Genomic DNA, 42,607 nt, shown 5'->3' with positions numbered 1-42,607 from the left:
GGGCGACAGCGACGGCGTGGCGGAACTTGTAATTTTGAATACATGCAACCGCGTCGAATTTTACGGCGTGGCCGGTTCGCCTGCGGCGCTCGAAAACCTGGAGGAGACGTTTTGCCGCTTGCGGGGATTGGCGCGCACCGGCTTTGCGGCGATCCGCCAGCTTAACCACGGGGCGGATGCGATTCGTCACCTCATTGCGGTCGCCAGCGGGCTGGAGTCGCAGATGCTCGGAGAGAACGAGATTTTCGGACAGGTGAAATCCGCCTACGCCACCGCCCAGTCCGCCGGCGCGACGGGCCCCGTGCTCAACCGTGTATTCCAAAAAGCATTTCAAGCCGCCAAGCACATCCGCTCCACCACTGCGATCACCGAAGGGCAGGTGAGCATTGCCAACGTCTCGGTTGACCTCGCGCAAAAAATCTATGGCGACCTCTCCGCCACGCGCGTGCTGTTGCTCGGAGCCGGGGAGATCGGAGAAAAAACCGCGCGTGCCTTCCAGAGTCGCGGCGCCGCCTCGCTCACCGTGAGCAGCCGCACGCTCGGGCACGCAATGGAGCTCGCCACGGCGCTCGACGCGACAGCGATGCCCTTCGAGCACTTCACGCATCACCTGGAGCGTTTCGACATCGTAGTCTGCGCGACTTCCGCGCCCGATGCCGTGGTGACCGCCCCGTCCGTATCTGCGGCGATGCGCGCGCGACCGGCGCAACCTCTCTTTTTTATCGATTTGGCCATGCCGCGCGACGTCGAGGCTGCGGTGGCACGGCAGGAAAACGTCTTCGTTTACAACCTCGACGATCTTGCCCGCATCGCCGAGGCCAACCGCGCCGCCCGCGAAGCCGAGGTGACCCGCGCCCACGCCCTCGCCACCGAACGCGCCGCCGCCCTCTGGCGGCAGGTCGGACCACTGCTACGAAAGTAACAGCCTCCCCCCCCCTGTTTCACCCGTGGCGCGGGCGTCCCGCCCGCAACGTGCATCCCGTAGCGCAGGCGTCTCGCCTGCAATCCATAGGTTGCGCGAAGCGCGGTGCTCTCTTCTGCTTTTTGCTGATTCTGTTATTTGGGAAGGCGGCGCTTCGCGCAATAGACTGACTTGCAGGCAGGATGCCTGCGCTACGCTATGGCGCGGGCTTTTTCTGCCAAACGCCCGCGCACGCCTATTCGATGCCACGTCCTGCATACGCGGGCTTCGCAAGCGAAGCCCCTACCATGATGCGGGCGGGACGCCCGCGCCACGGATGATCCTCTGCGCAAGAATCACTCGCTAACGAAATTCGTTCCACTCGGGCGATGCGTATTGCTCGGCGAGCGCGTCCAGTTCGCCCTCCGCAAAGTCGGGCCAAGGTATTTCCTGCGCTTCGGCTCCGAGAGCCGCAGTCAGTCCGTCAATGAAGGTTTCGTAAAAGACATCCCAGTCCAGCCCCCCCCCCCCCCCTGCCCTCTCGGCGGCGGGACGCGAAATTGTGCCCTGAAACAACAAGCCGTGTTTGGTTCGTTTCTGCGCGGCAGTGGCGATTTTTTGGCCGGTGCGGGCGTCAATCACATCGAAGGGCGCGGGGGGGGGGACACACTGCTCGTTTTTTTGCGGCGAGTCGTGCAGGCGCACATTGGCTCCTTGCGCGGCGAGTGCGTCGGCCAGGGCGCGGTGCAGGATGCGGTAGCTTTCGAGAGCGCCGACAGCTTCAAGGTCGTGACCTCGCGGAATAACGAGCGCATAGGCCCAGTCGTCGCGGTGGTCAAAAATGCCGCCGGACGAGGGACGCCGGATCACTTCGCAAGGGGCAAAATCGTCGCCGGCCTCCGCCGGAAGTTGGGTGCGGACGTCGGCGATTTTCTGTCCATAGCCAAAGGTAAACGCCGGGCGATGCCAGCCATAGTGTCGAAAGCGGAGGGGGGGGGGAGGGGGACTGTCACCATCATTTGGATACCGTTTCAACAGGAGAAAGTCCGCCGCCATGTTTTCGGCGGCGTTGGCGGAACGGATGGGAAGCAGGTGGAATTGCATGGTGATGGCGGTTGGATGGGCGCGGGTTCGGGATTTACACGTCGTGGCGGTGGTTGCCAAGGGGTTTGACTCAAAGTGTGTCCGCCTGCGATGGAGCGAAGTTTTTCGCTCCCAACAGAACCGGCAATGATGATAGGGACAGAATCCATGAAACCTCCCTGCCCTGCTTTCAGGCAAATCGTCGCCGCCTTGTTATTCGTATGCTCCTGCGCCGTGAGCGTCGGGACAAGCTCCCTCTCCCCGGACGCGCCGGGTCGGGATGTGGTGGAGGCGTTCGCCCAGGCGGCGCGCGGGGAGCCGTTGCGCTATGTCGCCATCGGCGGGTCAATCACGCAGGCCAGCGGACCGGGCTGGGTGGGCGGCTGGTTGCGCGGGCAATTCCCGCAAAGCAACGTGACCGTGGTCAACTCGGGCATGAGCGCCACGGGCAGCGCGCTCGGTATTTTCCGGGCGGAGCGCGACATCATCGCCCACCAGCCGGATCTGGTGACGATCGAGTATTGCGTGAACGACGGCAGCCTCACCGACGAACAGTGTATCCGATACATGGAGACGCTGGTCGTGCGCCTGAAGTCGCTGCCGCAACCGCCCGCCATCGTCATCCTGGAGGCGGCGGCCAAAAACGGGGTCAATCTCGCCCGGCATCGCAAGGTGGCCCGGCACTACGGGTTGCTGGAGGTCGATTTCCAGGCCGCCGTGGACGCACATCTGCGCGCAGCCGGGACCGGCTGGGAAACGTTGTTCAGCGACAGCGTGCATCCGAACAAGGAGGGGCACGCGTTTTATGCCGGCGTCATGGCCAAGGCACTGCAACCGTTGATCGAGGAGGCGCGCAACAAGCCGGGCCTTGCCGCCGTCGTAAAACTTCCCGCTCAGCTGAGCGCAAAACCGCTGTTGCTCGATGCGCGAATGGTGCCGCTCCAAGGGTGGAACGAGGCGTCGGGCGCATGGCGGAGCGAGAATGCGCCGAACTCGTGGTACGGACGTTTTTTCCAAGGCGTGTTGAGCGCCGACAAGCCGGGCGCGGTGTTGCAAATACCGTTTCGCGGCACGGCGGTCGGGCTGTTTTACGCGCTGCACAAGGACTTTGGTTCTTTTTACGCAAGTGTGGATGGCGGAATGCCCGCGCATGTATTCACAAACAACCGACACGGTTACACGCTTCACGTCGCGGCGGACGATCTGCCGGCACGCGAACATGTGCTGACGGTGGTGCTGCCATCCGAAGCGGCCATCGCGGGCACGCCGGCAGGCGCGGACGATCTCAAGGTCGGTGATGCGGTGAAGCTGGGGTATTTGCTCGTCGCCGGTGAATCGAAAGCGACACGCGAACGCAGCCCCGCCGGGGCGTTTGACGCGGGGCGGTTGCAAACCTTGCGCTTCGAGACAATCCCCGCCGCACGCTGGTCGTGGACGGGACCGTTTCCCGTGCAGCCGGGTGCCGATGGAAAGACACCAGTCGATGCGTCGCGGGCAATCGGTCAGAAATTTCTGTCTGAGTCAGACGAAGGCGCGCCAACCTCCGCTGACTGGCGGACGATTGACGCGGAAGGCAGCCGGGTGGATTTTCGTGCGCTAACGGGCTCGGACGAGCCGGGTGTGGCCTATGCGGCGACGCAGTTTGAGAGCGCGCAGGGAGGGGCGGCGATCCTGTCGGTGGAGGTCGATTACTTCGCGCATCTGTGGCTCAACGGCCAGCGTGTGCTCACGCTGGAGGGACCGCATCGCGTGCCGATTTTCCTGCCTGTGACGTTGCGACCCGGAAGCAACGAACTGGTCATCAAAGTCGGGGCCGGCAGCGCGGGGTTCAACCATCGCGTGCGGGTTGCACAGTGACGGGACGGCCTTGCCGCCGGGACGAGGGGTTGGTCCGTTCAGCGATCGGCAACGGAACCGCCAGCAGACAAGGAGGCGACGATGTCCATGAGGCGGCGTCCGTATTCGATGTAGAGGAGCCGCCTTTTTTCCTCGGGCGTGTCGCCTTGGAAATCAGATCCGTCGGGTGACATGTGCGGCTCAATGGAAAGTCCGCCTCTGTAACCCGAGGCGAACAGATCGGCCACGATGCGCCGCACGTCGCCCTCCCCTTCGCCGGGGAAACACCAGCGCGCACGACCTGTTGCCTGATCGAAAACGCCATCCTTTATGTGCACATAAACGACGTGCGCCTTCACGTTCTGGAAAAACTCCCAGGCCGATTGTCTGGGATGCGGGGCAGGGCGGATGTAGTCGGCGTCCTTCACGCAATTTCCTGTGTCGAACACCAGTTTCAATCCGGGCACTGCGTCGAGCATCCGCAGTGTGTAGGTCCAGCCCATCCCGCCGTAGTTGCCGCAATTTTCGTGAATCACGGTCACGCCTGTATCCGAAAAAACACGCACCAGTTCCCGCAGGCGGCGAAAGCGTTCGTCTTCCAGCAAGTCGTTGGGATCGCCGACCGGGTAACTCATTACGCGGACAAACGGAGCGCCCAGTCTTTGCGCGCGGGTGGCCGCGCGCCGGGCCGTGGCGAGGTCGTCGTCAAAGGGGAGGCGAATGTCCCGGGCTCCATTGGCCAGCGCGGAGCCGAGGGAGCTGACCCGGATGCCGGCTTCGTCGAGTCGCTCCACCACGCGGGCGAAGGCGGCGTCGGGGATGTCGTGGAGGTTGCCGACGGGATATCCGGGCACCTCCACTTTGCGCAATTCGATGGCGCGCCAGCCGAGTTCGCGAGTCACGCGCATTTGTTCGTCGAGCAATGGCGATGCTTCGTCGGCGAAGCCCGTGAAATAAAATGGCACGGGTGTTTTGTTCATCGTCATGGCGTGCGGCTGCGTCACCGTTGTCATCGTTCGCTCACGTTCAGCACTTCACCGGCTTGCCGGTCCGGGCGCTGGCGTAGATCGCGTCGATGATGCGCATGAGCGACACGGCTTGGTCCGGCGTGTTGAGCGGAGCGGCGCGACCGGTGATGGTTTCCACGAAATTCGCGGCGCTGCGTTCGCGTCCCATCGTCGGATCGGGTGACACGATGATGTTGCGGTTGACCGAACGGCCATGCTCCTGCGCATAGAGTTCGCAGGTGTCGATGGCGGTGTCGTCCATGCCATCGATGCCGAAAAGCCGGCGCACGAGTCCGCCCGCCTTGGCGCCCTGAAAGGTCACGGAGACTTCTTCGCGCGCGACGAGTTCGGCCCACGAGATTTGCAACGAGATGACCTGGCCGGTCTTGAATTTCACAAAACCGTGGCAGGCGTTTTCCACGTCGGTCACGCCCTTGGCCACGTCGGGGATGCCCCACGGTCCTTTAAACCCTTTGTCCGTGATGAAGTCGGAGAAGGTCTGCGCAAGCGCCCACTCGGGCTCGGGGTAGCCCATGAAGTAGAGCGAGAGGTCGAGCATGTGGAGCAGGTCGATGAGCGGTCCGCCTCCGGAGAGTGCCTTGTTGGTGAACCAGCCACCGAAGCCGGGAATGCCGGTGCGGCGAATCCATTTGGCCTGCGCGGAGTTGATGCGTCCGACTTGGCCGGCGTTGACGTAGTCCATGATGGCGGCGGACTCGGGACGCGCGCGGTTGTTGAAATTGAACATCAGCGTGCGTTTCGCCTTCGCAGCGGCGGCGGCCATGGCGCGGGCTTCGCGGGCGTTCATCGCGGGCGGTTTTTCGCAGAACACGTGCTTGCCGGCCTTGAGGGACTGGAGGGCGAGCGGAGCGTGGAATTTGTTGGGCACGATGACCGACACGGCGTCGATCTCAGAAGCTTTGAACATCGCGGCAACGTCGCCGTATGCCTTGGCAATGCCCTCGCGGGCGGCGGTGCGCTCGGCGGCGGCTTGGTTGACGTCGGCGATGGCAACAATCTCGGCTCCGGCGGCGCGGAATCCGGCGGCGTGATAGCGGACCATGCCGCCCGCGCCGATGATGGCGATTTTGGTGGTTTTGCTCATTGGTATTGAGAGGTCGGTGGTGTGTGTGGGGGGGGGGGGGAGAGGGAGTGATTTACTGGTTCTTTTTGTCGAAGGCGGCGTCGAAGGCCACATTGCTGGGCGGGAAGTCGAGTTGGCGCACGAAGGCAGCCGCCTCGGTGCCGCCGTGGACGCGGTCCATGCGGATGTCCTCCCATTCGACGGAGAGCGGTCCCGTGTAACGGATGTCGTTGAGGGCGACGATCACCTCCTCGAAATTGATGTCGCCGCGGCCCGGCGAACGGAAGTCCCAGTAACGGCGCGCGTCACCGAAATCCGTGTGCCCGCCGAACACGCCGACGTCGCCATTGCCGTGCCCCCACCAGACGTCCTTGATGTGCGCGTGGTAGATGCGGTCGGCGAATTCGCGGATGAATTTCACGTAGTCAACACCCTGATACCCGAGGTGCGAGGGGTCGTAGTTGAAGCCGAAACGCTTGTGGTTTTTCACCGCGTCGAGCGCGCGGCGGGCGCTGGCAATGTCGAACGCGATTTCGGTCGGGTGGACTTCGAGGGCGAAGTTGACGTTGACCTTGTCGAACGCGTCCAGAATCGGCAGCCAGCGGCGGGCGAAGTCGTCGAATCCGCGTTGCCAGAACGCCTGGTTGGTCGGCGGGAAGGCGTAGATCGCGTGCCACACCGACGAGCCGGTGAAGCCGTTGACGACAGCAGGGAATGTGTCGCGCGATTTGAGACCGGGCTTGGCATCAAAAAAGGTCCGGGCGGCCTTGGCCGTGGTGATCATCTTGCGCGCCGCGCGCTTGCGCACGCCCTCGGGATCGCCGTCGCCCCACACATCGGGAGGCAGGATGGACTGGTGGCGCTCGTCAATGAGGTCGCACACCGCTTGTCCCACGAGGTGATTGGAAATCGCGTGGCAGGTGAGTCCGTGGTCCTTGAGAAGCTCCCATTTCTGGTGGGCGTATTTTTTGCTGGTCGTGGCGGCATCGACATCGAAGTGATCGCCCCAACAAGCGAGTTCGAGGCCGTCGTAGCCCATCTGCTTGGCCAGAGGAGCGAGTTTTTCGAGGGGAAGGTCGGCCCACTGGCCGGTGAACAACGTGACTGGTCTAGGCATTGTCTTGGAACGGGGGTTGGTGGGTTGAGTAATGAGACAGAAGCAGGCAAACTCCTCGGAAAAGCGCCGGAGGGGCAAGCCGCTTTTCTCCATTTCGCATCCATTTCGTTTCCCATTTCGGTCGTCACGCAGCCCATCATGCTGCCTGCCGCGCTGCCGCCCTGTTGTCTGCCCTGTTGTCTGGCATGTCGCGCATCGCTGCCTGCCAGTGAGATTTTTATGAAGATTTATTTCGCTCTTGATCTGAGACTGAGTCTTGTTTTCACACGTAATCCATGCTCGCTCGCATTTCGACAACCTGGCGCCGTTCGCTCCAACCGATCTCCCTGTCGGTCCAAGTTGCGCCAAACGCGAGCGGGAAACGCATCCCACTCATTCCCAACTGGAAAGCCCTGATCGACACCATTCGGACCACCGGGGAAGTCGTGATCCAAACCCGGCACCGTCACGCACGCTTTATCTCCCGCAGCACGCTGCCCGACTTTATTTGGGATGCCCCATGTCTCAATGCCAGCGCCGACAACAACCGGCTACATCTGCACACCGCCCACTGGACCCGCGTTTTCGGCCGGGCTCGCAACTGCCCCTGCTGTGGCTCGCCGGGAGGAGTGTCGATCCACGACCAGTCTGGAACGGAATTTTTGCAAATCTGCGCCCCTGCCGGAGCCTCCGCCACACGCTGGATGCATCTGCTGGAAGAGTGGCGCGCGGATAAAGTGCCCCTCCCCCCCCCCCCTGCCCCTGACCCCCTGCGCTGCCTTGCGCAACCTGCAACAGATTTCCCCGCCCCGCACGGCCCGCCCCATCGACGGCGACATCGACACACTCGCCACGATGCTCCGCTCGATCATCGACCAGGGGCTCCGTCTCAACTGCGCGCTCGACACTCCCGGAGCGCGTCAATGCTGCGAATTTAGTCCGCGCAAACTTGATCTCGACAACCGTCTGCTCGTCCTCTCCGGCGAAGGCGCGGTCATCCAGGTGATCCTTCCCGTCATTGCCGGACTCGCGGCCGACTTCTCCGTATCCGAAGGCGAACTACATTTGATCGGTGTTGATGGCGGCTCGCTCCTTTCCATCGGCCCCGCATCCGCCGCCCTCGATGCCGGCGGCTGGCGCAATCTCCTCCAAGCCGCCTTCAAATCCTCATGCTGACCGTTCCCTTCTCTCCACAACACCACAACCCGCCACGAGCGCCGCACCGTCACCAGCCGGCACGACGTATCCAATTTCCCACCACAAACGATACATCAAAAAACATATGAGTAACAACCTTACCATCTATTACGCGACCATGACCGGCAACGCCGAGATGCTGGCCCGCCGCGCCCAGGACAAGGCCATTGCGGATGGCTGGACCGTCAACCTGGTCAACCTTGCCGACGCCAAGCCTGACGATCTCGCCGCCAATGCCCCGTTTGCCATCTTCGTTGTCAGCACCTGGGGCGATGGCGAACCGCCCTCCGACGCCGAAAGTTTTTATGGTGACCTCACCTCCGCCACGGTCGATCTCTCGGCCCTGCGCCATGCCGTTTTTGGCCTCGGCGATCGCGATTACCAATACTTCAACGCCTTTGCCCGCAATCTGGACGAACGTCTCGTCGCGCTCGGTTCCCGCCCATTCTTGGAGCGCGCCGAAGCAGACCTCGATTTCGAGGAAGCCTACACCGAATGGGAGTCGCGCGTCTTTGCCGCCCTCGTGGAAGCCCGTCAGGCAACCGCTTCGGCCTGACCGCCCACCGCTGCACTCATCGGGTTTAAACCGTGCGCGCGAACGCTGATTCCACCGATCCGTCACGCACCACGTCACGGCCTTAATCTCAATCACGGTCTCCATTTCATCATGTGGACAACAGGCGACACCTTCCGCTTCGTCTTCGGGCTTACCCTCGCCCTTGGTTGGGGTATCCTGTTTGTCCTCATCGTTCATCAAGTATTTTGATGACTTCGAACCGGTTCCATCCGGTCCTCCTCAACCCGGAGCATTCTGTGCCGATCACGGACTCCGCCCCACCCCGTCTGCGATCGGCGTGCATCTCTTTGTCACCGATCTAGTGCCTGCCTCCGAAAATCAACGCCACATTCTCGCTCGCGCCGGTGACGGCGCCCACCAACTGGAGGAATGTCGTCTCAGCAACGATGCCTCCATGCCCGCCACACTCGCCATGCATAACGTGGAGACTGCGGCGCCCGTGGGGGGCGATACGATCACGCCAGCAGTTCCCACCTATCTCATCGCCATCCAGATCGAGGGTGCCAGTCGATGGAGCCGCGCGCGCGCGTCCCAAGTCCTCCCTCAATCGCAACCCATTCTGTCCGCGTCGCGTGGTCTCACTGCTGACTCGGACGTCACTGCCACCATCGACGCTGGCGCTGACGAATGCGTGCTCTCACGTCATCAGTTTGTTGCCTTCGTGGCCGAACCCGACCTGCAGATAACCCGGACCGGTTCGCAACCCGCGCATTTTTTCCTTTGGCGTTTCCGCATGGATGCGATGCACACCATCCGAACGCTCCTTGGCCACACCACGCCATCTCCCGCATCCCCGCCCGCCGGCACACCCCATTCTACTTCCGACAACTGGCCCACGTCGGGCCCCCTCCCCCTCACATCCGATCAGCAATCATTGATACTCTCGCTTCGCACCGCACCCAAAGGGCCGATGCAAACGCTTTGGTATGGAGCCAAGCTGCTGGAGTTCCTCGTGCTCATCCACCACCCCGGAACATCCTCCACTGCACCCGCTAAAGACCCGGCAGCCCCGGCCCCTCTTCGACTGCATCCCGCAGTGGAACGCGCCATGGCGTTCATACAAAACTCCTTTGCCCAGCCCCTGACCCTGACAGGTATTGCGCGTCTTGTTGGAATAAGCCCCACACATCTCAGTCATCTTTTCACGACTCAGTTGGGCGAACCTCTCACCAGCTATCTGCGTCGCATCCGCATTGAACATGCCGCACGACTTCTGGAGGCCGGTGATTGTAATGTTACGGAAGCGGCGATGGCGGTGGGCTATTCCAGCCTGGGTCAATTCAGCCACACCTTCCGCGCCCGATTTGGACATCCGCCCGGCAAACACCGTCGCCGTTGATGCGTTTTGCGGACGTTCTCCGAGGAACGGAAGGAAAGTGAAAAAAAACGCAAAAGTGTCTTTACAGTCGGAAGTGGAATCCTCTTATTCCGCGTTCCTCTTTAACAAATTTTGCTCAGGTGGTGGAATTGGTAGACACACACGTTTGAGGGGCGTGTGCCGAAAGGCGTAAGGGTTCGAGTCCCTTCCTGAGCACCATTTCAGAGATAGCTGCTTAGCAGTTAATTGTGACAATTCCCCCTGAATATCAGGGCCTTGTAAAAGAGTTATCAACTCAAAGAGCACGTCAGAGACTGCCCTGTTTGTGTGGGCTTGTGTGACTACTCCGCTTGGCTGTGTTTTTTCGTTTTCCCCCGGCCAAGGCAGCTTTGCCACTTCGCCATGCAATTCGAGGGCGGCAACGTCGGTATAAACACCAGCCGTCAAACGGGGATCGGTATGGCCTAGCAATTCCTGTGCGGCTCGCTGGTTGACGCCCGCCTTCACGCCTAGCGTCTGAAACGTCTTGCGCAAGGCGTGCAAGTGCAGGGTGCGCCCTAGATCGTCGGTCTTTTTGATTCCAGCGGCCTTGAACGCTGCAACGGAATCCTCCCATTTGGGAAAATTCTCGTCTGCCGGGAAAACGCGTTGATCGGGCCGGGCGTCGGCAGGCCGGAATGCTTCGATTTCGGCGACTAGGCGCGGATGCAACGGGATCGGACGTTTTTTGCGGTCCTTGGTGGAGGTCTCGCGTATCAGGACAAACGGTTTTGCTCCAAACGTGAAGTCACCCCATACCAGCAAGCGAATCTCCTTCACCCGCTGGCCTGTGTAAGCCAACAGCATGAACGCAATGCGGTGTGAAGTCGATTTGGCGGCGGCAAAAAGTGCCGCAAGTTCGTCCAAAGTAAACGAACGCGATGGACGAACGGCTTTGCCGCGTGTGTCAGGACGACGAACCTTGGCGAGCGGGTTGCGCTCGATACGGTCGGACCTTACAAGCCAATTCAAAAACGCGTTCACGGCGGCCTGATACTCTTTCAGCGTTTTCGCCGCCATGTCCGTCTGCGCACGCCACGCCATGAAGCTCTCCGGTGTGATGTCGGACAAATGACACCACTTGGTGACAGTGACAATCTCGCGTATCCTATAACACACTACACGGGCATAAGGGACCGTGCGTTTTTGCCCCAGCAAATCGGCATGAAATTCGCCCAGCAACTTGCCGAGAGGGGCGGCGGCGGCATCGCGCAAGCGACGCGGGGGAAGCAACCCCACCGCCTCGCGTTGCGCCTCAATCACAATCTGCTGGAGTTTGGCGCGGGCGGCGGCCTTGTCCGTCAAACCAAGGGCAACCTCTTTGTAAGGTTGCCCCTTTTCGATGCGATAACGCCCCGACCACAACACGGATTTTTTCCCCTTTTGGACGCGTTGAAAAACGTAGCTTAGCATGTCAGCTGATCCGGGTGAATTTGCCGTCACTCTTTTTGATCCAGAATATCAAATCTTCCGCCCGATATTGGTTGGAATTTCCGTGAAAACGGTAATCCCCAAAATCGTCGATCTGGCGGATTTTAAAGGCATAGGGTTTGTTGTCATCGCCCAAGCCTTGGCGGTAGTATTTGGACGATTTCTTGATCGTCGCAAACAGAGTGAAGGGACCACTGGTAAAGCCGACCGGCTTAAGGTTGGCGGTTTCATCAACGGGGGGGAGTTCGGTTTGTGTGCTCATGATCTTGGTTGGTTGATCTTGGTTTTTGTTGATCCGCCTCCGTCCGCGCTCGTTCCAACCAAGGAGCGAGACAGCGGACGGGGCGGGAAAATCAGGCCCCGGTGGCTGGTTGGGCCGTTTTCCCGTCGCTTGGCGACGGGGCCACCGAGGAAAGTTGGGTTGGGGTTGAGGTCTTAATTAGCGCGGGAAGCATGGTTTGTAATGTAAAATCAAATACGTCAGTGCGATAAAACGAGCGCCCATAGACACGTCAGCGGGACCGCCAATATGAGTACCACCATAAATACCGCTACTCCGGCGCTCAGGATTATGGCAGTTCCTATGTAGTTATTTTCCATTATGTTAGGCCATCTTTCAAAAACCTTGTCCCGCAATTTTTTCCCACACCAGAACAGTGGTGCTAACACGATGATCATTAGCAGTGACGTAATCCCCACCAGTGTGATGGGAATCATGCTGTGGAGAACTTCTTCGATTATTTGGCCCATGTTCATTGTAGTGGAAAATTGGTTACAGATGAAAAAATCAGGCCCCGGTGGCTGGTTGGGCCGTTTGCCCGTCGCTTGGCGACGGGGCCACCGGGGAAAATTGGATGTCGATATGGCCGATACCTCTGAACAAATCATGCAGCCGTTTAATTATCGATTGATATGCCTTGAAGCTAGGCACCCTCGTCTGTGCCACGGTGATTGTCCAAAATCGATGGGGGGCAGGGGCTAATTGTGCGGCAATCCGCTCTGCCTCAGATCGGAGGAACCGGCGGCGGGCTTTGGCCCATTGTGCCTCCGTCAGCTTAGGAGTTTTTCCGATTACCACGCACACGATTCGCTCTGTGATGCGCCGGGAGGTGGTCGGACGCGCTTTGGCGCGTGTTCCTGTGCGGGGGGATGATTTGATTTTTTGGCCCATAAAAAACGTGTTTTTTTCCTCTGAAACACACGGCGTGAGACTCGAACTCCGTTCTTCTCCCCTCCGTCGAGGGGGCTGCTTCACCTGTTCAAAGCTTCCGTGCTGTTTCCAAGGAACTGAGGCATGGAGTCTATAATCTTTATGCCGTGCAAGCCATTTCTGCCGATTCTGCCATATGATTGATTATTTTGGTGGGGTTATGGGCAAATCCTCACACTCCGATGTCTTAAGCGTCCAATGCCGCAAGGTGTTGATCGCCAAAATCTCCGCACGCGCCAGCGCGCTGAACATGAGCAAGAGCAAATTCGCCGCGCTCATCCTCGAAAAATGGGATGCAGAGGGGGCGAAACCTATCTCGCCTGCTGATTCCGCGATGGTCGCCATCGGGGGTTTTTATCCAGCGAACAAGAAAACCAAACCCACCGACAAAACTGACTCCGACGAAAAAACGCCATGAGCAACCCTAACAGGCTCCCCGAAGCAAAGAACCTTTTGACACAAGAATACCAAGCCATCGCCCAGCGCATAAAAGACGAGGGGATAACCATGGCTGAATTCCGTAGGCTCACTGAAAACCGTCCGATCTCCTATTTCGATGACGTAATCATTGTTACGCGGACCCGCGATTTTGCAGCCCCCTCACTATCTCCAGCACAGAAAAAAAAGCTGATATCATGGTGTGAAAAAACACGTAAAGAGCTTCTGAATCAAATAAAGTTATCCGGTCTAAACGACAGGGGTACAGCGCTGGAAAAGCGTGTGACCGCCTTCGAAAAAAGTAATCGGAGGACCAACGGATGACAAAACCATCAATCCAACCAGAGCCACCGAACCACGCGGACAAAAGCAGTGCCATAAATACCAATGCCCAAGATATAGACGGACGCCGTGATAAAACAGCCGGACAGGGTCAGGCCTGAATGGCACTTAGTTAAGGGCGTTCCCCGTTGTTTTGAGAGGCAATTTCCAATGCATGAATCGATCTTAATGTCGGCATGGCTTCCAGTGGAATTTTCCCTCTCAAAAGGTTGGATGGTTTTCACGGTTTTCATGCGTTGGGGAAGTCACTGGTTTTCAACGAGGAGGTGGCTTAACTAAGCGCCATTCGGGTCAGGCCTTGCCTTTTGACATTCCGTCCCCCTTGTCGAAACTCAACCAAACCAACAGTAAGATCACCAATCCAAGAAATAACCAGAGAACCCATCAAATGAGTAAGAAAAAAGAAAGTCCTCTTATCGTTTTCGACGGCACGCCATTAAGCCTTGATGACATTGCATTATCGATTGTCGGCAATGCCATTTCCGTTTCCTCCCAAAACCGAGAGATAACGGGGTCCCTTTACTTCAAGGGGGAGGCGGAAGCGGCAACTGCCCTTGATGAAATCCGCGCTGGCCGGGTCTCGTTAATCGCCAGCAAGGATTACATTGATCGTGAGCCTTATCCTCCCGATGAACGCGCCGCCATCTGGAAGCGAATAGACGCAATGGGGTTTATCGGCATTGATTGGAATTTCTATGGGCACAACCGGTCATGGGGAAGCAAAACCGCCCAACCGTGACTTCGCCGGCGTGACGGGGCCTAGCCTTGTCACGCCCTGGTCAGTCACACCCGCCGGCCTGTGACTCGCCGGCATTCCACTGTGATCGAGCAGTCACACAAAAAAGCCCGCCATGTCAGGCGGGCCGGGATACAGGGCGGAAAACGCCTTAGTAAAAATCGCCTTTCGGGGATGCGAAGGGAACTCGATAGGCGGAAAAATCGTCGTGATCGGTAGTCAGGACATGGGCGTTTGCGTAGCGGTTTACGAGCATCACTGCGCACGCATCGGCAAAATCCATACGCGGAGCCCATTTTTCCATCAGCGCAAACACGTGATCGGGTTCGGGGGGGATAACCTCCATGCGGGATGTGAACCGGCGCAACTTTGCCAGTGCAGGCGGATGATTGTCGATCAGATGGCAGGCTTCGACAATCGCGGGATAAGCGATATAAAAATGCGCATTGACACCAAACAGGGCTTGGGTTGCCCAAGCATTGGCTTCCTCGCTGGCATCGAGCATCGCTACTAGCGGCCCGGCATCAACGATGATGTTTGGCTTTGAGACGATTACGGATTTTCTCACGTGAGGTGCCGGGTGTGGGGAGAGAAACGCTGCCTGCCAGATGCTCCAGACCGGCAAAAGGATTGCCGGGGACTGCTTTGATTCGCCGCTTGGCTGGTTTTGGTATGGTTGCAGTGCTCATATTCGCAGACTGTGAGAGGTTTCGCCGTGCTGTCCAGCCTGCGACTGCGACGACGGCGAATCCGGCGAGGACGGCGAATAGGTGAGCAGGCTTCATTTTTTGCGTCTGGACCATGCCCAGAGCGCACCGATGGCAAACAGCGTGCCGCCTATGATACCATAGGCTTTTTTCCAATTTCCGAACAGCCTGTTCAGCGTCGGATTCACTGGCTGGCCGAGCCCGTCGTATTTAATCGCCTGCCCGCGCAACACAGTCGGCACGCCAACCACAGCGATTGCGGCGATAATTGCAGCCAGCCATGACATTGCGCCGCCGCTGATTTTCCGCATGACGATGGCAGGGAGGGCGATTGCCGCGAGAAATGCCCCAGCCCAAGCGGCAACATAGGAGTTAAGGTAACGCATGTTACTTCCCTCTTTTGTGGCGGGAGACTTTGCGGCCTGCGAGGGTGTAAACGTTGCCGCGCTTGCGACGGGCGCGTTTCTTCGCGGTGGCGTAGCCGCCCGCGCGTCCAACAATGGCGGCGGCGCGTTTGCGCGTGGCCGGTTTAGCGAGGGGGATGCGGCGTTTCGTTCCCTTGGCTTTGGTGCGTTTTTTCATGGCGAGAAATTGGGAGAGGGGGGGAGGGGGGGGGCATGGCCTCGCGTCTCCATTTCCACAGGAGATAGGCGATGCCTAGCAGCCCACCGATGGCGGCAATGACGCCGTTGAGGTGGTCGAGCGTGATGCTTGCCAGCACGGGCACGGCAGCGGCGATGTAGTCGGCAAGTTTGATGCGGAGGAGCGCGAGCATGGTTACTTGGCTTTCTTTTTCGGTGTTGGTGCCGGTGTCGGGAGGTAAGGGCGAATCAGCACGAACACGTAAGCGACGATGGCTCCGCCGATCACCCAGCGAAGCCAGACGGGGATGCTGCCGAGAATGCCCTTCCCAAGGGTGTCGATTGCGGTGTTGATGCGGACGGGGAGTTCCTCAACGGACTCAGCAATTGCGGAGGGGACGCGTTCCGCCATCGTGGACGTCAGCTTGGTTCCAGTCACAACGTTGCCGAAAATGGCATCTATGTTGGCGGCGGCCTCTGTCTCGGTGATCAGGCCGTCCTCTTGTTGCCGCTCCACGATTCCCGCCATTCGCGCTGCGTTATTTTCCTGCGCTTGGAGCGCGTCTGTGGTCCCTGTGGCCCAGCCGACTATCTTTGTCCACAATGTCATCGTTTTGGTCTCCTTTATTCGTAGTTAATTAATCAATACGCGTCCCCAAGAAATTTCAAAGTCGAGTGTCAGCGTGTGGTCACTGTCCTTGGTTTGGGGCTGGTCAAAGATGATACGGAAAATGGGGTAAAAGGTCTGGTAATCCCACCAGCCAAACCCAAAGCAGCGGACGGCGGGCAGGTTGCCGTCATTGAGTTGGAAACTTGCGCGGTAAGTGTATTGGAAACTCCCCGACACGTAGGCGGCGCGGACGGGCTCAACGGTTTTGGTCGTGCCGGTCAGAGCCCCGGCCTGCGCTTCAAGACCGGGCTGTTTGAAGGCGTCCAGAGAATCGCTCAAAAACACCGGAATGTAATAATTGTATGTGCCGCTTGGGTGGAAGCGATGGCCCCAGTTGAGGTTTTCAAACTGCGCCTGTCCGCTGATTCCCGCCTGCCAGAACGGCCCGGCAGGCTCGGGGGCGAGCGGTGAAACGGCGATGTCGAGTTCCAGCACAACCTTGAGTTGCTGGCCGGTTACGAGCGTGACCCCGGCCCCGGCAAGAACATCGCGGCCAAACAGGGCGGAATCAGAGTACAAGGCCCAGCCGATTTCCCGGATGGTGCGTTGCTGGGTGACGGGGGCAAAGATGTAGGTGCGTTTCATGACGACGCTGCCGTTGATGAGGACCACGGTGTTGTCGTCAGCGGCATTCCCATAGGTGTCCGTGCGCATGACTTCGGTTTCATGGCCGGTTTGGTTGACATACCAGATGGTGCCGGGAGTCGGCTCGGCGGATTCGCGGGAGGTTTTGACGGTGGCAGTAACGGCATCGGGGACGGCTTCGATGCGCAGTTCCTCCCCTGTATTTAATTTCAGGAGACGCCCGGCGTCCTCAGCTTCGAAAAAGCCAGCGGAGGCGGTAACTGTCTTAGCCGTTTGGGTGAAGGTGACAGCGGCGCTGTCGCGTCGGGTGGGTTTCGCACCGGTTCCGGCAACGGCATAGCGTGTGACTTCGTTCCATCGGTAATTAGCGATGGCATTTAGTCCCCAGTCCAGAATGAGGTTTTTTTTCCACGGGCGGGAGTCGGCAAGCATGCCGTCCGGGTTGATTACTTCGATCCGATAGCGGATGGAGGCTCCGAGTTTTGTTTCAATTGTTTTCATCGGGTGAGGGGACGGCTTGGGCTTGGGTTTCGGTTTGGTAGAAAAATGCGGTGAAGGCGGCGCGTTGTTGTAGCGTGTGACTGGATACATAATGCCCGGCTGGCTGGCTTGTCGCGCCCGTGAATGAGGCGCGTTGCGCGGCGGATTCGATGGCGGCGGTTTCGGTTCCCCCCTCGTAAACAAATGCGGTGAAGGCTACGCGTTGCGTGGCGTTCTCGTGCGCGGCGATGGAGGGGGAGGGCTGGTAAGAACCGTAATGCGTCGCGCGGATGCGTCCGGTCTGCGTGATGCGAATGCGGCCCGCTTGTGTGGCGCGAACCACGGGCAACAGGCCCGCGTGTTGCGTGGCAGTCTCGGCAGCGGCAAGGGAGGGAGGGCGGAGGTAAGCGCCGTAATGCGTGGCACGGATGCGTCCGGCCTGTGTGATGCGGATGCGGCCCGCTTGCGTGGCACGAACCACAGGCAACAGGCCCGCGTGTTGCGTGGCAGCCTCGGCGGCGTCAATCCGCGTGACGGGGACGTACAGCACGCCAGTGAGCCCGGCGCGTTGCGTGGCGAGGGGGCGCAGATACGGCGTGTAACGTTTGCCCCCCACCCATAGGAGGGGAGTCGGGATGCGCTGAATCTGTGTCTGCGAAAAGACCATGCGGTTACGGCATCGAAATGGCGCTTTCGGCAGCGGCTTTGACGGCGAGGGGAACAAGACCACCGACAACTTTCGTCATCTCAGCGAGGGACTGCGCTTGCGCGGCATTTGCGGCCCCTGCGCTGTCCATCACGGTTGATGCGTCGGTTTTGAGGGAGTCGGCGCGCAAAATGTAATCTCCAGCGACAAGTTCCAGCTTTTCAGCAGCCATGTTTTTCGGAAGGACAAGCTCAACGTGTCGCCCGTCAGCCGTGGAAAACTGGAGGCGCGTTGCGGCGTCCCCGGCGTTGGTTTTTTGAAAGGCCGCGCAGCCGGAAAGGACGGCGAGCGCGGCGAGTAGTGCGATGGTGAATACTGTTTTCATTTTGGTTATCGTTTAACGTGACGTTGACGGTAAAAATCGGGGAGACGGGCGGAGGGTTTTGATGGATAGGGCAGTCCGGTGCGTTTGCTGTAATTGTCGCGCCATGCCCCCCCCCCTCCCATGCGCACTGCGCGGTAAATGGTGCTCCGGGTCAGCCAGTTCACTCCGAGGGCTTCCATCGCTTCGAGGAAGATGGCGTCAGCTTCCGCACGCGTGAGGAGGATGTTGTCGGATTTGTTCTCTTCCGTTGATTGGTTGGCGTAGAGAAAATCATGGATGATTGCGGCGGCGGTGTATTTACCAGCGGGCGGAAACACGCGCCAAAAGAGGCGCGGGATGCTGGCAAGGTCGGTGAAAAATCCGGTGGGCAGGTCAATGCGCCCGTGCGTGTCCGAGATGAACGCAAAGGGCGCGGCGAGTAGCAGCGCACGGTCTTGACCGAGGATGGTCTTGGTCTTGAGGGATCGTGGAAATTTGACGAGTGCGGCAGTCATTTTTGTTCGGCGGCGAGGGCGCGAAAATAATTGAGGCGGTCGAGGGCGGCGCGGTCGGGACCGCGACGGCGCTCAAACGAGTCGATCTGGCGGGCCATGATGCCAAGCGGCGTGCCGTGGGGGGGCGTGATGGCGGGGCGGGCAAGCCCGGCCTTCGCCATGAGGTCGGAGATTCGGTCACTGCGCCGGAAAAGCGGGTTGACCGGCGCTTCTGGCAACACGGGCGGAACCACGGCAGGGGGGGGAGGGGCGGCATCGACAAGGGCGGGGGCCGTCTCCACGGCGGGCGGGGGCGCTTCCGCCTGTGTGCAGGCGGGGCGGGCGTCCACGGCGGGTTGCGCAGCCGGGGGCGTGCGCAGCCGCTCAACGCGGGCGAGGCGCTCCAACATCGTCGGTTGCGGCGGCAGATCGGCCAGCGCAAGCAGGCCGGGGAGCATGAGCAAGGATGCAATGAGGAGCGTTCGCATGGCGTGTGTTTCGTGTGTAGTTGGTTTCTTACTACGATTTTTATTTCACCCGTTCCGAGACGGACAGGATCGTCATCAGTTCCTCAAGCCATGCGTCACGAGCGGCGGTCTTGGGCAGGGAGTTGGCGGCGCGGGATTCGGCTTTCACAAGCGCGATGGCGCGGTCAACGGGGAGGCTCGCGACGTAGTTGGAAAACCATCGTTGATATCCGCGTTCCATCACGCCTTTTCCGAGGACGGCTTTGCGGGCGTTGGTGGCGATTTCCGGCGCGCCAAGTCGTTTGGCGGCGACGGCAAAATGCGACTGGTTATTCGGCGTCACAGGGATTGCGGCGAGTTCGTCCGCCGTCGCAAACGACCTGATGAATGTCGTGGGCGAATACTCGCGGGCGAGTTCCTTCACGTCCGGCACGCCGGGGAGCGGCGTGATGGGATGCTTTGAATTCGGCGCAAGCCTGCCAGCGTAGTTGCGCACGATAATCGACGCAACGCCCGGAGCGGCTTCCGCAACCTCGGCGATGTTGGGCAGGGCGAGGGCAAAGACAGCGGCATCGTTGGTGAGTCGCCATTCGCCATAGCCTTTGCCTTGCGTCGCCTTGTAGATGGCTTCGCCCTGCTTTTGCAGTTCGATGGCCTGTTGCGCAGGCGTGAGAGCGGGGGCCGGGGCCGCCGCGAATGCGAGGCTCGCGCCAAGGGCGAGAGCCGGGATGATGTGGAGCATGATCTTTTTCATGATGTGTAGTGGTGGTTAGGATACCGGCCTGATTCTGGCCGGAAATTGTCAGGGGGTGGGTTTCACGAGTGACCAAGTCGGCACGATTGGTGTCCAAATGTTTTCGTAGGAACCGCCGCTGATCCTCTGATAACTCCAAACGAGGTTCGGGTTGTCTGGCCGGATCGTTACATCAACGGGGACAACCACGATGGCAGCGGCAATGGTCGCGCCGGTAGAACTGCGCATCGCGTAGATGCTTTCAGTGGTGGACTGTCTGCGCCAGCGGCGGCGGTCGGTCCAGCCCGAATCCGTGAAAAACACGGTGGGTTTCGGCCCGGTCTGGCCTGACACTGCCACGCGCGCGGGGTCTGGCGAATGATAATACAGATACAAATCCGTAAACGGCGAGTGCCCGCCGAAATTCGAAACCGTGGCCTTGAGTTCGAAATCGGTAAAATTGGCTCCGAGCGGAAGAGTGAAAATGGCGAACTTGGGCGCACGCGCCAAGCCGTTGACCGTTGTTCCCTCTGGCACGGTCAGCGTGCCAGAGATTTCAGTCTGCCCGGTCAGTTTCGCGTCTTTGATCGGTGTGGCGGCATACGCCGCGCCTGCCACAAAAAGGAAAATGAAGAGAATGCGTGTCATGGCAAAATGAGGCAAACGAGGATGTGCCCGGAGATGGATGGCGGGCCGGAGAGTTCGACGGTGAAGCCGTACATCGTGATCGACTCGGCAACTGGGTTTGCCCAAAGGTTATCGCCGTTTTCGGGCTTGGTAATGGAACAAAAGATACGCGATGGAGGCGCGGCAAAAGGGGAGGGGAATTCGACAATCACGGCGGATGCACCAGCGGAAATGGGTGTGGATACCAGCACAGGGGCGAATCCGCCGCCGAGGGCTTGCGCAGCGATGCGACACGGGCCATCCGGTCCGTTCATTTCGACGTAGTCGCCGGGTGCGGCAGCTTCTTTTTCCGGGAGGTCGAGAATGGTTTCGTAAATAAGATCGGGCATGGCGACGAGGGCGGTTAGAGCAGATACCAGAATTCAGCGATGCGCACTTGAACGGCGGCGGTAGCGGGATTCTTGATACGAATAAATTCGCTGGTGACATGGCTGATTGTCTCGCCTGCACGCACGATGCCCCATGACACGCCGTCCGCGTCTTGGAGTTCCAAGGCAATGGCGGGGTCCATGTTGGAAATAATGATGCTTTTGCGTTGATCCCGGTTGCCCGTGGCCTCGCCGGTCAGGTCGATTTTTCCATCAGGTGGAATGTTCCCTGCCGGGCAGACGTTCACCGGCACACTTCGCGCTTCTTTCTGGTCAACGCGGCGGTCAATAAATTCATCGTCCCCGACCCAAACGCGAATCTGCGCGGCATGTCCGTCCGGTGTGCGGAATGTCGCCCGATCAAATCCGTCCGGGAAGTGTATCCCCTGTTTCGACAGAAGTTCTTTTTCATCGGTAGAATCAATTTTGACTAGGATCGGTCCTACCGCCTTGACGATTTGCAGATACCGCCCGCCCCGGTTGAGAAAACCAAGGTTATTTTGGGGGATGTTTACTGTGACGATAGTGCTGGCACTCGTATTCATTTTTTGGATTTCTTACGCCTGACAGTAGGTGCTGGACGATGTTCGGGGGGAGTAACGTTGCGCGGTTCGGGTCTTGAGGAGGCCGCCGCCGCCCGGCGCGTTGCCATCGCAACGCTCGCCAGACTTCCCAAAATAACGGCTCCCAACAGCGCGATTCCACCGATCAACAGTGTCTTGTTTTCGGCGAGGGCGGGGGTCTGGTTTTGCGCAAACTTGCCAAGCGTGCTATCGATCAGGGCATTCGCATTCTCAGACTGCTGTCTCGCGTTGTTCATGCTTTGCAGCGTGGCAACGTGGTAATTGTCGAGCGCGTCTGACATGTAGCTTTGCGCGGACTGGGTGGCGTTTTCCACCTTGTCCATCGCGTCGTATGCGATGCCACCGGCAAATTGGAAGGCGCGCGCGTTGGCGGTGTCGTTTGCGTCAAGAACTGCGTCCAGCGCATCCGAGCCAAACGCCAATGCCGATTGGCTGGCGAGTCTGTTGTTGAGTAGGGCGGCATTTCCAAAATCAAAGGCATCCGAGGCCATGTCTTTCATGCCGGAAATCGCGTCACTGGATACGCTCTCATTCGCGGCGATGGCTTGCCTCGTGGTCAATGTGGCGGCTTCGTCCGAGGCTTTTTGTTGAGCAAGTGCGGTCTGTGCCACTCGATCCGCCAATTGCAACGATGTCCCCGCAATAATCGTATTCGACTCCAATGCGTTGTTGCCGAAATCGAATGCAGCCCCCACCGCGCCGTGATCGGTTGATGTAGTGGTTATTGCAATACTGTTATTGTTGCCCTTGAACGCCCCGACGCTCCCGGTGTTGTCAGCCAGACTAACCGACTGATCCACGGTATTATGATGTCCCCCTGCCTGTGATACGGCGTCATCCTGCGCAGTCGCCCCTTGACCGCCTTTGACAGAGGTGCCGATTGAGTCGGTTGCCTGCGTAAGGCTATGATCGTTCGCGTTAGTCGAGTTGTCGGCTTTGTTGCTTCCGAATAGTGCCATTATTTGCGCCCTCTCCGTTTTCCGCCGCCGTTGCTCACGATGGCGAAGATTAGAATAAACATGGAAATAATCGCCATGCCTCCAACTGCCACCCAAGGCATCCAGCTAGGGAGCGATGCCGTCTGTGATGGACCTGAAAACAGGCCCGCAAAGGCGTTTTCGCTGCTTGTGACCGCTTGCGCAGAGCCTTGTTTTGAGGTGGCAGAAGTAGCAGTGGCATCCACCCCCATGCGGCCATCCGTCGAAACGTTGGGAGTGGCAGTAATGGCTCCCGATTGGGAACCGCTCCCGGTGTTTTTGTTGCCGAAAATAATCGTTCCGGCCCCAACCGATGCTCCCATCGTGTTGGGACTGGATAACGAATTACTACCGGCGATGTCGAACATGCTCATGTGGTGGTTCCCTTACTTGTGCGTGTTCGCCGCGTGTTATTTGCGACGGGCAATCAAGACTGCTCCGAGGCCGAGCATCACGAATGTGACAAGACCTCCGACAACCAACAGAACCTTGTTCATGTCCAAGGCAGTCGAGGTCTGGCGTTGTTGCGCGGTCTGTTGTTGGGTGGCGGCCTGTTGCTGTTGGGTGGCTTTCGCTGCGTCTTTGGCTGCGTCGGTTTGCAAGTAGGTTTGCGCCAGCGGTGTCACCGCCGTGGCCACTTCTTTAATGCCGCTGAATACGTCTTTGAAAAAATCTCCCATGACGGGTTCTCCTAGTTGTGCAGTTTCCCGCCCGCGTCATGGGCTACGACGCGGGCGGGGGGTCACTGCGGGTTATGCCTCTGGGCAAATGGGGCCGGTTAGTTCCAAGAGAAGTGAAGCGTCTCGTTGAGCAGATCGATGGTCTGCGCAACAGGGCTGTGAATTTCCATTGTCATGGATTTCCCAGCGTAGAGGCATTCCGTCCGTCCGTTCAGGTCGTAGGGAATGACGAAGGGGATGTCGTCGAGCAAATTCATGCCATAGTCTGCCATGATGTCCTTCGTCTCTTGGCGATTGGCGCTGAACTTGAGGTTGTCGTCTGCGCGGACGATCACCTTTTTCAGATGTTCGCCGTCGTCGTTGAGCGCGAAGAAAAATTGGCGACAAATGTTCTGTCGAACGGTCTTGTCCGAAATCGTGAACTCACCGTCAACCAACGCGTGGGATTGCGTGGCATGGCGAATGTTGAAAAACACGGGAGTGCCAGCGGTGCCAGTGATCTTACCATCTGTATCGAACAGATGAATACCCATGTCATAGACCATGAGTGCTTCGATGGCGACGACAGCCCCGGCGGCCTGTCCTTTGAGATCAAGCGTCACCTCCGCAGATTGTGCTCCGGCGAGATCCCATGCCGTGCGGGTGGCCGCTTCATAGCCTTCCTGCCAAGGCTCGGCAAAGTGCATGGTCACAGTGTCGATGGGGTCAGAAAATAAGTTGACCGCGTTGATCATTCGGATGCGCGGCACAGAAAGGTTGCGACGCTCTTGGCGGTTTACGGTGACGATGATCTTGTTGATCACGTTTTCGACGGGCGTGGCGACACCGTTCACAAACGTGCGATAACGCATTTGGTGATAACGGCGGTCACAACGCAGACTGTGCGTGGCGTTGCCGCCGGGCGAAACGCTCTCGACGGAGATGGGTTCAATGGTGAGTGGCATGATGACTTGTAACGGGTTTATTGATACAGTTGCGGTTGTGCCGGGCCGTTAGGCTTACTTGGCGAATTTGGTCAGGAGTTTGGTTCCTTTGACTGTGCGGGCCGCGAAAAAGAGCGCCCCGATGCCTCCGGCGATGACAGAGACAGTGATGATGATAATGTTTTTGATCATGTTCGTTTGGTGTTGTTACACGGGTTCGTGTTAAAACCCTTGTATCCGCCCCCCCCCTCCCCCGTTGCGAACCGGCAAAAAGAAACAAACGTCGCTAAACGTCGGAAAACGCACGAAAGCGTCGCTAAACGTCGGGAATCGCACGAACAAACGCATTCCCCCCCTCCCCTCCCCCCTTCCCCCCTCGCCAGCGAGGGGGAACCACCCACCACAAACGCCGAGTCGAGCAGAGCTCCCCACATCACACGCCGCGCCGCGCCCGTTCCAGTCGTTTGCGACACGCAGGCGTGGCGCTGGTTTGCCGCGTAGAGATCGGGCGGCCGCATCCGCACGCACACAGGCGAATGGACTGTGACGCGATGCGGTTCCGCACAGCCTGGCCGATCACACGAGCCATCGGTACCGGTACGCCGTTGCCCACCGCACGATATTTCGCGGCGAGGGACAGGCCGGGCAGGTCAAAATCGCGGGGGAGTCCCTGCAACTCGCAAAAGTCAGGGAATCTGCGTCGATCCGGGCGAGCGGCTTCTGTCGCCATGCACGTCGGTTCCAATGTCGGGAAAGTTGTGACCGCTCGATCGCAAACAAGCGACGTCGAGTCACACGAACCAAAATGGAATGTGCGCAGCCGGTTCTGGCGGCATCCGCATTCGGCAGCGTTAAGGTTGAATCTCTGGACGGTGTAGCCGGAAACATCGAACGGCGGGACGCCGGGGACGTTTTCCATCAAAAACCAATCGGGCCGCGCCTCGCCAACGATACGGGCGAACTCCGCCAGCATCGCCAGTCCGTTGCCCGTTGGCGCTGTTCGGCGCGCGCGGGAAAAATCCTGACACGGCGGCCCGCCGATGATGCCGCCAAACGCACCGGACGGCGCGTGGAACGTGCGCACGTCTCCTCCCCACACGAGGTCCGGCCCGCGAACCACGCAAAAACCCTCCGCCTCAAATCCGCGTCCAAGCAAATCCGCTCCGGGAAAAAGGGAAAGAACTAGGTCCGGGTGTGACATGGCGCCGTTACGGTTTCACCGGCGTGACTCGCCGGCTGTGACGCTCTCCAGCTCAGTCACACTCCGGATTGTAACGGCATCCGTGACTGACCAGACTGTGACAAACCCAGGGCCCGTCACGCCGGCAATGTCACACAAAATCTCAGCGGATTGCATAATCAGCGGGGAAGGCTGGCCAATTCCGCCCGTGTGAGGGAGCGGCGCACAATCGGCTCGAACGCCACCTTATGGATAAATTCGCGTTTTTGGAGCGTGGCCGTTTCCGCCATTTCTTCGTCCGCAAAAAGGTCAACCCAATCCAGTGCGCGTTTGCCCGATTGCCGGAAAACATACGCTTCAGAAAGGTTGCCGCGCATCGTTGGAGAGATGCAGGTGAAATCGTGCCCAATGGTAAAACACGCTTTGTGGAGGTGGCGGATTTGCGTGAAAAACGCCACGTCATCCATTGCCGTTTTTCGCAACGTGGTAGTCGATTCATCCCAGAAAACGGCGCAATTTCGTGTCCCTGTGACCGCCGCTTTAAAACGCGCCAGATCGCCCGTTACCCATGCAGTCCGCCCCCAATTGTGTTTAAAATAAAAGGGGTCAAAAACGATGGAACGAAGCCCGTAACGCAGCCACATCATCACGACAAGCACGCGAGCGAGCGTCGTTTTCCCGCACTTGGAACCGCCAACGATTACGCCCAGCGGTTCCTCTCCCTCTTCGATTTTTTCGATCACGACCCGGCATCCTCCGGTTTGGCCTTTTCGCGCATTTCGCGGATTTTGGCGCAAACGTAGTCCCATGACCACGGCAGGCCGAAACAGGCGCGGGAAAGCCAGATAATGGGCCATGCGAGCATCAGAATCACGACGGACGGCAACAGGATGCCGAGGGCGGCAATGATGGCGCAGAGCGCGGGTATCAGGGCGGCAACTACGCACGCGGCGGCGATGATACCGACAAAAACGCCGGTGAGTTTGAGCATGGGTTGTGACATGGGGGGAATCATAGGTTCTGGATCGTTTTACAGATGGCCTCCAAGCGGATCGAATGGCGGCGAATCAAAGGCGCTTCCGCCTGTTGGCTGTGTGGGTTGATTCGCCACGGGGCGCGTGACGGGGGCGGCGATGGGTGTCACCGGGCGCGGTTCGGGTTTGCCTTTCCGCATCGCGTTTATCGCGTCAAAAATTTCGTCGCGCAGGAAATAGGAGATCAGACCAACCCCAAGAGCCAGCCATCCCACCACCTGTATGCTACGCCAGCGGAGAAACGCGCTCAGCATATCGTGTAACGCCTTGTCTTGGTCAGCAGGAGGAACTGCGGCCTTCATGTTTCCCAGTGCCTTTCCCGTTGCCAAATAAAGGCCCTTTTGGACAACGCGGGCCAAATCATCCGGCGAGCTTTTGGCGTCCCCCGCTCCTTTGTTCGGTGGTGCGTCGTTGCCAGCATCCGCGCCCGGTTCGGGATCGGGCGTTGGCGCGCGGTCGGCAGCTGCTTCGATGTCGTCAAACGACGGCGGAGGGGGGGGCGGGGGAGTGACATCCGGTGTCACGGTCTCGACGGATGCCGAGGGCGGCGGCGAGGGCGGCGCGTCCGTAATCGGCGCAGAGGAGGGCGGCGGTGTCGGGATGGAGGCGGGGGACACGACAGCGTCCGGTTTCCGGCCTCGGCCCGGACTCTTGGGCATCCAGCAGCCCGTTTTTGAGTTGGGGCGCGGCAGATGCCGCGCCGAATCGAAAGGGACGCCTTTTGCGTCCTTTGTTTCTCCAGCTATAGGTTCGTTTTCTGTGCTCATGGTGAAAAGGCAAAAAGGGGGGAAACGGTTAAGGCAGCGTTTCAAAATGGGGATGCGCGGCGGAATAAACGCGGATGGGTTCGAGAGACAGTTTCCACGCCAGCTTCGCGGGAAATCCTCTGCGCCGATACGACAGCCAACGGCCAACGCGACGGCGGAATTGATGCTCTGTGCGGGTTTTCCCTTTCATGATGATATACGAACTTCCGTTGTCAGAATCAGGTGTTACGCAAAACCGTGATGCCGATAACGGCGGCGGTGCGGTGTGTGTCGCCATAACAGGCGTTCCATCCGGGCAGCAGTTGCGGGGTTGCCGAGGTCGAAAAATGCACGATTTCACCGCACAATCTGCGGTGTGTGTATCCAAATGAAAGGACAACGGCACGCCCGACGCGGCATGTCCGCTCATTCCAACGCGGTCCATACAGCCGGTATTCCGCCGTTTTTTTTCCACGTTCAAACGCCTCAAAAAATTCGCGTTTTAATGGAATAAAAAGGGGAGACATATTTTCCGCTATCCGCCTGTTTGCCCATTTCTGAAACGCTTCGACGGTGTCCGCGATGTGCCAGGTCCGGCTTGCCTTTCCGAAAATCTGACGACGGTAACGATGGGCGATTTCGTGCACGATGGCCTTGCCTTTTGTCGTCAGCGTTTCCCGATCCGTGCGCAGAAAACGGGCGTCAAAGGACATCATGCGTGGGGTGACGTTTTGTAGTTTCGGCCAAATTACATCCAATTCGGCGTCCGAAAAAACGCACGGCAAAGGCTCTGACGTGCCCGGCACAGTCGGGACTCGCGGCGGACGCGGCGGCGGCATCAACGCGGCCATCCTCGCCATTTGCCGTGTTTTCCACGCGTCCATTTCGTCGCTCATGGTGGGGGTGTCTTTCATGTCAGTTGCCGCAAAGGCCCTCGCATTCGTTTCCGAACAAATCGCCCTGCCCCTGATCCAGATCAGTGCGCAGGTCCACTTCCGCCAGCGGGAGCAACTGGCGGTGGACGAACAGCGGATCACGCACACCGCGCACGCCAGTGCGTATCAATGCATCGATCCTGCACGCTTCCGCCCAGCCAGCCGGGTCTGTTTTGCGCAGCAATCGCCATTCGTGATTTGATTTGTACGGGCAATAAACACACGCAGAGCGCGGCGGTTGTGGATAGCCATTTTGTTCCATCCAGCGCAGGCAATCATGCCGGGACATGCGTTGATCGACCAACGGCCAGCGATGCTCAATCCACGGCGTCCGGCTCGGCTTCATCCGATAGATTTCATCAACGGAAATCCCGATATATTGCACCGCCCGGATTGTTTTCCCTCCCCGCTGGCCTTTCGTTAAACCGACCAGTTCGCGGACCTTCGCCACAATCGGCTCAATCTTAAATTCCTTCGTGCATTGCCGCCGCATCGGACCGATGCCTGTTGCCGTTTTAGCAAAAAACGGAGCGCCAGCAAAACGCCCGCCGTTGATGCTGCGTTCGAGGTTTCGGGTAAGGCCATCGGCCTTTTGCACGCGGTAAACGGGAAACGGCAACTGCGTTTCCAACCACGCCAGCCATTCGTAAATCGCACTCGGCTCTGCGCAGGTATCGGAAAAAATCGCTGCCGTTGGCATCGGGCCGATTTCCCCACGGGCGAACATTAACGCGGCGGTTGAGGATTGGACTCCGGCCCCAAGGCTCAACACGTGGATTGGTTCAATGGGGGACTTCATGCGGTTGCCTCCAATGCGCCGGACAGCTCAGCGATTTCGCGGGAGAGCGTTTGCGCTTCCTGCGTGAGGCGCAAAAGGCGGTCAGCATCGCGTTCACGCGTGAGGTAGATTTTGGCTACCAAACCGGCCCGACGTTTGCGCAATTCCCACAGCCGCAAACCGCGTTGCGTTTCCGCACTGTTTTTTCGCGTCGATTTCATCGCTAGTATTTTTTCAACTCCTCTGTTTGCAGGTGAGGGAATACCCGTTTCAAAAGGCTCAGTTTTGCCCCTTCTCTAAAACGGTCTGGCACGTCTTTATCTGCGTCGATAAAACCGAGTTCTGCGCAGCGTTGTAGCACGCAATGGGGCACGTCGTTTAACAGCGTCTTGGCTCTCGCGAGCTGGAACAAATTGCAGAGATCACCAACCGGCAGTTTTTCCAACTCATCCAAAAGCTGGTCCTCTGTATAAGCGGGACGCGTATTGTTTTTTTCGCTACTCATGCCAATACCTCCGCGTTGACGTGTTCGCCTCCGCTGATGGACGGCGTGAGAAAAGAGGGTGTTTCCGCCTGACTCACCGTCGTCCCTAGCACTGCGGTTAGCGCTGGTCGGGCGAGCATGGCGGAAATTCTGTGTTTAATTCGTGGATACGCCTTGCCCATCGAACTCGCCAGTTCGTCAACGGGCACGGTGTGTGCGGAGATTTGCCCGTGTTCGATCACGTAGATGCGGGCCATGCCGTTTTCTACCGCAACCACGTCCACGGGCAGAATGGTCAACCTCGCCACGGGGGGCGGTGTCGGGAGGTTCCAGTTGTGCGAAAAAGCCGGGCGTATCCAAATTGCAGGACGGGGGAAAGGTACGACAGGCTTTGCAGCGGTGACAGGGGGGATCGTTTCGGCGTTTTTGGCGGCGTTTTTCATAGGTTTTCTGCGATGACGGTTTCCCATTCGGGTTCGTTTGGGGGTGGGGTTGGCTTACCTCGCTCCCAAAAATCCCGTTTTTTCCGGTCTCCCCCCCCCCCTCCCTTTTCGCCGGGACAGTAAATGTGACCGTGTGGACCCTGATTAAGGCACCTGCTTGCGAACGCGTCTTCCATGTCGGCAAGCCGCTTGCCTGCCAGCCATGCCTCGCGCGTCCGCTTATACGTCCGCATAACTAGCGGATGTTCAAATACTTTCGCCAAATCAGGCTTCGCCATGTTCCCCATTACCAATACCGTGGGTTCTTTCACCCGAGAGGCTCGCGCAGTCGGCATGCAGAGCTTCACCACTTCTTGCACTGCTTCGCCCGCCGCGCCTGCCAGCCTGTCGATAAACCGAAACGCTCCGACATCCTTCCGATACTGGTCAAACGCTGTATCCGTTTCATCAATACGGCGGCGCGTCATCGGAGAGCGGTTGGTGTCCAGCACGTTCAACCAGATGCTGCCATCGTCCGTTGTGCGGCGAGCCAAGGTCAGCCCGGCCTTTTTGCGGGCGCAAATCTGACGGCGTAACTCGCCTAGCGGTTCCAACAGCCGCATCCCCTCCAGCGCGTGATACAGTGCCCCTAATTCGTTCGGGCGGTGTTCTGCCAGCCAACACATGTCCCCCGGCTTGCTCACGTATTTGACGAGTTCGCGGGCGCTCCCAATCAATTTGCCCGCGTCCCAATGGATGCGCTCACCATTCCGTTTCCAAAAGGAATGGATATAGTCAATGAGCAGGCCCCAAACCCCTTCCGACATGAAGGGCCGCGAAACGTAAACGATACAGTGGCAGTGCGGGTGGTAGAAAATGTGTCGTCCGCGCCGTTGGATGTCTCCGCCTGATCCTCTTTTCCCTTCCGTTTCCAGCGTTCCAAATTCCGTTGCGCGAAACACGATTTCAACGCCCGGAAAACGCTTCTTTAGCTTGGCGTTGAGTTTGGAAATGCGGCGAAACATCCATCGGCAACGCTCCTTCAGTTGATCTACTTTGCATCGGTCCCCACTCGTGAAGGTCCACATGCGATACCTCCACGGTTCGTGAAACGCCAAAAAGTATTCCACCGCCGCCAGCTTGCTCGCCCGGGCCATCGCCGCCATGTAGGGGTTCAGCATGATACGGCGAAACGAGGGTAATTCCTCCCATTCCCGCGAATGGATGCCCACCCGCCACATCTTCCATGCGTCATCCCGCATTCCTTCGATCCCGGCGCGGCGAAGCCCGTTGATGATGATGCACGCCTGATTGAGCAGCTTTTCCCTCTCCATCGTGCGCTTGGCGTAAACTTCGGGCGAAATCAGAACGCCCGTTTCGCCTTCCAATAGATCATCCAAGCGGAGTTGCGCTTGCTTGACCAATTCGTGACTGCGCAACTCTTCCACCGTCGCATATTCCGTTTCGTCCGCATCAGACACTCGATAGAGTGCGCCAGTGTCAGATATGGACGCAGGCGTTTCCCCGGCAGGGATCGTCGCTCGTTTGCAGCGACTTGACGCAATAAAACGCAGTTTACGTTCCCGCTCAATCGCACGGCGGACGTTCTCAACTATATCAAAGCCTTCGATTTCATTATGTCGTATCCAGTTGTCGCGGGATGCCTGTTCACGCCGTTCGACTTCTTCGATATTGGCGCAAATCAACTTGCGGCTCAGCACCACCTGCGCAGGGACGCTCGCATCCGTCATGACGCCTCCTCCGCAAAACCCATCAGGCGCAACAGCTCAGACTCGGGGATGATATGACGGCCCGGATAGAAAGGGAGGGTTGCTATACGTCCCTCTGCGCATTCACGCGAAATCCAGCGTTCTGAGCGGTGTATATTCGCCTCTGCGAGTGCCGCCGATGCCTCTTTCGGCGTGTAGTTACGCGGGCGGGGAGACGGGCTAACTGCCTTGCCTCCTTGTATCTGTGCAGGATTAAGGGTTGGCATAGCAGTCGCATGTGTGACTGCTTAGCTTGGCTATCTTTTGTAGGATTTTTATTAATTCCTCACCTGCTTCGATGATAGGAAGGGGCGAACAATCGTTCGAGTCCCTTCCTGAGCACCATTTCAAAGATAGCTGCTTAGCAGTTAATTGTGATAATTCACCCTGAAAATCAGGGCCTTGCAAAAGTTCGACCAGTTCGATCAGCACGTCAGAGACCGCCCGGTTTGTGTAAGATGCGTGACCTGCTCACCAGCCTGCAAGGACAGAACGGGCGGACAGGGGCAGACCTTGCCTTTTAGCATTCCGTCCCCCCTCTCCCCCCCCTGTCGAAACTCAGCCAAACCAACAGTAAGATCACCAATCCAAGAAATAACCGGAGAACCGATCAAATGAGTAAGAAAAAACGCAAAAAAAACGAATGGCGGCGGCGCGTTTGGGAAAACCCGCTCAAAGCCTCCACCAATTTCCATGATGGGGTTTGATTCGCCGCCGCGTGATGCCGATTGGAGTGAAATCACGTCTGAAAAACCCGGATCGCCTTGAACAATATGCAAACAGAGTTTCCTAACGGGAAACTGGTTAAACTCGGCAATGAATTCGCATGGGAGTTCGAAGAAAACGGCACGCGCAATTTTGCATCTGCAAACGACGAGGGGAAAATTGCTCCGCACATTGCAGCCTTCTGGTGAAAATTCCGGCACTGTGACATCGTCGGCGTGACTCGCCGGCACCCGGTCACGATTGAGCGGCGGATCGACACAAAAAAGCCCGCCGTTGCAGGCGGGCCGGGAGAGGGCATCAGTTGATCGACAGACCGACCGCGCGTGCCAGAGCGTGCTGGCGATTATCGAATGTGCGAAAGCGGGTTGCTTTGAGCACACATGCGGCAGCAACGTGCAATAGACCCAATGTACGAACCCCAATCGTGGAGGAGTAGGCACGAGAAAGCCTGTCAGCTTCCTGCCAAAGTGCATAGGCAGGCAGAGGGCGGGTGATCATGTCTCCGCCCGTGATCGACGCCCGTATACTTTTCTCAATGTTTTTCACATCCGCATCGGTGAGTTTGCCCCGCGCAATCAGCGCACGAACGGCATTCCCAAATTCGACCTTCTGCCAAGGCGTCCAGAGGACTTTCCCGCGCAGGGACTGCATGATGGCGAGCGCGGGGGCGTAATTCACATCACGCAGATGCAGCGAGAGCATCACGGAAGTGTCGAGGTAAACACTCATTCGCGGCCGGGAACCAAGCGCCATGTTTCCTCACCCTCGAACCGGCCTGCAATGTGGGCGGTGATCTTATCGTAATCGACCTTGCCCTGGTGACTGATATCGGCCCCGGCAACCTTGCCGAGCACATAAGCGTTGAGGCTCTTCTTGACGCGGCGGGCGTATGCCTGCATGCGCCGTTTTTCCGCAAGGGAGACTTTCAGTGTGATTGTGGCAGTTGGCATGGTGTTACTAGTAGTAACGTATCCGTTTAGCGTGGAAGAGGAGGAGGTGAGAAATCTTCGAGGTTTTTTCGCAAAAGGCTTGTACTTTTGCTGGGGATTGTTTGGCGAGCGTGTTGCAGGGCTATCAGGGGCTTGATCAGTATATCGAGGAAATCATTCCGGCCAGAAAGCACGTGACGCATTTGAAGACCTATCAAGGTTAAAACACAGGTGGCTAATTATAAATAAATTGCAAACATTGTATTTTCCCGACTCTGCGTTCTCCGTTGCTCTGCGTGAGACAAAATAAACCGATTATGCCGCGCACAATGTTGATCCCTGGCGTCTGGCACGAGGGGAATACCATGTGAAACAAAATGGACAGAGCCCCCCCCCCCCGGTCACGACGAGCCGCGAATGACCAATTCTGGACGCAACATTAAGCTGACCGGAGCGCGGCCTGGCGTTTGTATCCGCTGCAAAAGCAACTCCGCGGCTGCGCTGCCCACTTCGTAGGCGGGCTGGCGAACGACCGTCAGCGGCGGATTGAAAACAGATGCGAGCGGCAGGTCGTCAAAGTTAACCACGGCAATCTGCTTTGGAATACGCAGGCCGCGTGCGTGGATTGCCTCCAGCATGCCGATTGCCATCAATCCGTTCGCGGCGAATAATGCCGTCGGAGGCTCGGCGAGTGAAAGCAGAATCTCGGCGTGGACACGACCGCTTTCCGGTTTGTAGTCACCATGCCGCACCCACTCCGCCTCATACGGCAGACCGGCCTGCCTGAGCGCGTCACGATAACCCGCAAGCCTCGCCCTTCCCGTCGAAGAGCCGGCCGGCCCCGCAATCATACCGATGCGGACATGCCCGCGTGCGACGAGATGCGCCACGGCCTCGCATGCACCGGCGCGGTTGTCCACCTCCACCTTGTCGAGCGTGGCATTGTTGATTGCGCGATCCACACAGACAACCGGCACCCCTTCGCTGGCGAATTTCAACACCGCCGGGTCCGTGCTGCTCAACGGCGGGATGATGATACCGTCCACCGACTCGGCCCGCATCACGTCCAAATAAAACTGCTCCTTGGCCCGGTCCTCGTCGTAGTTACAAAGCAACACGGCAAAATTTCCCTGCCTCGCCCTGTCCTCGACGCCACGCGCCAAGTCGGCAAAAAACGGATTCTGGATATTCGGAATTATCAACCCGATCAGATGACAACTCCCCCCGCTGCGCAACCGGCGCGCCACACGATTGGGCCGGTAGCCCATCTTGCGCATGACATCGCGGATACGCACACGCGTCTCCTCGCTGATCCGCCCCGTGTCGTTGAGCGTCCGCGAAACGGTCGAAATCGAAACCCCCGCCCTCCGGGCCACCTCTGTCAGATTAACGTTTGGCTGCATTTCAACGAGCAAGTTAGGACAAACGTTTTCCGTCCGACGAGATTTTTGGACTTAAAAATGCGCCAGTATCTCGTCCCGACTTGGGATCGCCGCCTGCGCCCCCGCACGCGTGCAAGCGAGCGAACCGGCGATGCCGGCAAAGCGGACCGCATCCGTCAAAGCCCGTCCTTCCGCCAGAGCAGTGGCCAGCGCACCCGTAAACGAATCCCCGGCCGCCGTCGTATCCACAACCACCGGGATGCTCATGGCCGGCACATGCACGAACCGCACCCCACGCGCAGCCCCCCTCCCCCCCCCCTGCCCTGTCGCCGCTTCGCGCGAGACAATCGCCGCGCCGAGCGCCCCCAGTTTTAGCACGATGATCTTTGGCCCCAATGCGAGCAAACGTTCGCCCGCAACACGCGCAGCATCGAACGACTCCGGCTCAATTCCCGTCAACAACCGCGCCTCCGTCTGGTTAGGCGAAAAAATGTCCACCTGCCAAAGCGCCTCCGGCAACGTCGCCACCAACGCCGGAGACAGCGGTTGCGGTGCCGGAGCCGGGTCAAGGATCGTTACGACCCCCGCCTCCCGGGCAACGGCAAGCGCAGCCGCCACGGTCTCCACCGGCACCTCCAATTGCACGGCCAGCACGGCGGCGGAGGCGATCACGGGACGCGCCCGGACAACATCATCCGGGGAAAGCCGCGCATTGGCTCCGGGAGACACAACGATGGCATTGTCACCTGCGGGGTTGACCATGATTGCCGCCGTGCCGCTCGCGACTCCGGGCGTGACGAACAACGCGTCCGTCCCCACTCCGTGCGATTCCAAGGACTCGCGTAGTTTTTCACCGAATACATCATCCCCCACGCGCCCGACGAACTTGCAAAATCCTGCGCGTCTCCCCTCCCCCCCCTCCCCCCCCCTCGGCATGCCCGCCGCACGTTGCGCGGCCACCGCCTGGTTGGCCCCCTTGCCTCCGGGATTGGTCATCATGTCTCCGCCAAGAATGGTCTCGCCCGTGCGCGGCAAAGAAGGGACCGGGATGACGAGATCCATGTTGGCGGAGCCGACAACGACCACGCCCTGTCGTGAGGTTTTGGTGGAATGAATGAGAGAAGCCATGAGAGAAAAATCGCTGCGAATTTCCTGACCGCAAAGTTTGCTGACCGCGCACCTTGAAGGAAACTCAGGCAAAATCGAGAAAACGTTTGCTCAACCATGCAGATTCCGTCTCTCCTGCCACCCTTCACCACCAACTCCATTCGCCTGCATTCCACCTCCGCATCACCGGTCATGAAAACAAAACTCATCCTCGACACCGACATCGGCTCCGACATCGACGACGCGGTCTGTCTTGCCTGGCTGCTCCGCGAACCCGCCTGCGAACTGCTCGGCATCACCACCGTCAGCGGTGACGTGGCCACCCGTGCCTCGCTGGCCAGCAGCATCTGCCACCGCCTCGGACGCCCCGACATGCCCATCCATCCCGGCCTCGCCAAACCCATTTACATTCCCGAAAGCCGGCAGCCCAACGTCCCCCAGGCGAGCATCTTCGCCGCCTCGGATAAAAAATGGCCGCACACCCCTGTATCCGCTTTCTCACGACACGAGGCCATTCACTTTCTTCAGCGCACCATCCGCCAGAATCCCGGAGAGGTGACGCTGCTCGCCATCGGTCCGCTGACCAACATCGCCGCCCTCTTCACCATCGACCCGGAGATCCCCTCACTCCTCAAGGCGCTCGTAATCATGGGCGGTAATTTCTCCCCCGTGCGCTGGCACGGCAGCATCGCAGCCGGACGCGGCGAATGGAATATCTGGAATGATCCGCACGCCGCCGAGATTGTTTATCGCACGCCCGTCCGCCTGCACCGCTCCATCGGCATCGACGTCACCATGCGCGTCGAAATGGACGTGCCCGCCGTGCATCAAAAATTTCAGGTTCCCGGCCTTGATGTTGTCCTCGACATGGCGCGGGTGTGGTTCGACAGCGGACGCCCCACGATCACCTTTCACGATCCGCTCGCCGCGGTGTCGATTTTTTATCCCGACGTGTGCACCTACACCCAGGGGCGCGTGCGCGTCGTCACCGAGGGATTGATGGAAGGTTTCACGCTCTTCGACCCCCAACCGGCCGCGCCTGCGGATGCGATTCATGAAGTGGCGGAAGGCGTTTCCCCCGAAAAATTTTTCGAGAAGTATTTTGGGCACTTCATCTGAATAACTGATGTTACGCGGACGTTTGCCAAGGAGCGGCGGTCTCCAGGCCGCCGGACGAGGCGCAACGCGCCTCGCCTCATGCAGTTCATCATTCAAACGGGCGACGTTTTGCTGCCGATCCATCCGGCGGCCTGGAGACCGCCGCTCCTTGCTTCGGCTGCGTAACATCAGTGAATAATGGAGCGACGGTTTTGATGGAGACCGTTGCTCCATTTTCATGTCTCTGTTTTTCTGCGTTGGAGGTTGCAGCAGGTTGCGCGAAGGGCAAACGTGGTCCGTTTGTCCGATTTTCACTCCCACTACCATAGCGCGCCGACCTAATCCATCTCTCCATGTTTGAAGCCTTGCTGGAGTTTTTTCAAAACACGTCCCTTTCGTTGTGGGGCCCTTTTATCGTGCTGTTGCTCTGTGGGTTGGGTCTGCCATTGCCCGAGGATGTGGTGCTGATTACGGCCGGGGTGCTGGCGGAGATGGACGGACGCACGGTGATGTTCACCACGCTGCTGATGTACGTGGGCGTGGTGGGGGGGGATTCCATGATTTTCCTGGCGGGAAAATATCTGGGAGCCCGGCTGCTGTCGGCGCGTTGGTTCAGGCGGATGTTTTCACCGCGCAAGCTCGCGCGGGTCTCCAAGCTTTTCGCGCGCTACGGCTCATGGGTGCTTTTCATCGGACGCTTCCTGCCAGGATTGCGCATGCCGATCTTTTTTACGGCAGGTTCGGTCAGGGTGTCGTTTCTTAAATTCCTCGCGCTCGACGGGCTTGCGGCACTGATCAGCGTGCCGGTGTTTGTGTGGTTGGGGCATTTTCTCTGGGCCAAGTTCAAGGGCGACATCGAGGCGATGCACCACGCGCTGGCACGCACGCAATCCTACAGCCTGTGGGCGACGATCGGAATCGCGCTGGTGGTGCTGCTTGCGTTCTTCGTCTGGTTCCGCATGCGCCGTCAAAAACGCTCGCTCGCGCCAGCCGGGAGGCGGCGCGGAACGCGTGCGTCGGGTATCATCACGTAATCACTTCAAAAACGCCGGGATGCTCTCGCCGGCGATCTGTTGCTCAAAGGTTTCCCGGGCGTTGATGAGTTCGAAGGTGCCTTGGTTGACCAGCACTTCGGCGGCCATGGGACGCGAGTTGTAGCGGCCCGCCATCGTGTAGCCATACGCGCCCGCACTCATGAAGGCGAGGTGTTCGCCTTCGCCGAGTTCCTGCAAGGAGCGGTCCTTGGCGAAACAGTCGCCGCTTTCGCAAATGGGTCCCACGACATCGGCCACGAGCGCGGGGCGCGCGGTGTCGCGTTGGAGGGGCAGGATTTCGTGATAGCTGTCATACATGGCGGGGCGCACGAGGTCGTTCATCGCGGCATCGACCACGAGGAAACTTTTGTCACGGGCCCGATCATGTCCACGCTTCAGATACTCGACGCGCGTGAGGAGCACGCCGGCGTTGCCAACAAGGAAGCGTCCGGGTTCGAGCAGGATTTTGAGGCCGGTCCCAGTCCCCCCCCCCCCCCCGGTCGCGGATGCGAGCGGCTGGAGCAGCGGGGTGAGGGCGGCGCCGTAGGCTTCGGGTGTGAGCGGGCGTTGGTCGGCGGGTTGAGCGTCCCACCAGGCTTTGGCTCCGCTGGCGAGGGCGTCTTTGTAAATGATGCCGATGCCGCCGCCGATGGAGAAGTAGGTGATGCCGTAGCGCGTCTTCAGGTCGGCGACGAAGGGGGCGACTTTCGCCACGGCTTCGACGAAGGGTTTGACGCTCGTGAGCTGAGAACCGATGTGCATCTGCACGCCCTTGATTTCGATGTGCGGATACCGGGCGGCGGTCTCGTAGGCGGCGGCGGCGTGCTTGAGCGGGATGCCGAATTTGTTGTCCGCCTTGCCTGTCGTGATCTTGGCGTGCGTATGCGCATCGACGTCGGGGTTGATGCGGATGGCGATGGGCGCCTTGCCAGTGATCCTGCCGCTGGAGAGGAGTTTTCCGGCCACGTGGTTGATGCGGGCGATCTCGGGTTCGCTTTCGACGTGGAAGGCGAAGATGCCGTTTTCGAGCGCGAGCTTGATCTCGGCCTCGGTCTTGCCGACGCCGGCGAAGACGCTTCGTTTCACGTCAGCCCCGGCGGCGAGCACGCGGCGGATTTCGCCTCCGCTGACAAGGTCGAATGCCGCGCCGAGGTTGGCGAAGTGGCGCAGGATCGCGAGCGACGAGTTGGCCTTCATCGCGTAGCAGATCTGCAAATCCAGTCCGCCTAGGCTGCGCGCGAGGCGCGTGTAGTTGTCCGTCATGGTCGCCGCGCTGTAAACGTAGGTGGGCGTGCCGTAGAGGCGGGCAACGTCGGCCAGGTTGACCGATTCGCAGTGGAGGTGGTTACCGTTGTAGTGGAAGTGATGCATGACGGGAAGGCGGCTGGACGCGCGGTAGGCGATGGCAGATGAGTCGGTGAGTGTGGATTTGAGTGTGTTTCCGTGTGTATTCAGGGAAAAGTCGTTGTTTGTGCGGATTTCCTCTTGAAAAAACCACACAAAATTAGGGTGGTTTATGCCATCGTTTTACCAATGCTGCGTATCCTGCTCAGTTTTTTCCGCCGACCGCCCGTTCGCATGGGCCGGGTGGATAATGCACGCATCCGTCGCACGCAGATTCGTAATGCGCAGTTCGTGAGTTTTTTTAGCGAAAACAACTGCATGTCGGCGCGCAATTCCGACCGCCATGACCAGCGTTTGCGCCGGCTCAAGCTGGTGAAGTCATTCGTCATCCTCGCCCTCACCGCCGGACTGGCGTGGGTGGTGGTCGAGAGCGCCCGGGCAATCTCGATTTTTTAATTCACCACAGGGACACGGAGACACAGGACAGAACAATCCGAAGACGGATTGAATGGCCGCGAAAAAACGCAATTTGCACAAAAAAAGAGTTGGGCTCCAGAAGTCAGGCTCTTGATTCCTGACTCCTGATTTCCAACTCCTTCTGGATCTCTGTGCTGTTGTGTCTTTGCGGCTAATTTTTTATCAGGCGCGGCCCATGTAGGAGCCGTCTGAGGTGCTAATCTTGATGAGTTCGCCTTCCTTGATGAAGAGCGGCACCTGCACGACGAGGCCGGTTTCGAGAGTGGCGGGCTTTTGGACGTTGGAAGCGGTGTCGCCTTTGATCCCATCGGCGCTCTCGGTGATCTTGAGAACCACAGAGGAGGGCAGTTCCAGCGTGATGGGTTTGTCGTCCACGTAGAGCACGTCCACCTTGCCGTTGGCTGTGAGGTAGTTTTTGGCGTCTCCCACGAGTTGCGCGTTGAGCTCAATGGTCTCATACGTCTCGGGGTCCATGAACGCGTAGCTATCGCGGTCAACGTAGCTAAATTCGAGGGTTTTCTTCTCGGTCGGGAGCACCTCGATGGTGTCGGTCGAGTTGAAACGCTGGTCGAGCGATTTGCCGTAACGGAGGTTGCGCATCTTCATCTGCACGAAGGCGCGGAGGTTGCCCGGGGTGCGGTGCTGGGTCTCCATGACGAGATGAGGCTCGCCGTTGTACTTGATGACTTGGCCCTTGCGGATGTCGTTGGCTGCTGGCATGTGTGGTATGTGGTGGGTAGGTTGGATGTGTCGGACGTTAAAAGGAGGACCGATTAACCGTCCGACATGGCGGGTGTCAATCACTGCCGGGAAAATCCCCGAATCTCTCTCTGGGAGTGCTAGAAAAAACGTTTTTTGAAATCGGAATCATCTACTTTGTTTTTCCCAATATTTGATGCAGATCGTATTTCACATATTTTGTTGTTAAACATTATATTATATTGATATTTGATTAAAGCACCTGAATGACTGATTTATTCCGTCATATCCTTCATTCTCAAAAATTGGCCTGTTTTTCTTTATCGCTTGAACTTTTTGCTAAAACGTAATTGCTAGTGGTGTATTTCCCATGATTACTTCTTCTTCATCTGCTTCCTCCCGCCTTCGCGGAATCGTGCCTCCGATGGTCACGCCGCTTTCCGCGCCCGACACGCTCGACGTGCCCGGCCTCGAACGTCTCGTCGAACACATCATCAGCGGCGGTGTTCACGGGCTGTTTCTCCTTGGAACCACCGGCGAAGCGCCGAGCCTCAGCTATCGGCTGCGCCAGGAACTCATCGTTCGCTCCTGCCGCCTCGTCCGCGAACGCGTGCCCGTGCTCGTGGGCATCACCGACACGTCATTTACCGAATCACTCAACGTCGCCCGTTGCGCAGCCGAGGCCGGGGCAACGGCGCTCGTGTTGTCCGCGCCATATTATCACCCGACGGCGCAGCCTGAGCTTGGCGAATACATCGCGCACCTCGCCCCCCGGCTCCCGCTGCCGGTTTTCCTCTACAATATGCCGGCCATGACCAAAACCGTCTTCGGTCTGGAAACGCTGCGCCAAGCCCTCGACCTCCCCAATGTCATCGGGCTCAAGGACAGCGGCGGCGACCTCGCCTACTACAAGGACGCCCTTGCCATTGCGCGCCAGCGACCCGACTGGTCCGTGCTCATCGGCCCAGAGGCGCTCCTGCAACAAAGCCTCGCACTTGGCGGCGACGGCGGCGTGTCTGGCGGTGCGAATCTCTGTCCGCGTCTCTTCGTCGATTTGTTCAACGCCTTTGAAGCCGGCGACACCGCGCTCGGTGCGAAACTGCAGGCGCAAGTCGAGGCGCTCGACCAGCTCTACCGCATTGGCCGGCACGCCTCGTCGATCGTCAAAGGCCTGAAATGCGCGCTCTCGCTGCGCGGCATTTGCGACGACGCCATGGCCGAACCCTTCGCCCGCTTCGCCGCCCCCGAACGCGCCCGCGTCGAAAACCTGCTTGCCACCACGCTCGCCGCCCTCCCGCTGCCTCCCGCGTAACCAGCGCAACGCATCCCCCCCCCCTCCTGAAGCGATTCCAAGCGAAACCAACTTCACTCTTCAAACTTCGCCGAAGTTCCTCAAAGTGCGCTGACCATGTTGAAAAACATCAGCGCACTTTTTTTAGGGACCGGACTGTTTCTCGCCCCCTTCGTCACCAGCACGCTCCACGCCCAGCAAAACATCGCGGTTGACCTCGCCAATCTCCGGCAAGAGCTCGTCCTTGCCCAGCAACGCCTCGGCGAACTCGCCCTCCGTGTCGAACAACTCGAACGCGACAACGAAACCCTCCGCCAAAAAACCACCGCCGCCGCGCGTGACGCCGCCAGCACCGCCTACGTCAACGAATCCGTGAGCGAGTCCAACCGCCTCCTACGCGCCGCCATCACGCAGTCCAAAAGCGACACTCTCCAGCAAGTCGCCACGCAAATGGAGAAACTCGCCAACCAGACCAACGCCGCCATCGACTCGCTCGCCAAGAGCATCAACCAGCGCCGCACCGCCACCGCTGCGCCCTCCGTTTCCGTACCCGTTTTTTCTGACTCCTTCCCCAAGGAAGGCACCACCTACGTCGTGCAAAAAGGAGACACCCTCTCCTCCATCGCGCAGAAAAACGGCGCCAAGATGCAGGACATCGTCAACGCCAACAAAATCGCCGACCCAACAAAACTCCAAGTCGGCCAAACCCTCTTCATCCCCGGAGGCAAGTGACGTTGCCAAAGCCTGAAAGCCTGAAGGCTGAAGGCTGAAAAAAAACACCGCGTATCCACTCTGCCATTCCACCCGAACACCCAGCCTTCAGCCCTTTTCCCACCATGCCACCTCCAGCCAAATCACGTCTCGGTCGCGGACTCGGCGGCCTCATCGCCGCCGGCGGACCCGGTAAAAACGCCGCCGCCACAACCCCTGT

56 protein-coding genes, 1 tRNA gene and 2 pseudogenes are annotated in these 42,607 nt (G+C 58.9%); 18 read left to right on the top strand and 41 right to left on the bottom strand.

The genetic code is table 11. From position 1 onward, the window contains the following. Positions 1 to 922, top strand: a 922-nt coding sequence (hemA, locus tag OBACDRAFT_RS01620) for a glutamyl-tRNA reductase (RefSeq protein WP_043582331.1), incomplete at its 5' end; no start/stop codon positions are given. A gap of 342 nt (positions 923 to 1,264) precedes the next feature. Here hemA and OBACDRAFT_RS01615 read toward each other — a convergent pair. After that, on the bottom strand, positions 1,265 to 2,005 hold the full coding sequence (locus OBACDRAFT_RS01615) for a lipoate--protein ligase family protein (protein WP_052360831.1): 741 nt from the start codon (positions 2,003 to 2,005) through the stop codon (positions 1,265 to 1,267). A 147-nt stretch (positions 2,006 to 2,152) separates the two neighbouring features. Here OBACDRAFT_RS01615 and OBACDRAFT_RS01610 point away from each other — a divergent pair, with 147 nt between their 5' ends. Continuing rightward, positions 2,153 to 3,841, top strand: a complete 1,689-nt coding sequence (locus tag OBACDRAFT_RS01610; RefSeq protein WP_052360833.1) for an SGNH/GDSL hydrolase family protein — start codon at positions 2,153 to 2,155, stop codon at positions 3,839 to 3,841. Between the two features lie 38 nt (positions 3,842 to 3,879). Here OBACDRAFT_RS01610 and OBACDRAFT_RS01605 read toward each other — a convergent pair whose 3' ends face one another. From OBACDRAFT_RS01605 to OBACDRAFT_RS01595, 3 genes are read right to left on the bottom strand one after another with little or no spacing between them, the layout of a single operon-like run. Next, complete coding sequence (locus OBACDRAFT_RS01605) at positions 3,880 to 4,800, bottom strand: sugar phosphate isomerase/epimerase family protein (protein ID WP_043582352.1); 921 nt, start codon at positions 4,798 to 4,800, stop codon at positions 3,880 to 3,882. A gap of 46 nt (positions 4,801 to 4,846) precedes the next feature. Next, complete coding sequence (locus OBACDRAFT_RS01600; protein ID WP_043582329.1) at positions 4,847 to 5,932, bottom strand: Gfo/Idh/MocA family protein; 1,086 nt, start codon at positions 5,930 to 5,932, stop codon at positions 4,847 to 4,849. Between the two features lie 52 nt (positions 5,933 to 5,984). Then, complete coding sequence (locus tag OBACDRAFT_RS01595) at positions 5,985 to 7,028, bottom strand: sugar phosphate isomerase/epimerase family protein (protein WP_043582351.1); 1,044 nt, start codon at positions 7,026 to 7,028, stop codon at positions 5,985 to 5,987. A gap of 275 nt (positions 7,029 to 7,303) precedes the next feature. On the opposite strand from OBACDRAFT_RS01595, the pseudogene OBACDRAFT_RS31165 reads away from it, so the two are divergent. The 5 genes and pseudogenes from OBACDRAFT_RS31165 to OBACDRAFT_RS01575 all read left to right on the top strand — a co-directional run. Beyond that, positions 7,304 to 7,669, top strand: a pseudogene (locus OBACDRAFT_RS31165) (hypothetical protein); the annotation flags it as partial. Between the two features lie 118 nt (positions 7,670 to 7,787). Next, positions 7,788 to 8,183, top strand: a complete 396-nt coding sequence (locus OBACDRAFT_RS01590) for a hypothetical protein (protein ID WP_043582327.1) — start codon at positions 7,788 to 7,790, stop codon at positions 8,181 to 8,183. Between the two features lie 106 nt (positions 8,184 to 8,289). After that, positions 8,290 to 8,760, top strand: coding sequence for a flavodoxin domain-containing protein (locus OBACDRAFT_RS01585; RefSeq protein ID WP_043582325.1), 471 nt, complete (start codon positions 8,290 to 8,292; stop codon positions 8,758 to 8,760). A 181-nt stretch (positions 8,761 to 8,941) separates the two neighbouring features. Next, positions 8,942 to 10,120, top strand: a complete 1,179-nt coding sequence (locus OBACDRAFT_RS01580; protein WP_232766516.1) for a helix-turn-helix transcriptional regulator — start codon at positions 8,942 to 8,944, stop codon at positions 10,118 to 10,120. A 113-nt stretch (positions 10,121 to 10,233) separates the two neighbouring features. Beyond that, positions 10,234 to 10,318: transfer RNA gene (locus tag OBACDRAFT_RS01575), tRNA-Leu, on the top strand. 210 nt (positions 10,319 to 10,528) lie between these two features. On the opposite strand, the pseudogene OBACDRAFT_RS31160 reads toward OBACDRAFT_RS01575, so the two are convergent. Continuing rightward, positions 10,529 to 11,158, bottom strand: a pseudogene (locus OBACDRAFT_RS31160) (tyrosine-type recombinase/integrase); the annotation flags it as partial. A 144-nt stretch (positions 11,159 to 11,302) separates the two neighbouring features. Here OBACDRAFT_RS31160 and OBACDRAFT_RS29140 point away from each other — a divergent pair. Beyond that, a complete protein-coding gene (locus OBACDRAFT_RS29140) occupies positions 11,303 to 11,548 on the top strand; it encodes a hypothetical protein (RefSeq protein ID WP_043582323.1) in 246 nt (81 codons plus the stop codon). A 4-nt stretch (positions 11,549 to 11,552) separates the two neighbouring features. Here the strand turns inward: OBACDRAFT_RS29140 and OBACDRAFT_RS01565 are convergent, their stop codons facing one another. Next, a complete protein-coding gene (locus tag OBACDRAFT_RS01565; protein ID WP_043582322.1) occupies positions 11,553 to 11,831 on the bottom strand; it encodes a hypothetical protein in 279 nt (92 codons plus the stop codon). A gap of 1,198 nt (positions 11,832 to 13,029) precedes the next feature. Between OBACDRAFT_RS01565 and OBACDRAFT_RS01555 the strand changes: the two genes are divergently transcribed. Together OBACDRAFT_RS01555 and OBACDRAFT_RS01550 are read left to right on the top strand one after the other, a co-directional pair. Further along, the gene (locus OBACDRAFT_RS01555) at positions 13,030 to 13,197 is read left to right on the top strand and encodes a hypothetical protein (protein ID WP_157836873.1); all 168 of its coding nucleotides are present in this window, start codon (positions 13,030 to 13,032) and stop codon (positions 13,195 to 13,197) included. Beyond that, the gene (locus OBACDRAFT_RS01550; protein ID WP_043582317.1) at positions 13,194 to 13,541 is read left to right on the top strand and encodes a hypothetical protein; all 348 of its coding nucleotides are present in this window, start codon (positions 13,194 to 13,196) and stop codon (positions 13,539 to 13,541) included. The genes OBACDRAFT_RS01555 and OBACDRAFT_RS01550 overlap by 4 nt, the downstream gene beginning before the upstream one ends. 8 nt (positions 13,542 to 13,549) lie before the next feature. Here the strand turns inward: OBACDRAFT_RS01550 and OBACDRAFT_RS27785 are convergent, their stop codons facing one another. Next, a complete protein-coding gene (locus tag OBACDRAFT_RS27785) occupies positions 13,550 to 13,783 on the bottom strand; it encodes a hypothetical protein (RefSeq protein ID WP_157836872.1) in 234 nt (77 codons plus the stop codon). A 98-nt stretch (positions 13,784 to 13,881) separates the two neighbouring features. Here OBACDRAFT_RS27785 and OBACDRAFT_RS01545 point away from each other — a divergent pair, with 98 nt between their 5' ends. Next, positions 13,882 to 14,298: a hypothetical protein gene (locus tag OBACDRAFT_RS01545; RefSeq protein ID WP_157836871.1), complete on the top strand. Its 417-nt coding sequence runs from the start codon at positions 13,882 to 13,884 to the stop codon at positions 14,296 to 14,298. A gap of 148 nt (positions 14,299 to 14,446) precedes the next feature. On the opposite strand, the gene OBACDRAFT_RS01540 is transcribed toward OBACDRAFT_RS01545, so the two are convergent. The 19 genes from OBACDRAFT_RS01540 to OBACDRAFT_RS26120 all read right to left on the bottom strand — a co-directional run bounded on the left by OBACDRAFT_RS01540 (position 14,447) and on the right by OBACDRAFT_RS26120 (position 25,442). Next, the gene (locus tag OBACDRAFT_RS01540; protein WP_232766514.1) at positions 14,447 to 14,920 is read right to left on the bottom strand and encodes a type II toxin-antitoxin system VapC family toxin; all 474 of its coding nucleotides are present in this window, start codon (positions 14,918 to 14,920) and stop codon (positions 14,447 to 14,449) included. Between the two features lie 156 nt (positions 14,921 to 15,076). After that, positions 15,077 to 15,313, bottom strand: coding sequence for a hypothetical protein (locus OBACDRAFT_RS01535; protein WP_157836870.1), 237 nt, complete (start codon positions 15,311 to 15,313; stop codon positions 15,077 to 15,079). Positions 15,314 to 15,389: 76 nt separating this feature from the next. Continuing rightward, entirely contained in the window at positions 15,390 to 15,584 is a 195-nt protein-coding gene (locus tag OBACDRAFT_RS01530) for a hypothetical protein (protein WP_043582311.1), read from the bottom strand. After that, on the bottom strand, positions 15,532 to 15,777 hold the full coding sequence (locus OBACDRAFT_RS01525; protein ID WP_043582309.1) for a hypothetical protein: 246 nt from the start codon (positions 15,775 to 15,777) through the stop codon (positions 15,532 to 15,534). Before OBACDRAFT_RS01525 ends, OBACDRAFT_RS01530 begins: the two co-directional genes overlap by 53 nt. Before the next feature lie 2 nt (positions 15,778 to 15,779). Continuing rightward, positions 15,780 to 16,193: a hypothetical protein gene (locus OBACDRAFT_RS01520; RefSeq protein ID WP_157836869.1), complete on the bottom strand. Its 414-nt coding sequence runs from the start codon at positions 16,191 to 16,193 to the stop codon at positions 15,780 to 15,782. Positions 16,194 to 16,217: 24 nt separating this feature from the next. Continuing rightward, the gene (locus tag OBACDRAFT_RS01515) at positions 16,218 to 17,339 is read right to left on the bottom strand and encodes an uL14 family ribosomal protein (RefSeq protein ID WP_043582305.1); all 1,122 of its coding nucleotides are present in this window, start codon (positions 17,337 to 17,339) and stop codon (positions 16,218 to 16,220) included. Further along, a complete protein-coding gene (locus tag OBACDRAFT_RS01510) occupies positions 17,326 to 17,985 on the bottom strand; it encodes a hypothetical protein (RefSeq protein WP_043582304.1) in 660 nt (219 codons plus the stop codon). The genes OBACDRAFT_RS01515 and OBACDRAFT_RS01510 overlap by 14 nt, the downstream gene beginning before the upstream one ends. Before the next feature lie 4 nt (positions 17,986 to 17,989). Continuing rightward, on the bottom strand, positions 17,990 to 18,349 hold the full coding sequence (locus tag OBACDRAFT_RS01505; RefSeq protein WP_043582302.1) for a hypothetical protein: 360 nt from the start codon (positions 18,347 to 18,349) through the stop codon (positions 17,990 to 17,992). 5 nt (positions 18,350 to 18,354) lie between these two features. Further along, on the bottom strand, positions 18,355 to 18,843 hold the full coding sequence (locus OBACDRAFT_RS24785; RefSeq protein WP_052360829.1) for a DUF1353 domain-containing protein: 489 nt from the start codon (positions 18,841 to 18,843) through the stop codon (positions 18,355 to 18,357). Further along, entirely contained in the window at positions 18,840 to 19,310 is a 471-nt protein-coding gene (locus OBACDRAFT_RS27780) for a hypothetical protein (RefSeq protein WP_043582300.1), read from the bottom strand. The genes OBACDRAFT_RS24785 and OBACDRAFT_RS27780 overlap by 4 nt, the downstream gene beginning before the upstream one ends. 40 nt (positions 19,311 to 19,350) lie before the next feature. After that, entirely contained in the window at positions 19,351 to 20,043 is a 693-nt protein-coding gene (locus OBACDRAFT_RS01490) for a hypothetical protein (protein WP_043582298.1), read from the bottom strand. A 48-nt stretch (positions 20,044 to 20,091) separates the two neighbouring features. Next, complete coding sequence (locus tag OBACDRAFT_RS01485) at positions 20,092 to 20,670, bottom strand: hypothetical protein (RefSeq protein WP_052360828.1); 579 nt, start codon at positions 20,668 to 20,670, stop codon at positions 20,092 to 20,094. Continuing rightward, positions 20,667 to 21,038, bottom strand: coding sequence for a hypothetical protein (locus tag OBACDRAFT_RS01480; RefSeq protein ID WP_043582296.1), 372 nt, complete (start codon positions 21,036 to 21,038; stop codon positions 20,667 to 20,669). The genes OBACDRAFT_RS01485 and OBACDRAFT_RS01480 overlap by 4 nt, the downstream gene beginning before the upstream one ends. A gap of 14 nt (positions 21,039 to 21,052) precedes the next feature. Further along, a complete protein-coding gene (locus tag OBACDRAFT_RS01475; RefSeq protein ID WP_043582294.1) occupies positions 21,053 to 21,622 on the bottom strand; it encodes a hypothetical protein in 570 nt (189 codons plus the stop codon). After that, the gene (locus OBACDRAFT_RS01470) at positions 21,619 to 22,461 is read right to left on the bottom strand and encodes a hypothetical protein (RefSeq protein ID WP_125069557.1); all 843 of its coding nucleotides are present in this window, start codon (positions 22,459 to 22,461) and stop codon (positions 21,619 to 21,621) included. Before OBACDRAFT_RS01470 ends, OBACDRAFT_RS01475 begins: the two co-directional genes overlap by 4 nt. A 158-nt stretch (positions 22,462 to 22,619) precedes the next feature. Further along, complete coding sequence (locus OBACDRAFT_RS27775) at positions 22,620 to 23,012, bottom strand: hypothetical protein (protein ID WP_157836868.1); 393 nt, start codon at positions 23,010 to 23,012, stop codon at positions 22,620 to 22,622. A 36-nt stretch (positions 23,013 to 23,048) separates the two neighbouring features. After that, on the bottom strand, positions 23,049 to 23,318 hold the full coding sequence (locus OBACDRAFT_RS01465) for a hypothetical protein (protein ID WP_043582290.1): 270 nt from the start codon (positions 23,316 to 23,318) through the stop codon (positions 23,049 to 23,051). 98 nt (positions 23,319 to 23,416) lie between these two features. Then, positions 23,417 to 24,262, bottom strand: a complete 846-nt coding sequence (locus tag OBACDRAFT_RS01460) for a hypothetical protein (protein ID WP_043582288.1) — start codon at positions 24,260 to 24,262, stop codon at positions 23,417 to 23,419. 412 nt (positions 24,263 to 24,674) lie between these two features. Beyond that, the gene (locus OBACDRAFT_RS26120; protein WP_081721747.1) at positions 24,675 to 25,442 is read right to left on the bottom strand and encodes a DNA cytosine methyltransferase; all 768 of its coding nucleotides are present in this window, start codon (positions 25,440 to 25,442) and stop codon (positions 24,675 to 24,677) included. A gap of 227 nt (positions 25,443 to 25,669) precedes the next feature. Between OBACDRAFT_RS26120 and OBACDRAFT_RS27770 the strand changes: the two genes are divergently transcribed. Next, positions 25,670 to 26,224, top strand: a complete 555-nt coding sequence (locus tag OBACDRAFT_RS27770) for a hypothetical protein (RefSeq protein WP_125113660.1) — start codon at positions 25,670 to 25,672, stop codon at positions 26,222 to 26,224. Here OBACDRAFT_RS27770 and OBACDRAFT_RS01440 read toward each other — a convergent pair. The 9 genes from OBACDRAFT_RS01440 to OBACDRAFT_RS01405 all read right to left on the bottom strand — a co-directional run bounded on the left by OBACDRAFT_RS01440 (position 26,161) and on the right by OBACDRAFT_RS01405 (position 31,571). Then, complete coding sequence (locus tag OBACDRAFT_RS01440; protein ID WP_125069562.1) at positions 26,161 to 26,424, bottom strand: hypothetical protein; 264 nt, start codon at positions 26,422 to 26,424, stop codon at positions 26,161 to 26,163. The genes OBACDRAFT_RS27770 and OBACDRAFT_RS01440 overlap by 64 nt on opposite strands. Before the next feature lie 27 nt (positions 26,425 to 26,451). Continuing rightward, complete coding sequence (locus OBACDRAFT_RS01435) at positions 26,452 to 26,979, bottom strand: hypothetical protein (RefSeq protein ID WP_157836867.1); 528 nt, start codon at positions 26,977 to 26,979, stop codon at positions 26,452 to 26,454. After that, positions 26,933 to 27,235: a hypothetical protein gene (locus OBACDRAFT_RS27765; RefSeq protein WP_064499813.1), complete on the bottom strand. Its 303-nt coding sequence runs from the start codon at positions 27,233 to 27,235 to the stop codon at positions 26,933 to 26,935. Before OBACDRAFT_RS27765 ends, OBACDRAFT_RS01435 begins: the two co-directional genes overlap by 47 nt. Before the next feature lie 205 nt (positions 27,236 to 27,440). Further along, the gene (locus tag OBACDRAFT_RS24780; protein WP_081721746.1) at positions 27,441 to 28,115 is read right to left on the bottom strand and encodes a hypothetical protein; all 675 of its coding nucleotides are present in this window, start codon (positions 28,113 to 28,115) and stop codon (positions 27,441 to 27,443) included. Position 28,116: 1 nt separating this feature from the next. Beyond that, positions 28,117 to 28,935, bottom strand: coding sequence for a hypothetical protein (locus tag OBACDRAFT_RS26115; RefSeq protein ID WP_043582277.1), 819 nt, complete (start codon positions 28,933 to 28,935; stop codon positions 28,117 to 28,119). Further along, entirely contained in the window at positions 28,932 to 29,135 is a 204-nt protein-coding gene (locus tag OBACDRAFT_RS01420; protein WP_043582275.1) for a hypothetical protein, read from the bottom strand. Before OBACDRAFT_RS01420 ends, OBACDRAFT_RS26115 begins: the two co-directional genes overlap by 4 nt. A gap of 2 nt (positions 29,136 to 29,137) precedes the next feature. Then, the gene (locus OBACDRAFT_RS01415; RefSeq protein ID WP_043582274.1) at positions 29,138 to 29,419 is read right to left on the bottom strand and encodes a hypothetical protein; all 282 of its coding nucleotides are present in this window, start codon (positions 29,417 to 29,419) and stop codon (positions 29,138 to 29,140) included. Continuing rightward, complete coding sequence (locus OBACDRAFT_RS01410; RefSeq protein WP_043582273.1) at positions 29,416 to 29,841, bottom strand: hypothetical protein; 426 nt, start codon at positions 29,839 to 29,841, stop codon at positions 29,416 to 29,418. Before OBACDRAFT_RS01410 ends, OBACDRAFT_RS01415 begins: the two co-directional genes overlap by 4 nt. Then, complete coding sequence (locus OBACDRAFT_RS01405; RefSeq protein ID WP_043582272.1) at positions 29,838 to 31,571, bottom strand: rep family protein; 1,734 nt, start codon at positions 31,569 to 31,571, stop codon at positions 29,838 to 29,840. Before OBACDRAFT_RS01405 ends, OBACDRAFT_RS01410 begins: the two co-directional genes overlap by 4 nt. 782 nt (positions 31,572 to 32,353) lie before the next feature. Between OBACDRAFT_RS01405 and OBACDRAFT_RS27760 the strand changes: the two genes are divergently transcribed. Further along, a complete protein-coding gene (locus OBACDRAFT_RS27760; protein ID WP_157836866.1) occupies positions 32,354 to 32,503 on the top strand; it encodes a hypothetical protein in 150 nt (49 codons plus the stop codon). Positions 32,504 to 32,612: 109 nt separating this feature from the next. Here OBACDRAFT_RS27760 and OBACDRAFT_RS01400 read toward each other — a convergent pair whose 3' ends face one another. From OBACDRAFT_RS01400 to OBACDRAFT_RS01385, 4 genes are all read right to left on the bottom strand, one after another. Then, entirely contained in the window at positions 32,613 to 33,017 is a 405-nt protein-coding gene (locus OBACDRAFT_RS01400; protein ID WP_232766512.1) for a PIN domain-containing protein, read from the bottom strand. Positions 33,018 to 33,040: 23 nt separating this feature from the next. Beyond that, complete coding sequence (locus tag OBACDRAFT_RS01395; RefSeq protein WP_043582268.1) at positions 33,041 to 33,265, bottom strand: hypothetical protein; 225 nt, start codon at positions 33,263 to 33,265, stop codon at positions 33,041 to 33,043. A 380-nt stretch (positions 33,266 to 33,645) separates the two neighbouring features. Beyond that, positions 33,646 to 34,659 carry a LacI family DNA-binding transcriptional regulator gene (locus OBACDRAFT_RS01390; protein WP_232766510.1) on the bottom strand — a complete coding sequence of 338 codons (1,014 nt, stop codon included), beginning with the start codon at positions 34,657 to 34,659 and terminating at the stop codon, positions 33,646 to 33,648. Positions 34,660 to 34,698: 39 nt separating this feature from the next. Beyond that, a complete protein-coding gene (locus OBACDRAFT_RS01385; RefSeq protein WP_043582266.1) occupies positions 34,699 to 35,754 on the bottom strand; it encodes a PfkB family carbohydrate kinase in 1,056 nt (351 codons plus the stop codon). Between the two features lie 96 nt (positions 35,755 to 35,850). Between OBACDRAFT_RS01385 and OBACDRAFT_RS01380 the strand changes: the two genes are divergently transcribed. Together OBACDRAFT_RS01380 and OBACDRAFT_RS01375 are read left to right on the top strand one after the other, a co-directional pair. Then, complete coding sequence (locus OBACDRAFT_RS01380; RefSeq protein WP_232766508.1) at positions 35,851 to 36,852, top strand: nucleoside hydrolase; 1,002 nt, start codon at positions 35,851 to 35,853, stop codon at positions 36,850 to 36,852. A gap of 332 nt (positions 36,853 to 37,184) precedes the next feature. After that, on the top strand, positions 37,185 to 37,865 hold the full coding sequence (locus tag OBACDRAFT_RS01375; protein ID WP_052360825.1) for a DedA family protein: 681 nt from the start codon (positions 37,185 to 37,187) through the stop codon (positions 37,863 to 37,865). On the opposite strand, the gene lysA is transcribed toward OBACDRAFT_RS01375, so the two are convergent. Then, entirely contained in the window at positions 37,866 to 39,236 is a 1,371-nt protein-coding gene (gene lysA / locus OBACDRAFT_RS01370; protein ID WP_043582337.1) for a diaminopimelate decarboxylase, read from the bottom strand. 162 nt (positions 39,237 to 39,398) lie between these two features. Here lysA and OBACDRAFT_RS01365 point away from each other — a divergent pair, with 162 nt between their 5' ends. After that, a complete protein-coding gene (locus tag OBACDRAFT_RS01365) occupies positions 39,399 to 39,665 on the top strand; it encodes a hypothetical protein (RefSeq protein WP_232766502.1) in 267 nt (88 codons plus the stop codon). A gap of 183 nt (positions 39,666 to 39,848) precedes the next feature. On the opposite strand, the gene efp is transcribed toward OBACDRAFT_RS01365, so the two are convergent. Further along, positions 39,849 to 40,406, bottom strand: coding sequence for an elongation factor P (gene efp, locus OBACDRAFT_RS01360; RefSeq protein WP_043582265.1), 558 nt, complete (start codon positions 40,404 to 40,406; stop codon positions 39,849 to 39,851). A gap of 349 nt (positions 40,407 to 40,755) precedes the next feature. On the opposite strand from efp, the gene OBACDRAFT_RS01355 reads away from it, so the two are divergent. Continuing rightward, positions 40,756 to 41,697, top strand: a complete 942-nt coding sequence (locus OBACDRAFT_RS01355) for a dihydrodipicolinate synthase family protein (protein ID WP_232766497.1) — start codon at positions 40,756 to 40,758, stop codon at positions 41,695 to 41,697. A gap of 96 nt (positions 41,698 to 41,793) precedes the next feature. Continuing rightward, positions 41,794 to 42,408, top strand: a complete 615-nt coding sequence (locus OBACDRAFT_RS01350; RefSeq protein ID WP_043582263.1) for a LysM peptidoglycan-binding domain-containing protein — start codon at positions 41,794 to 41,796, stop codon at positions 42,406 to 42,408. The last annotated feature ends 199 nt before the right edge of the window (positions 42,409 to 42,607 follow it).

The organism is Geminisphaera colitermitum TAV2, from assembly GCF_000171235.2.
GTDB lineage: Bacteria > Verrucomicrobiota > Verrucomicrobiia > Opitutales > Opitutaceae > Geminisphaera > Geminisphaera colitermitum.
This window is presented reverse-complemented; position numbering and strand designations above follow the sequence as displayed.

Excerpts from the sequence above, each read along its gene's own strand:
- OBACDRAFT_RS01615 (WP_052360831.1), bottom strand. The coding sequence starts at position 2,005 with ATGCAATTCCACCTGCTTCCCATCCGTTCCGCCAACGCCGCCGAAAAC.
- OBACDRAFT_RS01610 (WP_052360833.1), top strand. The coding sequence starts at position 2,153 with ATGAAACCTCCCTGCCCTGCTTTCAGGCAAATCGTCGCCGCCTTGTTA.
- OBACDRAFT_RS01605 (WP_043582352.1), bottom strand. The coding sequence starts at position 4,800 with ATGAACAAAACACCCGTGCCATTTTATTTCACGGGCTTCGCCGACGAA.
- OBACDRAFT_RS01600 (WP_043582329.1), bottom strand. The coding sequence starts at position 5,932 with ATGAGCAAAACCACCAAAATCGCCATCATCGGCGCGGGCGGCATGGTC.
- OBACDRAFT_RS01595 (WP_043582351.1), bottom strand. The coding sequence starts at position 7,028 with ATGCCTAGACCAGTCACGTTGTTCACCGGCCAGTGGGCCGACCTTCCC.
- OBACDRAFT_RS01585 (WP_043582325.1), top strand. The coding sequence starts at position 8,290 with ATGAGTAACAACCTTACCATCTATTACGCGACCATGACCGGCAACGCC.
- OBACDRAFT_RS29140 (WP_043582323.1), top strand. The coding sequence starts at position 11,303 with ATGAAATTCGCCCAGCAACTTGCCGAGAGGGGCGGCGGCGGCATCGCG.
- OBACDRAFT_RS01565 (WP_043582322.1), bottom strand. The coding sequence starts at position 11,831 with ATGAGCACACAAACCGAACTCCCCCCCGTTGATGAAACCGCCAACCTT.
- OBACDRAFT_RS01555 (WP_157836873.1), top strand. The coding sequence starts at position 13,030 with ATGAGCAAGAGCAAATTCGCCGCGCTCATCCTCGAAAAATGGGATGCA.
- OBACDRAFT_RS01550 (WP_043582317.1), top strand. The coding sequence starts at position 13,194 with ATGAGCAACCCTAACAGGCTCCCCGAAGCAAAGAACCTTTTGACACAA.
- OBACDRAFT_RS01535 (WP_157836870.1), bottom strand. The coding sequence starts at position 15,313 with ATGCGGAAAATCAGCGGCGGCGCAATGTCATGGCTGGCTGCAATTATC.
- OBACDRAFT_RS01530 (WP_043582311.1), bottom strand. The coding sequence starts at position 15,584 with ATGAAAAAACGCACCAAAGCCAAGGGAACGAAACGCCGCATCCCCCTC.
- OBACDRAFT_RS01525 (WP_043582309.1), bottom strand. The coding sequence starts at position 15,777 with ATGCTCGCGCTCCTCCGCATCAAACTTGCCGACTACATCGCCGCTGCC.
- OBACDRAFT_RS01520 (WP_157836869.1), bottom strand. The coding sequence starts at position 16,193 with ATGACATTGTGGACAAAGATAGTCGGCTGGGCCACAGGGACCACAGAC.
- OBACDRAFT_RS01515 (WP_043582305.1), bottom strand. The coding sequence starts at position 17,339 with ATGAAAACAATTGAAACAAAACTCGGAGCCTCCATCCGCTATCGGATC.
- OBACDRAFT_RS01510 (WP_043582304.1), bottom strand. The coding sequence starts at position 17,985 with ATGGTCTTTTCGCAGACACAGATTCAGCGCATCCCGACTCCCCTCCTA.
- OBACDRAFT_RS01505 (WP_043582302.1), bottom strand. The coding sequence starts at position 18,349 with ATGAAAACAGTATTCACCATCGCACTACTCGCCGCGCTCGCCGTCCTT.
- OBACDRAFT_RS24785 (WP_052360829.1), bottom strand. The coding sequence starts at position 18,843 with ATGACTGCCGCACTCGTCAAATTTCCACGATCCCTCAAGACCAAGACC.
- OBACDRAFT_RS27780 (WP_043582300.1), bottom strand. The coding sequence starts at position 19,310 with ATGCGAACGCTCCTCATTGCATCCTTGCTCATGCTCCCCGGCCTGCTT.
- OBACDRAFT_RS01490 (WP_043582298.1), bottom strand. The coding sequence starts at position 20,043 with ATGAAAAAGATCATGCTCCACATCATCCCGGCTCTCGCCCTTGGCGCG.
- OBACDRAFT_RS01485 (WP_052360828.1), bottom strand. The coding sequence starts at position 20,670 with ATGACACGCATTCTCTTCATTTTCCTTTTTGTGGCAGGCGCGGCGTAT.
- OBACDRAFT_RS01480 (WP_043582296.1), bottom strand. The coding sequence starts at position 21,038 with ATGCCCGATCTTATTTACGAAACCATTCTCGACCTCCCGGAAAAAGAA.
- OBACDRAFT_RS01475 (WP_043582294.1), bottom strand. The coding sequence starts at position 21,622 with ATGAATACGAGTGCCAGCACTATCGTCACAGTAAACATCCCCCAAAAT.
- OBACDRAFT_RS27775 (WP_157836868.1), bottom strand. The coding sequence starts at position 23,012 with ATGAGCATGTTCGACATCGCCGGTAGTAATTCGTTATCCAGTCCCAAC.
- OBACDRAFT_RS01465 (WP_043582290.1), bottom strand. The coding sequence starts at position 23,318 with ATGGGAGATTTTTTCAAAGACGTATTCAGCGGCATTAAAGAAGTGGCC.
- OBACDRAFT_RS01460 (WP_043582288.1), bottom strand. The coding sequence starts at position 24,262 with ATGCCACTCACCATTGAACCCATCTCCGTCGAGAGCGTTTCGCCCGGC.
- OBACDRAFT_RS26120 (WP_081721747.1), bottom strand. The coding sequence starts at position 25,442 with ATGTCACACCCGGACCTAGTTCTTTCCCTTTTTCCCGGAGCGGATTTG.
- OBACDRAFT_RS27770 (WP_125113660.1), top strand. The coding sequence starts at position 25,670 with ATGGATAAATTCGCGTTTTTGGAGCGTGGCCGTTTCCGCCATTTCTTC.
- OBACDRAFT_RS01440 (WP_125069562.1), bottom strand. The coding sequence starts at position 26,424 with ATGTCACAACCCATGCTCAAACTCACCGGCGTTTTTGTCGGTATCATC.
- OBACDRAFT_RS24780 (WP_081721746.1), bottom strand. The coding sequence starts at position 28,115 with ATGAAAGACACCCCCACCATGAGCGACGAAATGGACGCGTGGAAAACA.
- OBACDRAFT_RS26115 (WP_043582277.1), bottom strand. The coding sequence starts at position 28,935 with ATGAAGTCCCCCATTGAACCAATCCACGTGTTGAGCCTTGGGGCCGGA.
- OBACDRAFT_RS01420 (WP_043582275.1), bottom strand. The coding sequence starts at position 29,135 with ATGAAATCGACGCGAAAAAACAGTGCGGAAACGCAACGCGGTTTGCGG.
- OBACDRAFT_RS01415 (WP_043582274.1), bottom strand. The coding sequence starts at position 29,419 with ATGAGTAGCGAAAAAAACAATACGCGTCCCGCTTATACAGAGGACCAG.
- OBACDRAFT_RS01410 (WP_043582273.1), bottom strand. The coding sequence starts at position 29,841 with ATGAAAAACGCCGCCAAAAACGCCGAAACGATCCCCCCTGTCACCGCT.
- OBACDRAFT_RS01405 (WP_043582272.1), bottom strand. The coding sequence starts at position 31,571 with ATGACGGATGCGAGCGTCCCTGCGCAGGTGGTGCTGAGCCGCAAGTTG.
- OBACDRAFT_RS01400 (WP_232766512.1), bottom strand. The coding sequence starts at position 33,017 with ATGCTCTCGCTGCATCTGCGTGATGTGAATTACGCCCCCGCGCTCGCC.
- OBACDRAFT_RS01395 (WP_043582268.1), bottom strand. The coding sequence starts at position 33,265 with ATGCCAACTGCCACAATCACACTGAAAGTCTCCCTTGCGGAAAAACGG.
- OBACDRAFT_RS01385 (WP_043582266.1), bottom strand. The coding sequence starts at position 35,754 with ATGGCTTCTCTCATTCATTCCACCAAAACCTCACGACAGGGCGTGGTC.
- OBACDRAFT_RS01380 (WP_232766508.1), top strand. The coding sequence starts at position 35,851 with ATGCAGATTCCGTCTCTCCTGCCACCCTTCACCACCAACTCCATTCGC.
- OBACDRAFT_RS01375 (WP_052360825.1), top strand. The coding sequence starts at position 37,185 with ATGTTTGAAGCCTTGCTGGAGTTTTTTCAAAACACGTCCCTTTCGTTG.
- lysA (WP_043582337.1), bottom strand. The coding sequence starts at position 39,236 with ATGCATCACTTCCACTACAACGGTAACCACCTCCACTGCGAATCGGTC.
- OBACDRAFT_RS01365 (WP_232766502.1), top strand. The coding sequence starts at position 39,399 with ATGCTGCGTATCCTGCTCAGTTTTTTCCGCCGACCGCCCGTTCGCATG.
- efp (WP_043582265.1), bottom strand. The coding sequence starts at position 40,406 with ATGCCAGCAGCCAACGACATCCGCAAGGGCCAAGTCATCAAGTACAAC.
- OBACDRAFT_RS01355 (WP_232766497.1), top strand. The coding sequence starts at position 40,756 with ATGATTACTTCTTCTTCATCTGCTTCCTCCCGCCTTCGCGGAATCGTG.
- OBACDRAFT_RS01350 (WP_043582263.1), top strand. The coding sequence starts at position 41,794 with ATGTTGAAAAACATCAGCGCACTTTTTTTAGGGACCGGACTGTTTCTC.